Source organism: Coleofasciculus sp. FACHB-542 (genome assembly GCF_014695825.1).
Classification (GTDB): Bacteria; Cyanobacteriota; Cyanobacteriia; order Cyanobacteriales; family FACHB-T130; genus FACHB-T130.
In genome coordinates, this window is the sequence record NZ_JACJPB010000032.1 from 1 (window position 1) to 41,256 (window position 41,256).

Annotated in this window: 33 protein-coding genes and 3 pseudogenes; 16 read left to right on the forward strand and 20 right to left on the reverse strand. The window is 45.0% G+C overall.

The features are described from left to right. Positions 1-96 (forward strand): annotated as a pseudogene (locus H6F52_RS25460) (IS5/IS1182 family transposase); the annotation flags it as partial. Here the strand turns inward: H6F52_RS25460 and H6F52_RS10890 are convergent. The 4 genes from H6F52_RS10890 to tmpT form a co-directional block, all read right to left on the reverse strand. Continuing rightward, a complete protein-coding gene (locus tag H6F52_RS10890) occupies positions 52-1,422 on the reverse strand; it encodes a cache domain-containing protein (protein ID WP_190534527.1) in 1,371 nt (456 codons plus the stop codon). The pseudogene H6F52_RS25460 and the gene H6F52_RS10890 sit on opposite strands and share 45 nt — an antisense overlap. A 310-nt stretch (positions 1,423-1,732) precedes the next feature. Then, positions 1,733-2,707: an aldo/keto reductase gene (locus tag H6F52_RS10895; RefSeq protein WP_190534530.1), complete on the reverse strand. Its 975-nt coding sequence runs from the start codon at positions 2,705-2,707 to the stop codon at positions 1,733-1,735. 234 nt (positions 2,708-2,941) lie between these two features. After that, complete coding sequence (locus H6F52_RS10900) at positions 2,942-3,745, reverse strand: sulfite exporter TauE/SafE family protein (protein ID WP_190534533.1); 804 nt, start codon at positions 3,743-3,745, stop codon at positions 2,942-2,944. 14 nt (positions 3,746-3,759) lie between these two features. Continuing rightward, positions 3,760-4,398 carry a thiopurine S-methyltransferase gene (tmpT, locus tag H6F52_RS10905; RefSeq protein WP_190412410.1) on the reverse strand — a complete coding sequence of 213 codons (639 nt, stop codon included), beginning with the start codon at positions 4,396-4,398 and terminating at the stop codon, positions 3,760-3,762. Positions 4,399-4,534: 136 nt separating this feature from the next. On the opposite strand from tmpT, the gene H6F52_RS10910 reads away from it, so the two are divergent. Beyond that, positions 4,535-4,954, forward strand: a complete 420-nt coding sequence (locus H6F52_RS10910) for a helix-turn-helix domain-containing protein (protein ID WP_190534536.1) — start codon at positions 4,535-4,537, stop codon at positions 4,952-4,954. A gap of 222 nt (positions 4,955-5,176) precedes the next feature. Here H6F52_RS10910 and H6F52_RS10915 read toward each other — a convergent pair whose 3' ends face one another. Beyond that, complete coding sequence (locus H6F52_RS10915) at positions 5,177-5,929, reverse strand: DUF4336 domain-containing protein (protein ID WP_190534539.1); 753 nt, start codon at positions 5,927-5,929, stop codon at positions 5,177-5,179. 182 nt (positions 5,930-6,111) lie between these two features. Between H6F52_RS10915 and pyrC the strand changes: the two genes are divergently transcribed. Together pyrC and H6F52_RS10925 are read left to right on the forward strand one after the other, a co-directional pair. Then, the gene (gene pyrC / locus H6F52_RS10920; RefSeq protein ID WP_190534542.1) at positions 6,112-7,164 is read left to right on the forward strand and encodes a dihydroorotase; all 1,053 of its coding nucleotides are present in this window, start codon (positions 6,112-6,114) and stop codon (positions 7,162-7,164) included. Positions 7,165-7,345: 181 nt separating this feature from the next. Then, positions 7,346-7,966, forward strand: coding sequence for a heme-binding protein (locus tag H6F52_RS10925; RefSeq protein WP_190534545.1), 621 nt, complete (start codon positions 7,346-7,348; stop codon positions 7,964-7,966). Here the strand turns inward: H6F52_RS10925 and H6F52_RS10930 are convergent. The 3 genes from H6F52_RS10930 to H6F52_RS10940 all read right to left on the reverse strand — a co-directional run bounded on the left by H6F52_RS10930 (position 7,963) and on the right by H6F52_RS10940 (position 11,037). Further along, positions 7,963-8,259, reverse strand: coding sequence for an antibiotic biosynthesis monooxygenase (locus H6F52_RS10930; RefSeq protein ID WP_190534548.1), 297 nt, complete (start codon positions 8,257-8,259; stop codon positions 7,963-7,965). The two genes, H6F52_RS10925 and H6F52_RS10930, sit on opposite strands and share 4 nt — an antisense overlap. Positions 8,260-8,474: 215 nt before the next feature. Continuing rightward, positions 8,475-10,049, reverse strand: coding sequence for an amidase (locus H6F52_RS10935; RefSeq protein WP_190534551.1), 1,575 nt, complete (start codon positions 10,047-10,049; stop codon positions 8,475-8,477). Positions 10,050-10,140: 91 nt separating this feature from the next. After that, positions 10,141-11,037: an AraC family transcriptional regulator gene (locus tag H6F52_RS10940; protein WP_190534554.1), complete on the reverse strand. Its 897-nt coding sequence runs from the start codon at positions 11,035-11,037 to the stop codon at positions 10,141-10,143. 129 nt (positions 11,038-11,166) lie between these two features. Here H6F52_RS10940 and H6F52_RS26095 point away from each other — a divergent pair, with 129 nt between their 5' ends. Then, a complete protein-coding gene (locus tag H6F52_RS26095; protein WP_277877551.1) occupies positions 11,167-11,298 on the forward strand; it encodes a hypothetical protein in 132 nt (43 codons plus the stop codon). A gap of 39 nt (positions 11,299-11,337) precedes the next feature. Here the strand turns inward: H6F52_RS26095 and H6F52_RS10945 are convergent, their stop codons facing one another. Then, on the reverse strand, positions 11,338-13,041 hold the full coding sequence (locus H6F52_RS10945; RefSeq protein ID WP_190534557.1) for a bifunctional diguanylate cyclase/phosphodiesterase: 1,704 nt from the start codon (positions 13,039-13,041) through the stop codon (positions 11,338-11,340). A gap of 886 nt (positions 13,042-13,927) precedes the next feature. On the opposite strand from H6F52_RS10945, the gene H6F52_RS10950 reads away from it, so the two are divergent. Together H6F52_RS10950 and H6F52_RS10955 are read left to right on the forward strand one after the other, a co-directional pair. Then, on the forward strand, positions 13,928-15,670 hold the full coding sequence (locus H6F52_RS10950) for an ABC transporter ATP-binding protein (RefSeq protein ID WP_190534560.1): 1,743 nt from the start codon (positions 13,928-13,930) through the stop codon (positions 15,668-15,670). An 82-nt stretch (positions 15,671-15,752) separates the two neighbouring features. Beyond that, a complete protein-coding gene (locus tag H6F52_RS10955; protein WP_190432910.1) occupies positions 15,753-17,537 on the forward strand; it encodes an ABC transporter ATP-binding protein in 1,785 nt (594 codons plus the stop codon). Positions 17,538-17,627: 90 nt separating this feature from the next. Here H6F52_RS10955 and H6F52_RS10960 read toward each other — a convergent pair whose 3' ends face one another. Continuing rightward, complete coding sequence (locus H6F52_RS10960) at positions 17,628-19,031, reverse strand: sugar porter family MFS transporter (protein ID WP_190534562.1); 1,404 nt, start codon at positions 19,029-19,031, stop codon at positions 17,628-17,630. Positions 19,032-19,140: 109 nt separating this feature from the next. Here H6F52_RS10960 and H6F52_RS26100 point away from each other — a divergent pair, with 109 nt between their 5' ends. The 7 genes and pseudogenes from H6F52_RS26100 (at position 19,141) to H6F52_RS10990 (ending at position 30,286) form a co-directional block, all read left to right on the forward strand. Then, the gene (locus tag H6F52_RS26100) at positions 19,141-19,269 is read left to right on the forward strand and encodes a hypothetical protein (RefSeq protein WP_277881936.1); all 129 of its coding nucleotides are present in this window, start codon (positions 19,141-19,143) and stop codon (positions 19,267-19,269) included. Positions 19,270-19,904: 635 nt separating this feature from the next. Beyond that, positions 19,905-21,098: a PEP-CTERM sorting domain-containing protein gene (locus H6F52_RS10965; protein WP_190534565.1), complete on the forward strand. Its 1,194-nt coding sequence runs from the start codon at positions 19,905-19,907 to the stop codon at positions 21,096-21,098. Between the two features lie 154 nt (positions 21,099-21,252). After that, positions 21,253-21,432 (forward strand): annotated as a pseudogene (locus H6F52_RS25230) (transposase family protein); the annotation flags it as partial. Positions 21,433-21,668: 236 nt separating this feature from the next. Further along, a pseudogene (locus H6F52_RS10975) lies at positions 21,669-21,847 on the forward strand (IS1 family transposase); the annotation flags it as partial. 255 nt (positions 21,848-22,102) lie between these two features. Beyond that, the gene (locus H6F52_RS10980) at positions 22,103-23,599 is read left to right on the forward strand and encodes a hypothetical protein (RefSeq protein WP_190534568.1); all 1,497 of its coding nucleotides are present in this window, start codon (positions 22,103-22,105) and stop codon (positions 23,597-23,599) included. A 1-nt stretch (position 23,600) separates the two neighbouring features. Next, on the forward strand, positions 23,601-27,029 hold the full coding sequence (locus H6F52_RS10985; protein WP_190534571.1) for a hypothetical protein: 3,429 nt from the start codon (positions 23,601-23,603) through the stop codon (positions 27,027-27,029). Continuing rightward, the gene (locus tag H6F52_RS10990) at positions 27,029-30,286 is read left to right on the forward strand and encodes an RNaseH domain-containing protein (protein WP_190534574.1); all 3,258 of its coding nucleotides are present in this window, start codon (positions 27,029-27,031) and stop codon (positions 30,284-30,286) included. The genes H6F52_RS10985 and H6F52_RS10990 overlap by 1 nt, the downstream gene beginning before the upstream one ends. 584 nt (positions 30,287-30,870) lie before the next feature. Here H6F52_RS10990 and H6F52_RS10995 read toward each other — a convergent pair. From H6F52_RS10995 to H6F52_RS11005, 3 genes are all read right to left on the reverse strand, one after another. Further along, positions 30,871-31,587 (reverse strand): carbonic anhydrase, encoded by a 717-nt coding sequence (locus tag H6F52_RS10995; protein ID WP_190524790.1) that lies wholly within the window; start codon positions 31,585-31,587, stop codon positions 30,871-30,873. 115 nt (positions 31,588-31,702) lie between these two features. Next, positions 31,703-32,014, reverse strand: coding sequence for a P-II family nitrogen regulator (locus H6F52_RS11000; protein WP_190412390.1), 312 nt, complete (start codon positions 32,012-32,014; stop codon positions 31,703-31,705). Positions 32,015-32,018: 4 nt separating this feature from the next. Next, positions 32,019-32,990 (reverse strand): sodium-dependent bicarbonate transport family permease, encoded by a 972-nt coding sequence (locus tag H6F52_RS11005; RefSeq protein ID WP_190412389.1) that lies wholly within the window; start codon positions 32,988-32,990, stop codon positions 32,019-32,021. 256 nt (positions 32,991-33,246) lie between these two features. Here H6F52_RS11005 and H6F52_RS11010 point away from each other — a divergent pair, with 256 nt between their 5' ends. Further along, a complete protein-coding gene (locus H6F52_RS11010) occupies positions 33,247-33,393 on the forward strand; it encodes a hypothetical protein (protein ID WP_190534577.1) in 147 nt (48 codons plus the stop codon). 695 nt (positions 33,394-34,088) lie between these two features. Continuing rightward, a complete protein-coding gene (locus tag H6F52_RS25730) occupies positions 34,089-35,195 on the forward strand; it encodes a HAMP domain-containing sensor histidine kinase (protein WP_242033917.1) in 1,107 nt (368 codons plus the stop codon). A gap of 195 nt (positions 35,196-35,390) precedes the next feature. On the opposite strand, the gene H6F52_RS11020 is transcribed toward H6F52_RS25730, so the two are convergent. From H6F52_RS11020 to H6F52_RS11050, 7 genes are all read right to left on the reverse strand, one after another. Beyond that, positions 35,391-36,410: a glycoside hydrolase family 43 protein gene (locus H6F52_RS11020; protein ID WP_190534579.1), complete on the reverse strand. Its 1,020-nt coding sequence runs from the start codon at positions 36,408-36,410 to the stop codon at positions 35,391-35,393. 2 nt (positions 36,411-36,412) lie between these two features. Next, entirely contained in the window at positions 36,413-37,219 is an 807-nt protein-coding gene (locus H6F52_RS11025; RefSeq protein ID WP_190534582.1) for a phytanoyl-CoA dioxygenase family protein, read from the reverse strand. Positions 37,220-37,770: 551 nt separating this feature from the next. Next, positions 37,771-37,971: a type II toxin-antitoxin system VapC family toxin gene (locus H6F52_RS11030; protein ID WP_190534585.1), complete on the reverse strand. Its 201-nt coding sequence runs from the start codon at positions 37,969-37,971 to the stop codon at positions 37,771-37,773. Then, on the reverse strand, positions 37,968-38,207 hold the full coding sequence (locus H6F52_RS11035; RefSeq protein ID WP_190534588.1) for a type II toxin-antitoxin system Phd/YefM family antitoxin: 240 nt from the start codon (positions 38,205-38,207) through the stop codon (positions 37,968-37,970). Before H6F52_RS11035 ends, H6F52_RS11030 begins: the two co-directional genes overlap by 4 nt. A gap of 51 nt (positions 38,208-38,258) precedes the next feature. Next, positions 38,259-39,005, reverse strand: coding sequence for a nucleotidyl transferase AbiEii/AbiGii toxin family protein (locus H6F52_RS11040; protein WP_190534591.1), 747 nt, complete (start codon positions 39,003-39,005; stop codon positions 38,259-38,261). Next, positions 39,002-39,238, reverse strand: a complete 237-nt coding sequence (locus tag H6F52_RS11045; RefSeq protein WP_190524781.1) for a hypothetical protein — start codon at positions 39,236-39,238, stop codon at positions 39,002-39,004. The genes H6F52_RS11040 and H6F52_RS11045 overlap by 4 nt, the downstream gene beginning before the upstream one ends. Positions 39,239-39,781: 543 nt before the next feature. Then, positions 39,782-40,762 (reverse strand): restriction endonuclease, encoded by a 981-nt coding sequence (locus H6F52_RS11050; RefSeq protein ID WP_190534594.1) that lies wholly within the window; start codon positions 40,760-40,762, stop codon positions 39,782-39,784. Positions 40,763-41,256 lie beyond the last annotated feature (494 nt).

Consider the following 41,256-nt stretch of genomic DNA (forward strand, 5'->3'; position numbering starts at 1 on the left):
TTTTCAGGACGTTATCGCAATCGCAGGCAGAGATTTGGTTTGCGCTTAAACCTAATTGCTGGCTTGCTGAACTACGAACTGGCACATGCCTCCTGATTCATGCAGGAGGTCTATTGTGTTGAATGCCTGTGCTAACCGACCTAACTCATCTTGGCTGCTGTCATCAAGAACCACCTGAAACTCTCCATTGGCAATTCGATTCGTTGCAACAGTGATTTCTTCTAAAGGAGTTGCAATGCGCCGACGTAAAACCCAAAACACAATTGCTACAACAATCATGAGGGAGCCAAAGCCTAGAAACAACGTAAAGCGAGCTAGCGAGATCGCTTTTTCAGCCAAAATTGCTTTGGGTAAAACGGTAACAAAGTACCAATCAGGTCCCTGTAGCGTAGTGACAGCTAAGTAATTGCTCTCGTTCGGATTATCGATGACGACTTGATCGGTTGCTTTATTTGTGACCGCCTCAAAAATACGTTTTAGCTGAGTGTCTCCTGATTCAAGAATTTTAAACTCACCTTTTTGTTGCTGAATTTGCTCCATCAATTGCGGATGAGCAATCAGGCGACCATCTTTTCGAAAAATTAGGTTATAACCGCCTTCAATGTGCGCCTCGATCGTTCGCTTAAATAAATCATTCAGTAATACATCCTGTCCAAGAGTACCGATGATTCTGTCATTAGAGTAGATAGGCGTTACACAAGAAAGAATCCAGATTTTAGCAACCCCATCGATTTGAGCCCCCGACCAAACCGTTTCTCTGGCTGGATTGTGCTTCTGGTCACCAACCCACACATATTCTTCCTTGGATAAGTCAAAGCCAACGGGGGCATCCTGTGCCCATGTTGGATAATCAGGCCAGTAAATAACAGCAATATTCTCTGGCATATTCAGGTAGAGATCCGGAAAGCGATTATGCCAGGGTGGACCATAGGCATTGATTAAATCGTAGGACGTTACTACGCGACGGCGAATGTCATCATTGATTAGAACTGGCTTATCAATGAACACGCCTGCTTGCCGTTTGCCATCGAACAAGTTGGGGCGATTGCGGGTTGCCCCATCGGGAAAACGCACAAATAGCTGATCGAAGCGAGCTTTTACGCCTTCGCTATCAGTATTTTCCAAGCGTCGTAGCCACTCCTCCTTAAAGATGGCATGGTTATCTTCTGCCATTAAAAAGATACTTTGTTCTCGTTGACCTCGCTCTATTACATGACTCTTGAGTTGGTCTAACGTCTGCGACTTGAGAGTAGAAACAATCTGAAAGTAGCTAATCGCTGTTGAGCCAACAATAACAGCCGTAACACTAAACGCAATTTGAATAAGTGTTCGACGAGCAAGTGATTTTTTCGTTTTAGCTTGAGAAGATAAGGATTTTTGACTCTGAGAGCCTTGTTTTGTAGGAGAATGAAAGTCAAACATTTATAGTTTTAAGTTAACAGTTATGTTTCAGCTTAATTAAGCTGCCCACAAACTATCTAAACTTAGTAAGAATCCTTACAATTTGAAATAATACTGAGAGTTGTGCTAATACTGAGTAAGCGGCACCTGAGACTGTAAATTAATTTGTGAAGCGGTCAAAATTAACTCAAATATTAGAAGGTCGCCTATGCCTCGCCGTCGTCGCGAAGATAGGCATTGCATAACAGAGGGCGTACATGCAGCATAAGGAGTGCTCCGCTGCTCAGCGTGCGATCGCAACTTCCATCGAGAGCATCGGCCCCACCCCTGTTTAGGGAACCCGCCCACCCCTCGCTGCTGTAAACAACGAGTACCACTCTTCCCGCGTCAAAGCGACTTCATCGGCTAAAGCGCACGCTGCAATCCGTTCTGGTTTAGTTGACCCCACAATCGGTTGAATGCCCGCAGGATGGCGCAACAGCCAAGCGAGAACAATGGCCTCACGACTTGTCTGCTTTGCTTCAGCCAACTGACCCACCAGTGGAGCCATCTTGCTCAACGCCAGATCGGCTTCTGCGTTGGGTTTGAAAAGCTTGCCCCCTGCTAGCGGTCCCCAAGCCTGTATCAAGATGTTGTGGCTGCGGCAGTAGTCCAGCGTTCCGGTTGCCAAGGCCGAGCTGACGCCAGACATGTTTGCAACAATGCCCTCGTCAATCAAATACGAGTGCAACAGGCTTAGCTCCACCTGATTGATCAGCAGCGGTTGCCCCACGCTCTTTTGCAATAGCTCAATCTGCCCCGCTGTATGATTACTGACCCCGAAGTAGCGCACCTTGCCCGCCGTCTGCAACGCATCAAAGGCTCGTGCGACTTCCTCGGTTTCTACCAGCGGATCGGGGCGATGCAGCAGCAGAATATCGAGGTAGTCGGTTTGCAGTCTTTGCAAACTGCCTTCCACTGACGCGACGATGTGCTCATAGCTAAAGTCGTAGCGCTGGGGGTCGCTTGGCTGAGGATCTCCCGCGAAACGAATACCGCACTTCGACTGAAGCACAATTTGCTCACGCAAACCTGGCGAGGCTTTGAGCACATCACCAAACACCTGCTCTGACTTGCCCCGCGTGTAAATATCTGCATGGTCAAACAGGGTAATGTCTGTTTCCAGAGCTGCCTGAATAGCCCGATATGCACTTTCCCTCACATCTGTAGAAAGCGGTGTATCATCCCAAGTGCCGCCAATATTCATGCAGCCATAGGCAACTCGCGAAACGCTCAAATTCGTGCCCGGCAGCGTGTAGGTATGCATTAGCGTCTGAAGCTAGAGGGAGCGGTGAACAGGTCAACCTGTCTCCATCCTAATCCTACTGACCGTCACAGCATCTGCCCATCGATTTCTGTTCCTAAGTTTCCATTTACCCACCGCTAGCTGCCTTTCATTCTCAATAAATTGTCTAAATCCGGTCGGTGGGTCATGGGCTGGTTCTGTGCTTTGCTGTAAATACCTAACTACACACTTCTGAGGAACACTCTTAAGTCAAGACTAAACAACTGAGAAAAGCATCTTGATACTCAGAACCAGCGAGAGAACGGCGAATATCTTCTTCAAATGAGTCTCAGGTAAACGATGAGAGTAGCGAGCACCATAGGGAGCTGCAATCGAACTTGCGATCGCGATTACCAAAAATGCTGGCACATAGATAAAGCCAATCGTATAGGGAACGCTCAATGTTTGAGACCAGCCAGTCATTATGTACCCAACAGTACCTGCGATCGCAATGGGAAATCCAATTGCAGATGAAGTACCAATCGCCTTTTTCATCTCCATATTCTGATAGCTGAGGTAAGTGATTGTTAAAAAACCACCCCCCACCGCAGCAAGAGCGGATACCGATCCAATGCCTGTTCCCGCTAGCAATAAGCCACGTAACTTAGTCGGCTTTCCGCTGGCTTTCGGTTGCCAATTCAGAAACATCTGACCCGCCACCAGAGCCATAAACAGCGCAAAGAATATAGCGATGTAAGCTGAGTTGACCTTGGCGGCGATGCGGGTAATCAGAAAGGCACCCACCACAATGCCGGGTGCCATCCCGTAAACCACCTTCCACAATACAGTTCCTTGAGCAGCATGGGCGCGAATACTTGCGATTGAAGAAATGATCGTGCAAGCCAATGTTGTTCCTAACGCCAAATGAACGACGTTATCTGCACTGATACCCTGGTTACTAAAAATGGATACTAGCAGGGGAACGAGTATTCCACCGCCACCAACCCCCAGTAAGCCTGCCATAAAACCGACAAAGAAACCCAACAAGATGTACAACAACATCCATTCAATACTCAGCATATCAACCTAACTTTTTAGAATCTTTTGAGCAACCAAATCCTCTCAATTGCTGCAACTTTTCCCTTTAATCCACCAGTGATTTCCCTGCTTTCAACAGAGTTCAATTGATAAGCAGACGCATAATGGTGTTTTACTTCTGCTTCACCGACTGAGAATGGAGGGCCATCCATGAGTTGTTGATTGTATTCGTAAGAAATCAGCAACTGCGGTGCCGCGTGGGTGATTTCCATCAAGTGTGACGTATATTGATGACGCCTATTTTCAGGCATTGCAACCAACGCTGCGCGGTCATATACCGCGTCAACCGGCCCAAGAACTTCAGCAGACACATCAAAAATATCGCCAACAAATATGTCGATATCCTTGGCGGAGTAGTGGGTTAATTTACCAACTCTGGAGATTTTTGGCTTGACTCCCAGGTCGTTAAACAATTCGTTAATTGCAAGTTCGCTTAACTCTGCACCAACCACTCGATGACCACAATTAAGCAACCATGCAAGATCGCGCGTCTTGCCACACAACGGTAGAAATACACGACCGCCCTTCGCCACATTTAATTTTTCAAAATGTTCGACAAGGAATGGGTTTTCCTCACTTTGGTGAAAACCAATATCTCCCGCTTCCCATTTTTGCTGCCAAAAACTTGCTTCCATATCAACGCCTCCATTGCTCAAGGTATCCATCATCTGCCACAAACCGATCGCGTCAGCCTTGTGCTTATTTGTGTTTGAATATACGATACAACTTCAAGTTGACTTGAAGTCAAGCAGTCGTTGCACCAAGAAAATCATGGATATCACTGAGGTCTCAAAGGCTTCTGGATTACCGACCTCAACGCTACGATTTTATGAGGAAAAAGGACTGATCCAGTCGAACGGCAGAAATGGCTTACGGAGGCTCTTTGATGCCAGTGTCATAGGACGGCTCGCTTTGATTTCCTTGGGGCGCAACGCCGGTTTCTCCCTCGATGAGATTCGTGAAATGTTTACGCCTGAAGTCCCTGAAATCAATAGAATGCTGCTCTTAGCAAAGGCAGATGAGTTGGATAAAAAGATTAAAGAACTGACTGCGATGCGCGATGGTCTCCGCCACGCGGCAGCTTGCACTGCGCCCAACCATTTTGAATGTCCAAAATTCTTGCGGCTCCTGCATATTGCTGGTAAAAATCGTTTTAGGCAACCCAATAAATTGAAGGACAATAAGCTTTAAGCAAGAGGCTCAGAAAAAGTAATGCAAACGATATTAAATGCTTTTAGAAATGCTTAACCTAGCCCTTCACAATACGTTCAGTTAGACAATTTAGTTTAATAACGGCCTAAATGCTTGCTGGCTAACGGCAAAAGTGAGCGACGGTAGATCCAAGTGAAACTAAGCATGAGATCCTTTACACTATCCGCTTCATTAAAGTGTTAGCTTGCTGTCGTCTAAACCTTATTCAAGCCAGCGAAAAGCGCGACGCAATTCAGCAGTACCGTTATTCTCATACCAACGACCGTGGGATAGGATAACTTTTTCAGGGTTCCACTGAAGTATTCGCTGTAAGCAGCTACGTGCCTGTTCCTTTTTCCCGAGAAATGTCATTCGCAAATCCAATGGGAGTTTTCCATCCGGATCGGCAACACCCCCTAATTTAAGTAGCCAATGCAACTGCTGACTTACTTTATTTAGTTCAAAGTTTTCGATGAGATCGGCAAGGATGAGAGTGGCACTCTTGCGGTGGAAAAAGACGACTTCTTCCATAAATCGACCGCCACGAAAGATTAATTGGTCTAGGTCTGCTACCCACTCACGTGGTGGTTCATCTTCCAAGTCAGCATCAAAATCCACGGCAATTTTCTGCTGCGTGGCGCGATCGCGAACACCTGGAGATGCCCATGCTACAGCTTCTGGATAAGCGCTAGCCCAAGCACCGATATGGGCGTAATGGATTTTGTTGGGCGAAATGAGGTGGCGCAGTGAACCGAGGGAGTCAATTTGAGCTTTCAGTTCTGGAGTCAATTCTGTTGGTGAATGGCACCATAGGTCACCAGTGTTCAGTCGCACAATCGTCATTCGGGTTGGGAAGGGCACCTTTGCTCCATACATTGCCATCTGCACGATGGAACCATCTACGATCCAAATATCTTCGTCAACCTGTTTCAGAAGGTTGATTGGTTCATAAAGTGCGATCGCGTCGTTGCTCATAGCTATGAAAGGAAGGTAAAGGCTTGCTGCTCTAGCGTGGGGTATAAAAGTAGGCTAGCAGTGCCCATCACCTACCGCAAGTAACCTCTGCATCAAACCGATTATCTGTTGGTAGGCAGTGTGCCTGGGCGTTGTTAGCTTGGTCTTCCTTGCTAAAGCACTCGCGGTTTTATAATTGAGTGATGCAAAAGCTTACGATTACCCAACCTGACGACTGGCATCTACATCTACGTGACGGTGCAGCGCTGAAAGCGGTTCTGCCCCACACGGTGCGTCAGTTTGCCCGCGCTATCATCATGCCAAACTTGAAGCCCCCAGTACGCTCGGTAGCTGATGCTGCGGCTTATCGCGATCGCATCCTCGCAGCGATTCCGGCTGGCAAACAGTTTGAGCCACTGATGACGCTCTACCTCACCGACAACACCAGCCCCGAAGAAATTATCCGGGCTAAAGAATCCCAGTTTGTCAAAGCGGTAAAGTACTACCCAGCCGGTGCCACGACCAACTCAGACTTCGGGGTGACGGACATTCGTCAGTGCGATCGCGTTTTTGAAGCGATGCAGCAGGTAGACCTGCCTTTATTACTGCACGGGGAAGTGACGGATCAAGATGTTGATATGTTCGATCGCGAGAAAGCGTTTATCGAGCAACATTTGATCCCTCTCAAGCAGCGATTTCCCAACCTGCGCGTGGTGCTTGAACACGTTACCACCTCAGATGCTGTGCAGTATGTCCTGTCTGCCAACAATATCGCTGCAACGATTACGCCACAACATCTATTGTTTAACCGCAATATCCTATTTCAAGGTGGCATTCGCCCCCATTTCTATTGCCTGCCAATTTTGAAGCGCGAGGAGCATCGCTTGGCGCTTTTGCAAGCAGCAACCTCTGGTAATCCTAAGTTTTTTCTGGGCACCGATAGCGCTCCCCATCCCCGCAATGGCAAAGAAAGTTCCTGTGGCTGTGCGGGTTGCTATTCGGCTCTGCATGCTATGGAGTTATATGCAGAAGCTTTTGAGAGCGTTGATGCACTCGATAAACTTGAAGCTTTCGCTAGCTTCTATGGGCCAGATTTTTATCAACTCCCGCGCAATACCGAACAGATTACCTTGACCAGAACGACCTGGCGCGTTCCCGATGAATTGCCATTTACTGAATCTGGACTTGTGCCTTTACGGGCAGGTCAGGAGATGACGTGGCAAATGCTTGACGCTAGCATAGCTGAGGCTAATTGATTTAGGCAATCGTGTTATAGACACGCTATTCCTTAGGTTCGGAGCTGATGGGTAAAGGTAAGATAGGTACTGTGTCGAGAGGGAAATTGCGATCGCATGATTGCGCTGTGCAAGGAAGGTGAAACCCTGCTCGCATGAAAAACTGCCAGACTGAGAATAGGATGAATTTCTGAGGTTCCCTGTGAAGCTAGAGAACATATTATTCCCCGTAGGAATCCTGGTAGTAGTTGCGATCGCATTTTTCGCCTACAGTGCTACCGCCGCTCCCTTGCCAGAAGGATTTCCACCTCCAACACCAGAAGGGCAAATTGAAGTCAAACAATATCCCGCATACCGTTCTGCCACAGTTCGCTATTCAGGAGAACTCTCAATGGCAGCTAATAGAGCTTTTGACCCTCTCTATCGCCACATCAGCTCTAACAATATCTCCATGACGGCTCCGGTAGAAACCCGTTATCCAGTTAACACCCTAGAAGCCAGTGAGATGGGCGCATCCAATGAACGGGGTGAAGCGCTTGTTTCATTCCTCTACCGCAGCACTGACATCTACCCTTCTGAGATTGCACAAAACATTCAGGTAGAAGACATCGCACCCATGACAGTCGTCAGCCTTGGGCTAAAAGGCAGTTACGATTACTCTAGCTACCAAAAGAACATAGAGCGGTTACGAGAGTGGTTAGCGCAGCACCCGGAGTGGACTGTCGTCGGCTCACCTCGCCGCTTCTTCTACGATGCTCCCTATGTCCCCGAACCTGTTAAGCGCAGTGAAATCCAAATTCCGATTCGTCGGGTAGATGGCTAGCGAAAAGCAACGACTTCATAGTGTTCCACTGTTGGGAACGGGTCATAGAAGTGATGCAACAAGGAACGCCACTGTTGGTACTCTGGCGATTGTCGAAACCCAATGGTGTGATCTTCTAACGTCTGCCAGCGCACAAGTAGAATATAGCGGTTCGTGGTTTCTAAGCAACGTTGGAGTTCATGAGAAATATACCCTGGCATGGACGAAATGATGCTTGAGGCTGTTTTAAAAGCAGTTTCAAACTCATTAACCATACTGGGTTTAACATCAAGGATGGCAACCTCTAGTATCATGGGCTGGATGTTTTTATCACGGATACTATCGTACAAGGTGCTATCAAGTAGCGGCGGCTTTCACAGCATCGCTTTCTCTTCAGTAAGATTGGTGCAGTCGAGAGTGTATGAACGATACTCAATACATCATCAGTCCACTGAAGTGGACTTAAGCTATTAGCTAGGGGTTTGAACCTCTGGCGGGTGATGCAACGGGTGCAAGATGTCAGCCTAACCTAAACAGGTGGATGAACCGGATAGTCGGGTTGCGACTGGAAATGTTCTTCTATTGCTGCCATCACGGCTAAAACAATATCTTCACGCCAGTGACGCGCTGCAACTTGTACGCCCACAGGTAACCCAACACTCCCTTGTTCTACTTTGGAAGCTGTTTGCTCACTTAACTGTGTACTAGGTAAGCGATCGCTTTCTTCACCCGGACGCACCCGCGTGACGGATACCACGCCTGCGGGCATACCCAGTAAATTGTACGGGATAGTATAAGTCGCATCTTGGAGTAAATAATTACTACTGCCATGAGTCAGTGCTGGCAGAGCGCAAACTGGAGAGAGTATCGCATCCAATTGTTTAGCTTCCATTGCTGCCATAAAAGCTGCACGGTAGCGGTTACGTTCATCAATCGTTTGCCAATATTCGCTGACGGATACTTCGCCCATATAAGGGGAAAGCTTAGCGATGAGCGACTGACCCATCAATCCAGAAATTGCGGCAATAACTCTGAGTAAAGGTTTTGGCAGAGAAGCTGTTTGAATGGTCTGATTAATTTGTGGATGCCGTTTGCTGTTACCTAACTGCCTTTTCGAGGTTACTAAGCCATCTGCACCATAGAGTTGGAGGTATAACTGTAAAGCTTTAAGCAAGTCTGGAGGTGTCCACTCTTCGACGATCGCACCACGTTTTTCAAGCGAAACAGCAGCTTCTCTCACCGCACGTCGCACGGCAGGGGAAGGAGTAATGATGCCATTGTCAGTGAAAAAAGCGATTCGCAAATTCTCCACTTTGACATCAGACGGTTCGCGCCAAGGTACGGGTGGAATACTGGGGTCAAACGCTTCCTGTCCCGGTACCGCCAGAACTTTCATCGCCAGGTTCAAGTCAGCGACAGTCCGTGCCATTGGGCCGGGTTGTGCCAGTATCGCTTCTTGACCGGGTAACAGGGGTATGTGACCGACCATCGATAACCTATTCGATGTGGGTTTCAGGCTGGAAATCCCACAGGCATGAGCAGGCATCCGAACGCTGCCGCCAATATCACTCCCCAAGCCAAAACACGAACCCAAAGCCGCGATAATCGCCGCCTCACCACCACTGCTTCCCCCTGGAGAGCGTTCCGGATTCCAGGGATTCACGGTGCGACCGTAGATGGGGTTATCCGATTCGTTAGATGCTAGCAACTGGGGGACATTGGTTTTGCCTAAAATAATCGCTCCTGCCTGTTGCAGTCTTTTGACCAGTGGCGCATCCTGCTTTGCCGTTTGGCTGAGAGCAGAAATTCCCATGTTGGAGACAGTTCCCGCTACATCAAAGGACTCCTTGATAGTGATGGGAACTCCGTGTAATAGTCCCAGTGTTTCTCCCCTAGAACGAGCTTCATCAGCAGCTTTTGCTTGCGATCGCGCTTGCTCAAATAGAGGGATAATAACAGCATTTAAGCGAGGATTAACCTCTTCAATGCGTTGAATGTGCGCCTCAACGACTTCACTAGCAGAAAGTTCTCCAGCCGCAATTTTTTGAGTAATTTCTGTGGCGCTACTGCCAACAATAGCGGAAGGAATTTTAACGGTATCCATTTGCCGCTCACCTTGTAACTCTACATTACTCAGAATTACCTTTCTAATCCAGAGCGTCTTGTAGATTCGTCCAATTTGTTGTACGTTCTTGCTATCCTTGTCGGATATGTCTGGGAGTCACGCCTAGCAGACGTTTCAAGTGACGGTTGAGATGGCTTTGGTTGGCAAAACCAACGCTGTAGGCTACCTCTGCAATACTGAGTTCTCCGTTTAGGAGTAATTCTTTAGCCCGTTCGACTCGACGGCGAATCACATATTGATGCGGAGTCAAGCCCGTTGATTGTTTAAACAAGCGAGTGAAATAATGGGGACTCATCTGCACGATTTTCGCCAGTTCCGCTAAACCTAAATCTCGGTCGAGATGCCCATTAATGTAGTCAATGACTTGCCGCAATTGGTGTTTGGAAAGACCGCCATTATAGTCACGTAGAATAGGTTGGCGTGCTGAGTAGTTTTGTAACAGGTGAACCGCTAGAGCATTAGCCATCGTCTCAGCGTAGAGACGACTCCCTTGAGGATTGTTTTCTAACACTTGCTTAAGTGCCAGCCCAATTTGCAGAACTAGCCCGTCAGATATGGCGAACTGAGGCAATAGCTCAACGTTAGAAGATTCAGCCGATTCGTCAATAGCACGAGCGAAAACATCAGAAGCAATAGCCATAACGATAAAGTCATGTTCTGCATTCCAACAAGAACGATGACTAACTTGGGCAGGAGTAATGACTATATCCCCTTCAACGACTTGCTCATGCCGAATTTTTCCGTCTAGGGTTCGCCGTGCCTGAATTGGAGCATCGGTTTTTGGGAAAATGAGAAGACCATGCCAAAAGGGACTGCAAACTTCAGGAGATTCAAAGGCGGGTGTGCGGAAATGTCCCAGGAAAATGCCATTCCAACCCGCATGAAGACTGGTGAGAATTGGCGAGCGATCGCAGATTTGGATGAGATCGTCTTCGTTAGCGATCGCTCTAGGTTTGGCTTCTGGCATGGGGTGAACTCATCCCTACATGCCTAGTGTATCAATATCGATCGCCTAGTTCATCGACACAAAAAGCCGCAGGCGCACAAAGATTCCATCAGAAAGATGGAGCAGCTTCTGCAATACAACTAGGAATTCATGAGAGCCAAACCGAAGGCTCCCAATCGCTCTGCGCCTTCTGAAGGCGTGGAGGATCGAGAGTTGTTGTGGATGTGGTTGCACGCCAAAAGCGATCGCACTCACCCAATACGAAACAAGTGCGATCGCTAGAGATTAAAGGAGGCAGTCTAACAGCTAGCCAGATTTTCTCTAGGCTACGGCTTGCTGAGAACTTTCTTGGAGCATTTGGGCGATCGCATCAGCGGGGACAGGACGGCTAAAGTAGAACCCCTGACCTTCTTCACACCCCCGTCTTTGCAAGTAGTCAAGCTGTTCTTGGGTTTCTATGCCTTCTGCTGTAATGTTCAACCGCAGGCTCTTTGCGAGGGCAATGATGGCATCGGTTACGGCGGCGCTATCAGGATTAGATGTCACATCCTGCACAAATGACCGATCGATCTTGAGCATGGTAACGGGAAAGCGCTTCAAGTAGTTCAGAGAGGAATAGCCGGTGCCAAAATCATCCAAAGCCAGCAAGATACCCAGGTTTCGTAATTGATCTAAAGTGTTAACAGATCGCTGAACGTCCCCCATGAGGAGGCTTTCAGTCACTTCCAGTTCTAGGTAAGATGCTTTTAACCCGGTTTCCTCAAGGGTTTGGTTGACGACTTCGACTAGATTTGGTTGTTCAAACTGTCGAGCTGACAGATTTACCGATATCCGAATTGGAGGGAATCCGGCAAGCTGCCAAGCACGAGTTTGGGCGCAAGCAGTTCGCAAAACCCATTCCCCAATTTGCACGATCGAACCATTTGCTTCTGCAATGGGAATAAACTTAGCTGGAGAAACCAACCCTAGCGTCGGGTGCTGCCAGCGAACCAGGGCTTCCATTGCCGTGATTTTTCTGGTATGCAAATCAATCAAGGGTTGGTAATAAACCACCATTTCGTTGCGCTCAACCGCTCCATGTAATTCATTTTCTAATACCAGTCGTTCCTGCAACTGAGCATTCACTTCTGGCGAATAGAACTGATATTGGCTACGTCCTTGTTGTTTCGCCTGATATAGCGCCAGACGAGCCTTTTGCAACAGTTTATCCACACCATTACGATCTTCTAGGTCATTAATCGCGATACCAATACTGGCGGTAATCCGAATCGAGTTTCCCTCTAAAAAGAAGGGTTTTGCCAGCGTACTTACTAGCAACTGGGATAGCTTGATCGCGCTCTCAAAGCAGGGAATTTCCGTTAGCGCGATCGCAAATTCATCTCCACTCACATGAGCCAGAATCTCTGTTTGACCCATACAGGTTGTCAAACGTTGCGCAACTGCTCTTAACAGCAAATTTAAGGTTTCCCGATCCAATGTATGACTCATATCAGTGAAATCGTCGATACCCAACAAAACCACTGCTACCAGCCGCTGGTCGTTTTCAGATTGGGATACTATCTGATGCAAGCGATCGCAGAATAAATCCCGATTAGGTAATCCAGTCAGTCCATCGTAGTTGCTGATGTAGTGAATTAATTCATCTAACTTATGAAGAGTTTGTGAGGTATCTGCCATTAATGTGCCTGCTTCATCGGCAAATTCTGTAGGCAGTTCGGGTAACTTTTTGGTATTCAAATAGTCTTGTAATGCAGCAGATGTCAAAATGACTGGGGCAAGGAGGTGGCGTAGTGCATACAGAGTAGCTGCTGTACCCACTAAAGTAGCCAACAGAGCAATCACCAGCACTCGCACTGTCATTTCCCAGGAATAAGAGTTTGAAATAACGAAAGTTATCAATAAGGTTAAAAGTGGTACGTGAGTGCCTAAAAATGCCACCAACATAATTTTGGCAGTATAGCTTTTCTTAAGCAGTCCGAACCGAGCTAGAAAGGAGTACAGGGCAAGCTTGCAATTGAGTTTCATAGATGCTGCTCAAGGGTTAAAAGTTTGCAAATTACTTACCAAGTAATATGGCAGAACCATATCTGGTATTTTGGAGATATAGAGGACTACTTCCCTTTCAAATCAACCGATGCAAGGTTAAATTTATAACCTTAAATATGGTATTCACTGAAACAAAATTTTAGATTTTTGATACATCTCACTACACAGTACATTTTTGAAATCATAAATGTTCACCGTATAATCACTGATTTATAAAAAAATTAAGAATAAATAAAGCTTTTATCTCCGAGAAATTAGGGAAAGTGAAAGCGATCGCCAGAGTTTAAGTTACTCAGTGTAATGCTTTGAGCGTGGGACGACCGGGAAAGATTGCGATCGCATATACAGCATTTTTCAGTTAGGTGGAGTAGATGGCGGTTCTAACGTTCGATAGAGGCTTTTTAATTGCTATGCCGCTATAGATGTATGGCACCCAAACGAGAATTGCTATAGATTTCCAGTGACTTCGATGAGGTGGGTAGATGAGGTATTGGCATGGGTGGGTTTCCTCACATCTTGCAACCTGGTGGTTGAAACCGCACAGCGATCGCAAGCACACAAACAAAACCTGGCTACGCAGGTTATAAAATCCTTGATTCTCGGTTAGTCTGCGCTTTTAGGGCTGGAAATGCGATCGCCCCAGAATTCTATTGTGACGGCTTACGGCTTAGTGTTACGGCTTAGTGCATGATGCGATCGCGACTTGAGTGAGGCGTGAGGCGACGGTTATGCAAAGCAGCTTGTCCTTGAGGATTGCAGCTTTTTTCTATCGAATCTTAGTTAATCTTAGTCAGGAGAGACTTTTCTAAATACAGAAGGGTAAATTCTATTGGTTCAGCAATCAGAACTCCAAAACAAGTCATCAATGCAGCCGCTTCAGCGCGTGCTAGGAAGTTTAATCGCCTACCGTTGGATCTCGATAGGGGCGTTGCTCAGTTCCTTGCTTTTAACGGCTGCTTATGCCGTCACTCCCCAACTGTTTCGTTGGGGAATCGATGAAGGGATTGCCCAGCGAAACCTCCAAATTGTGTTTTACAGCGCTGGATGGATGGTCGTTGCTGCGATCGCGCGCGGTTTGTTTAACTTCGGACAAAGTTTTTGGGCAGAAACCGCATCTCAGGGGGTTGCCTACGATCTGCGAAACAAGATTTTCAGCAAGATTCAAAACCTCAGTTTCAGCTATCACGACCAATCCCAGACTTCTCAACTGCTAACTCGCGTCACTAGCGATATTGAGCAAATCCGCACGTTCCTGAGTACGAGCCTGATGCAAGTGATCGGTGCAGTCATAACACTTGTCAGCATTGCCACCATCCTGCTGTTAATGAACTGGCAACTAGCGCTGATTACGCTAACAGTCGTACCCATCTCAGGGTGGTTGTTGGCGCAATTTCTCACCAAAAATAGCCGGTTGTTCGGGCAAGTTCAGGAGCAACTCGGTAATCTGAATACTGTATTGCAAGAGAACCTGCTGGGCGTGCGAGTGGTAAAAGCGTTTGTCCGAGAATCAGCAGAAGCAAAGCGTTACACGACGCTGAATGATGCTTTGATCGTGACCAATATGGAGACCATTCGCGCCATCCGCAACACTTTTCCGTTCATCTTTTTGCTCAGTAACTTGGTGACGGTAGTTGTCATCGGCTATGGGGGTGCAGAGGTCATTGAAAATCGGTTTTCAATTGGAGAATTGGTAGCGTTTAACTCTTACTTGCTGTTGATTCTTCAACCCGTTTTATTAATAGGATTTGCGGCTCCCGCGATCGCGCAAGCGGCAGCATCTGCCGAACGAGTCTATGAAGTGGTGGATGCAGAGATTGAAATTCGCGATCGCCCTGGTGCTGTCCCTTTTGAAACTTGCGGCGGTAGAATTACATTTGAAAATGTCTCGTTCCGCTATCCAGGAGCCACCACAGAAGCCCTGAAAGGCGTTTCCTTTGAAACTAAACCGAAAGAACTCATCGCCATTCTGGGGATGACTGGTTCCGGGAAAAGCACCATTATCAACCTGATTCCGCGCTTCTATGATGTTACGGCGGGGTCAGTTCGCATCGATGGACGAGATGTGCGGGACTTCACCCTAACAAGCTTGCGATCGCATATTGGCATCGTATTTCAGGAAACCACACTGTTCTCTGGCACCATCCGCGAGAATATTGCTTATGCTAAGCCTGATGCAGACTTGGAGCAAGTCATTGAAGTCGCAAAAGCTACGCAAATGCATGACTTTATTACCAGCTTGCCCGATGGTTACGAAACGATTGTTGGAGAACGGGGTGTAGGCTTATCGGGCGGACAAAAGCAACGGATCGCGATCGCTCGCACATTGCTGACAGATTACAGCATTCTCATCCTCGATGACAGCACTTCTGCCGTAGATGCCAGAACCGCTGCCCAGATTCAGGAGGAACTCGATCGCCTGATGCGCCAAAAAGCTTGCACGACCTTTGCGATCGCTCAACGCATTAGTACCGTGCGGAATGCCGATCGGATTTTGTTGATGGATAAAGGACGATTGGTAGCGCAAGGAACCCATGAAGAGTTAATGCAAAATAGTCCCCTTTATGGGGCAATTTTGGAGTCCCAGGTGAAGCGAAAGATTGAAAGTTGAGTAATTTAATCAGAGAAATTTGTTAAAAGAACAGAAAAGTTGACGAAGTGTATCGTTAAGAAGTTAGTTGTAAGGAGTAGTAATGAGAGTCCCAGGTCCCGTTGTCGCATCCGAGCAAAAAGCAACTCACCAACTCTCAACCCTGCGGCGCTTTTTACGATATCTCCGACCCTATCGGAAAGAAATTCCCATTGCCTTAACCTTAGTGGCGATTGGGGCGGCAACGCAATCCATTGGCCCCTTCTTGATTGGTTGGTCTATTGACAATCTGATTACGCGGGGAAATCTGCGGGGATTGTTATTGATGTTGGGGGTACTGGGACTGATCTACATCCTCGGTGTTTGGGCAATTCGAGGACAGATTATGCGCGTGGGTTCGATCGTGCAGCGCGTACTGGCTCAACTGCGGCAAGATATTTTTATCAAAATCCAAAGCCTTCCGATCAGCTTTTTCGATCGCAGCGAAGCGGGTGATTTGATGAGCCGCTTGCTGAATGATGTGAATACAGTGAATCAAGCATTTGGACAGACGATTGCCCAAATGTTGGGCAACACGTTCAGCTTAATTGGCATTATTATTGCCATGCTCTCAATCGATCTGAAACTTGGCTTGCTGAGCAATTTAGCGGTGCCATTGATGATTTTCACGACTGGCTTGTTTTCCCGCTGGGCAAGAGCGAGATTTCGCGTCACGCGGCAGACAATCGGCGATCTTTCCGCCAAGCTAGAAGAAGGTATCAGCAGTGTCCGGGAAGCACAAGCATTCAATCGCATCCAACTCAATATTGAAGAGTTTGATGTTGTCAACGCAGCCAATCGCGATGCGAACGTTGAAGCAGTGGCAATTACGGCTGCATTTTTGCCGTCGATTGATTTTCTCAATACATTAGCTACCGCCGCAGTGCTGGCGTATGGAGGATATCTGGCGGTGACAGGAGCCGCAACCGTGGGGGTGGTGACTTCCTTTTTACTCTACGTTCAGCAGTTCTTTCGCCCTATCCAAATTCTCAGCCAGTTTTACACCCAAGCTCAATCTGCGATGGCAGGTTTGGAGCGGATTTTTCTGCTATTAGATGAACCTTCGCAATTGAATGATGCCCCTAATGCGACTGAGATGCCGCCTATTCAGGGTGAGGTGCGATTTGAAGCGGTGACATTTGGCTATACCCCTACTCAACTCGTACTCAAAGGGGTGAATCTGCACGCTCAACCGGGACAGATGATTGCATTAGTTGGACCAACTGGAGCGGGTAAAAGTACGATTATTAACTTAATTCTGCGCTTCTACGATGTGTCTGGCGGCGCAGTTAAAATTGATGGGATTGATGTGCGGAGCGTGACGCAGGCGAGTTTGCGCCGTCAAATTGGCATTGTTTTACAAGACAATATTTTGTTCAGCGGTACAGTTGCAGAAAATATTGCTTTCGGGTGTCCTCACGCAACGCAAGCCGATATTGAAGCAGCGGCGCAATTAGCCAATGTGCATGAATTTATCATTTCCTTGCCGCAAGGATACGCGACTCAATTGGGAGAACGGGGTGCGCCTCTGAGCCAAGGACAGCGACAGCTGGTAAGTATTGCGCGTGCTGTATTAATCAACCCCCGAATTTTGATTCTGGATGAAGCTACCAGTAGTATTGATACTCGCACAGAAGCGCTGGTGCAGGATGCGATCGCGCGTCTTCTCCAAAGTCGCACCAGCTTTGTGATTGCCCACCGCCTCAGTACAGTGACGCAAGCCGATCAAGTGTTAGTGATTCAGCAAGGACAAATTGTGGAACGAGGTACTCACGCAGAACTTATCGCTCAACAAGGTGTCTATGCCAATCTCTATGCGCTGCAACTGGGGGCAAATTCTACTCAATAGGGCGGTGCAAGGATACTGGTTAAAACTTAGCGCGATCGCACTCTGCTCAATTACCGCCGATAACCAAAGAACCTGCTGTGAAAGTCGATACTACACCATTTCCTCTAGTTCTTTACCCTTGGTTTCTTTGATCAGCAGCAGCACGAAGAACAAGGAAATCGCCGCAGCAGTTGCATACAAGCCATAGGCAAAGCCTAAACCCACATCCTTGAGAGGGGGAAAGGTCGTGGACACCGCAAAGTTGGCAATCCACTGAGCCGCAGCAGCGACGGATAGTGCCGCCCCGCGAATCCGATTGTTAAACATCTCCCCTAGCATCACCCAAACGACGGGTCCCCAAGAGAAGCCGAAGCAGAAGACGTAGAGGTTAGCAGCTAGCAAGGCAATGATGCCAGAGTTTCCGGTTAGGGAGGGGTTCCCGGCGGCATCTAGGGGCGCACTGCCAAAGGTTGCCGCCAGCGTTCCCAGAGTCAGCGTCATGCCCAGAGAACCCAGGATCAGCAGAGGTTTGCGTCCAAACTTGTCCACGAAAGCGATCGCGACTAGCGTTGTCACAATATTGGTGATACTGGTAATCACCGTAATCCACAGCGAATCCTTCTCGGAAAAGCCTACCGCCTGCCACAGCACGCTGCTGTAGTAGAAAATCACGTTAATCCCTACCAACTGTTGCAGAACAGATAACCCAATACCAACCCAGACTATCGTGAGTAAGCCATGCCTACCCATGAGATCGGACAGTTGAGGTTTGCGTTCCCGCAATACCGTCTGCCGAATCTCCTGTACTTTAGCCTCAACATCTCCACCCAAAACCTTTGCCAAAACCGAAGCCGCTTCTGCGTCCCGTCCTTGAGCGACCAAGTAGCGGGGTGATTCTGGAATCCGCAGTGCGCCTACTGCATAGGCAATGGCAGCTGGGATCTCAGTCCAGAACATCCAACGCCAAGCCGGGACTCCAAACCAGAAGGGCGCTTCGGCGGAACCAGCAGCAACAGCGATGAAGTAGTCGCACAGCAAGGCAATGAATATCCCGGTAACGATCGCAAGTTGCTGGAGAGAACCGAGTCGTCCGCGCAGGTGTGCAGGGGAAACTTCGGCAATGTAGGCGGGGGCGATAACGCTCGCAGCACCAACTGCTACCCCGCCCACCAATCGCCAAACCATGAAATCCCAAATAGTAAAGGCAATACCGGAACCTACGGCGCTGATCAAAAACAGAATAGATGCGACGATCATCGTTTTTACCCGCCCGTAACGATCGGCGATCTGTCCGGCAAAGAAGGCTCCCACCGCCGAACCCAAAAGTGCGGAGGAAACAGCGAATCCCGTTGCCACACTACCGGCTTGAAAATCTTTTCCTAAAGCGGCTACCGCACCATTAATTACGGCAGTATCAAAACCAAATAAAAAGCCGCCAATCGCAGCTACCAGCGCCAGCATCAGCACATAGGATGTGCTGGCTTTAGGCATAACAGGTTTGTTGTGAATAGTCATTTGTTAATCCCTAAGTCAAACGCAAATGCAAAGCTAAATTGATTTCGATTTGCTCATCCATACAAACTTTGAAACGCAAAGCCTGCCAAGCGATAGCCAGCAACCTATCGTGGTAGCTTTCTATCGCTTGGCGATTACCTCCAGTACGTTGCGCGATCGCTTATGTACTACGGCAATTTCTACTTTTGTGAACTCCGGAGACAACGATCGGATTGTTCTCCTGGTTCAGCTTCGATAGCTAGTCTGTGTTCAATGTGAGAAATGGGATAAACCGGGTTATCAGAAAGATGTAAATTTATTTCTCACCATGAGAACATTGTTTGATCCTACCTTCTGACTAGCATCAATCTTTAGGATTAAACCTACGAAAACGTAAGAAACTGTAAGATTTAGCGAATAAACTTAACATAACTACCTGATTAAGAGTAAATATCCCAAAATATAGGAGCGTCAGGTTGTAAATAGTATTTAAGAGCGATCGCAAGGAGAGTTATCTAGAAGCAAATTGACAGACTACACGACCTGTGAAAACACATTCATGTACCGGATGCGATCGCAAGTGTCACCGAATCAAATTTCTCTTCACCATCAGTCCGTTCACCAGTGCGTTTTGCGGTAACATTAAGCACTCCCTAGCTTTCTGATAGATCGTTAATTTCAGTTTCATTTCATCCCTACTCGCTCCAAAATCCGTTTGCTGGGCTGAAGGGTGTTCCTCCACCTTACGCCAGTATCCCAAGTTTAATTAATAACTTTTTTCAGTGAAGCTTACACAAAAATACGGTAAATCTTGCGTAAAGCTACGCTTTCACTGACAAATTTGAGGTATTTTTTGTCTAACAGATACAAGTCTACATCTATGGGAGGAGCCTTATGAAAATTAAAACTTTTACATTTAAACCATTCATGAAGCTACTGAACCTGTCAGCTTTAATCACTTTAAGTACCGCTGCCATTTTAGACCTTGGAGCTTCTGGAGCAGATGCTGCCTTATTAATTGGTAATACTAAAACCAACAATGTAGTGCGTTATGACGATAAGACAGGAAAGTTTTTGGGTGATTTTATTGCCCCTGGTAGTGGTGGCTTATCTAACCCAGATGATTTAGTATTTGGTCCTGATGGAAATCTCTATATCAGCAGTGGTAGTAGTTCTACAGGACAGATATTGCGCTACAACGGCAAGACAGGTGCATTTATCGATGTATTTGCTTCAGGGGGAAATCTAACTCGTCCCTATGGGATAGTATTTGGACCTGATGGCTATCTTTACGTGAGTAGCTTTCTTACAGACACAATTCTGCGTTATAACGCTACAACAGGTGCATTCGTAGATGTATTTGCTTCAGGAAATGGCTTACCTGGTGGTTTAAACGGCCCAAATGATTTGTTGTTTACACCTGATGGTAAATTGCTCGTTTCTACTCAGGGTAGCGTTGCCATTCCTGGTGATGCTAACGCAGATGGCATCATTTCACCTGGAGAGTTTGTTCCTGACTTTAGCCAGGGACTTCCCAGCCAGATATTGAGTTATGACATTAAAACGAAACAATCTACTGTTTTAGTAGATTCAGCTACTCCACTTGCCAACAGTTTCAACTTCGTCAGCTTTTTGGGTTTAGCACTCAGCCCTAAGGGAGATTTGTTCGCGACTGACTTTGCTAATGGACTTCGGGCTTATGACATTAATTCAGGAGCATTAAAAGCGACCATTCCAACTGACTATACTTCAATCCCTGGAGGTTTTAGCAATAACTTTATTGGCAATCTGACTTTCATTGGAAATACCCTCTTTACTGTTGGTTTTGACTTTACCAAAAACGATTATGGAGCGATTCTACGATATGACAGCGTAACAGACAATGCTCAACCTTCGGCAGGTAATCAAGGTGCAGTCTTTGTCTCAACTAAGAGTAATCTTCAGCGTCCAATTGGAATTACATCGATTACGTCTGTACCAGAACCAACAGCTACGATAAGTTTCTTTGCATTTGGTACATTCTGCGCGATCTTTCTCCGGAAGTCCAATCGAAAGGAACGCTGGTTGCACGCAGAAGATACAGTGTGACAGAAGAGCGTTAAGCTGTTTCGAGCATCGGGGATTCTACTTTCATCCCCAAATTGAAAGCTTGCAGGATAAAGACTACCGGGGAATGCAAAAGATCCATCCCAGCAGTCGCCTACCCTACAAGAAACCGAAGGGGGGATGACTGACAGTACAACAGAAAGCCTACAATCGCCAACTAGCTCGTGAACGGCTGGTAATTGAGCACGTCAATCGCTGCTGGAAGATTTTCAGAATTTTGGCTGAACGTTACCGCAATCGGCGCAGACGCTTTGGATTACGGTGCAATCTCATTGCTGCTTTGTACAATTATGAGCGTTCTCAACGGGCTGCTTAGGTTAATTTGCAAGAGGTCTAATGTTTATGTGTTGATTTTTCTCATTTTCCTCGCCTTGGCAACCTTTACTACAAACCTAATTTGCAAGAGGTTTCTTGTCGGTGTCCATATTGGCGATCGTTCCGAAACAGGAGCCAAAGCCTTATGGCAATCGTTGCTCCTGGTTGATCGGCAATGTGCAATCTGCTTGCCCAAAAGTCGGGGCAGCTTATGCGGCTGTGCTGCCGAGCAAGCCGCATCGGGCAGTCAGTCAGGAAAGTGGTCTGACCAATCGGATTGAACGATTCAATTGCACCTTACGTTAAAGAGTCTCTCGACTGGTACGAAAAACGTTGTCGTTTTCGAAGAAGTTGGACAATCACATTGGAACCATCTGTACTTTACTCATCACTACAATGCATCCTTACCTGTTTAGGACTACCCAAGAGTTCAAAGTGTATTACTTCTATAGCTCAAACTTATATTCCGCTCCCTTAAGTAGCACACTGCTTACGGGCAACACAATGATTGAGATTGCAGGCGATCTCATCACCATTAGTTATCAATAGAAGCTACTTTACGACAATACACGCTGAGAATAGCTGCTTTGGTCATGCAGCTATTCTCAGCGTGTATTGACACTTTGTTTTACATCGTTTACTGTAAACATTATTCGGTGTAAACTAAAATCATGTACTTAGAGGACATTCGTCAGTGGCAGGGAACTGCTGATGACCTAACAAAAGAGCTAAAACGACAAATTGAGCAGCTTGGGTTGTCTGTAGAACCGCCTGCCGTGCGGACTGTCCGGTTATGGAGATCGAAACAGCTCTTATCCCAACCCAAAGGGCAAGAATTTAGATTTCGCCAGATTTTAGAAGCATTAGCAACAGCCCTACTGTTGAAGCGAGGTTGGACACTAGCAGCAATTGGTGAAGTTTTACCTTCTTTCTCAGACACCGATCTAGAAAGGCAAATTATTGCGGAAACTGATGGTCAAAATTCTACGTGGGCGGCGGTAATGCAAACAACTTCTTTAGTATTGCCTGTAGGACACCGCCAAGCGATTGATCTGGCAGAGATTGCTGTTGAATTACTGGCACAGGGGATTATTCGGCAATACGAGCGTGTGCTACCAGGTCAAGAGATTGTTCGCCAAGATGATACTATGCCACCCGAACTCTATCGGGCAATGTGTAAATTGGGTCGCCTATACATTGAAGAAGGGTTAACGGATGCGGCTGCTTGCATTCATAATGTTTTAGATCGCGCACGGTATCCTTTGAATTCTGATAAATGGAATTTAAAGATTTTTCGCCAAAAAGAATTTTCATTTTCCGAAGTAATTCTAATCGATCCAGACTTGCGTGTACCGACTTCAGATTGTTCAGTAATTGCGAATCAGAACGGTGCTTTTGGTGAAGATAATGTGATTGAACATCGCTATCACAATCAGCTACGAGAAGCTACTGAGCGTTTAGGCGATCGCCGTAAGCATAAAGCCTACACTGCACTTAGAAAATTACTTGGCAAACATTCCCTGATCGGAGAACGTCAGTTATTTGATTATATAGATGAAAATGACCTCACGCCTTTACAAAGGACAATTGTAGATTTTTTTGATCGAGTGCCAGATATTTGGTTAATTGAAGGATTTGCTGATCGTTGTATGCACTGTGGCACATTGATGCGACCCCATCCTGACAAAAAACGTTTTCCCGAAGGGCGATGTCCGATCCGTCTGTGTTACAGCCACAACTTAGGACAAAAATCTGAAAAAATAGACCCAGCAAAAGATTCTTTACTGATTGCCAAGCCGCAAATTCTCACCTATTGGACAGGCCCAGCTATTGATGAGTTAGCAATTTTTGATGCTGCACAACAAAGAGGGCTAAATGCGGAATTATATCCAGAATCAGATTTGTGCGACATATCAATTAACGATCGCACTATTGGGATTGATGCTAAATCTTACAGCAGTCCCGTTTCTTTAGCTTTGAAACTGAATCGTAGCATTGGCGGACTTGCATCTTATCGCCGTCGCATTATTGCTGTTAGCGATCAACTTATCGAAGAAAACCGTGATTATCTGTCTACTCTCAAATCAACACTTGATAAAAAAGGCGAGCGTGCCAAGCTGGAAGTTTTATCAGTTTCCTCAGTAATTGAATCAATTAAGGGTATGTAATATGCGGAACAAACCTGATTTTTGGAAAGGCGCAAACCGCATCTGCTGGCTGTGCGTCTTAATGGAAGAATTTATCGGCACTAATTCACTCAAATATGCGCCTGTTGTGATGTCGGGTATGGCTAGCATTTTGAATGCGCCTGCTCTAAGTTCAGCACGCCAAGCTATCTTTAATATGCGGCAGATGTCACTGGAATTGGTGACAGAGCCGTTAGTTAAGCATGCAGTGGCAATTTACAACGACTATCACTATCGCGAAAACACTACTGGCGCTTATAAAATTGACGCAGAAACACTTGAATTTACACGAACAGATACTCTTGAAGATTCATCAATTGCTCAGGCGCGTGAAATTTTAAGTTCTCCTCTACCCTACGAACCACACGCTACTACCATTGCCAATCCCCTTCAGCCAATGGTAGTTTCTCTAGGTGAAGAAACAAACGCTGAAAGAGTACAGATTGATTTGCGAGATGTCCCCCTAGCAGAACGCCGCAGACATTCACTTTTACGTTTACCAAAAGGAACTATCCGTATTCCCTTAAAGGAATTAAGGAATTTGGCAAAAGAAATGGATGCTCGCGAAAAGCAATATCCAGAAAAACGACTTAGTAGCTGGTTAGAACGCTTTGAGCGTTTTGCCTTAATGGTGCCAGAAATTGGTAAGGGATTGAAGGAAGAAACAGAAATACTTGAATTAGCAGGAATTAAACACCTAATTGGACTGCCAGGATCGGGCAAAACAACAATTCTAATTTTGATAGCTGTCTGGCTAGGAAGAAATGGTTACAAAGCAATGTTCGTGTTTCCTTCCATTGAAGTTGCTAGACAATACATGGTTGAACTGGAATTTCATCAAGTTAAGGTGGGGATGTTAGTCGGTCAAAGTGACGAAACTCGCCGCCGACACGCTGATAACGTTGCTGAAGCGATCGCTGCTGGTGGTAATGGTGGTTTTGCTCATACTTTACCAGGAGCAGATGTTTTTGCACTCAATTGTGTTCTGCCAGCTTTTTCATCTGCTGATACCTCAATGTGGGGTTTTGGTGATGCACCTTGCAATGAGATTTGGCAAAGCGGGGGTAAGAAAGGAAAGATGAAAAAACATCTTTGCCCCTTGTGGACAATGTGTGGACGTAACAAGGCTCCACGAGATTTAGTAGAGGCTAATATCTGGGTGGGACACGTATATTCAATGGATACCCCAGTATCACCTCACGCCATTCAAGAAAAAATTCAGTATTTTGAATTAATTGCTCGCACATTCGATCTCGTCGTTTTCGACGAAGCGGACATGGTGCAATCTAACCTCGATAAATATGGTGCAGCTACTCTCAGTCTTTCTGGTTCTAAAAAATCTCTTCATCGAGTGATTCAGGAACAAATTCATAACCGTTTTGCTGGTGGGGAAAATTATCGGCTATTCGACCGAGATGTAGAACTTTACAGCCGCGATTTATCAGAATTTGGCAATCACAATACTTCTTTTATCACTACTGTACAGAATATGTCGTCAGGGAATACATCTTCCCGAATAGGTGAGCGTTATAAAGATCAGTTGCTTACTCCTGTTAGAATTATTAGCGATCTCTTAGATGGTTTAGGAAAAAAACCTAAAAGGGATGAATTAGACGAGCAAGAAGTGAGATTAGGCTTCAGTCGTAACCGCGCCTTAAAAGAATTTTGGGAAAGAGCAGGCTATCAGGCTTTTTACGATCGCACAGGTATAGAACCCTCTCATTGGTCTGAAGTCGCTCGGTGTGCCAAAGTTTTAGAAGTAGACAGTGAAAAATTTGGAAAAGATTGGCAGACTCTCATAATATATTTCCGCCGCTATTTAGCTGAAAATCTTATCCAAAAACGAGACAGAATTGTTAAAGAAATTGGTGAATTATTCCTAAAAATTTGCTTCCGCGATCGCTCCCAACCAACAGATGCAGAAGATGTCATCAAATTGCTTGTATGTGTAACTTTTGTGATGTTAGGCTATCAGCGAATTGTCCCAGGAACACGGACAATGGTAGCAGAAGGATTAATTCGAGAGCCAATAGTTGAAGCCACAGGTTCGTCAGAACTCCGCAAGCTTACCTCAGAAAATATTTTGGGTTCTTTTTCAGGAGTGAAATACAGTTTTTCCAAAGCTAAAACAACTCGCACTACTGCCAAGAATGTAGAGCTATCTTACATTACTTTTATCGGTGCGCCTCGCATACTCATGCATCGTTTTCATCAGTTGTTTGAAGCTGAACAAGAACATTCTGGCCCAGCCGTTTTGATGACTTCAGCAACGTCGTTTCTAGAAGCTAGCCCAGCTTATCACATTAACGCTGGCTCCTACCCTCACTACTTACTCAAACCCCGTCCGACGAAACAAGAACATTCCAATAAGAGTGAGTATTTTTTTAGATGGTTCCCCGATCGCCAGCGTGGAGGTGAACCTTTGCGATATAGCGGTGCTGGGGATCTGCGCGATCGCAATCTGAAGCTAATGGTCGATGCTTTGGTACAAGGGGGTACAAATTCTGATATTTATAAAACAATTCGGAAGTTTGATTTTAGGGATAATATTCAGCGCAAAGCAGCTTTAATTGTTAATAGTTACGAACAAGCTCGTACTATTAAAAAATATATTAATGATTACTATCCACAAATCGGTCGTTGTACTAAGGCAGTTGTTCACTCCCTGAGAGATGGCGAACAACCATCAGATTTTGTGACTACCGCCCAATGCGAAGCTCTTGGAGATGATAAAAACTGCGATATCATCATATTTCCCATGCTGGCAATCGGTCGAGGAGTAAATATTGTTTTTACTAAAGGGCTGAGAAAACTTGATGCTGCTATCGGTTCAATTTACTTCCTTACTCGTCCGCATCCTTTGACTGATGATATGCAGCTTTTTTACAGTTTAGCAGGGAGAGCAACTGAAGAATTTAACCGCCGACTTTTTAAAGAAGCAGAAGATTTGAATGCGATCGCTGAAGCTTTAAAAAAATCCAGAAATGACCTCCAACGAATTACTAATCGCTTGTTAAGAGAACCTTTAATGGCTAGTCGCTTAGGAGACAAATTATTTGAACCATTTACAGCCAATCAAATGGTTGGCATTTTGCAAACTATTGGTCGAGGAATGCGGAATGGTTGCCCAGTAAAAGTTTACTTTGTCGATGCCGCTTGGGCAAGTAAATCTACTCAAGAAAAGCCTGATTCTGGTCGAGATAGTATGCTGGTGCAAATGCGAATGATTTTGGAGGAATGTATCAACCATTCCGATCCTGTAATTCGAGAAATTTATGAGGAACTTTACGGAGCGTTTCTTGAACCTCTGCGGCGTATTCAAGGAGTTATTCTTCCTGAAGAGTTGCGTTTCACAGAAGAGTTAACTGACGAAGAAGAATTTGATAATTTTTCACCATTCTTGGAGATGTAATGATGAGTAACTATTTTGGTAATGACATGGAATTTAATGAGGATTTATCCGAATTAAATGAAGATGAAGCAATTGAAACAAATTTACTTTTAGAATCGCTGTATATCCCGATAGGGCAGCAAAGTATTAAACTTATACCTTTAGCGTTTACTGCACCGGATGAACTACCACCAGTGAAAGTTTCAGGCTATGCACTTGCTTGGACAAATGCAGCTATAGAAAGTTTATCAGCCATTCACAAAGCAACTAGCAATAATCACAAATCAGCATGGAAAAATTTACCTTATGCCTCACTGCGAGGATATCTAGAGGTAGCACTTAAAGACGCAATGCGGATTCACTCAAATTTAGGTTTGAGTCATTATATTTTGACTGCTAAAAGCCCTCAAATAGAACCTTTTGCTTACATTGCTGATAGTAGTGTGGAGGAAATTAAAAAATCTTTGCGTCAAGTTCTAAACGATTGGCTAACAAACTTTTTAAAACCTTTTGCAGAGAAATATAAAGTATCACCAAAAATTATTGGACGATTAGAAGATTTACAAGAGCAGGGAAACTTCCTGACAATTACTTCTATAGAATCTCAAGTGCTTCCTTGGACTTGGTCTCCTCAAACCGGAACAACTCAGCACAGTAAGAACCATGATTATCGAATGTTAGCAGATTATGCGGCTCGCCTAATTAATGGAAAAGAAATTTTTCATGGTTTGGGAGGAATGAAACGCATACTTTCCAGTGGAGTTAGTATAACTTCTGGTATTGCAGAACTAATCACTGCTCCCATTTCCTTAGACAAGACAAAAGGAAAATTCAGTTTAATAGTGCGACTGGAAGTTGTTACTTATCCCTCTTTGCATCAACCTTTGCTCAAAATAGATGTTTCTAAGCGACGCTGGTTAAACCAACTAAAAGCTCCTAAATATTATGAAAATAATATTTCCGGTTTTGTCTTTTCTGAAGATTATCCCGATCGCGCTTTTAGTTACAAAGTTATCTGCAAGCGAGATGAAAACAATAATTATAACTGGGAAACAGACAAAGATTTTGAAGCTTTACGCCGCCAACTGCAACTACCAATGAAAACGCCTAATGGTCAAGATATAGATGGGCAAAAAATCGCTTTGGGGAAAGCTTCAACTGAGCGATGTCAAGTGCTGTTGACTCACCGTAATGGACTACAAGATAATTCAGACGAAGATGAGGATAGTTGGGAAACGCCTGGGGTTGAAACAGGTGTACCAGAAATTGATAAATTAGAAGCGTTTGAGGCAATCGCAGAAATTCTTGAACCAGTTGGACTTAAACCCTTCGAGAACTACAAAAAGGTAAAATTAGAGAAAAATGCTGGTCACAAGGTTGATAAGCCAGAACTGCGGGAAATCAATATTTTTACCATACTTGGGGCAAGTTTGGACAGGCGTAAAACTGATGGTAGTTCAGATTTTACTCCAAAGTATTTGGACACGCTGAAAGACGATGAACTGGAAAGCTTACTGAGTCAAAGCTTCAATATCGGTTTACAAGATATTCATGATGGCAGAAAAAGTCTTGGTTATACCAAAGGTAAGAAGTTGGCAGATCAAGCTACCGAGTTAAAAGTTTTAATTCATGCCAACCAAGCGGCTATGCGACGGCTCTATCCTAATGAGAAACCCTCATTGTGGATTTTATACGAAGATGTATTGCAAAGAGAAGTAAAATTTTTAAAGGCAATTGTTCGCGTTTTGTGGGGCGATACGCTCAAAGTTGAAATCAACAAATTACCAAAACATACTCATGGCCCGCGACAGTTATTGCCTGGTAAAGAATTGAAATCGGCTAAAGAGCGATCGCGTAAACGAATTGAAGCGTGGGAACACACTGCTAAACAACTTGCAGACCGCAACCAGCCAACCTTCTGTCTAATCGTAGCGCGGAAATTTTACCCGGATTCTAGCGGTAAAAAAACTGCTTTACCTGACGATAAAGTGAACAAACCTTCAACTCGCCAAGCATTAGCTACAAAAGCTCGTGCTTGTGTGCAATTTCTTGAACCGATTAAAAAAAATCCCAAAACAAATGGCTTCAGGCTAGATAATTTTTTCCATCGTATGCAATCTGCGCTCAATGATTTGCTTTCTGCTCATGCTGGTCGCATTGATAATGTGCAAGAGAAGGTTAACAAGTGCCTGCAAGATACTCTACCCGAATATCAACCAAAAGAAATCATAGCAATTACTGTAGTTCGCAAACAAAAAGGTCGCGTTCGCGGTCGAATTGAAAATACATTTCTACCAGTAGCAATGCGCCTTAAGGTAGATACAGGAAAATGTGAGCTTTGTTGTGCTTATCAAGACAAGAATATTAATCGTTTAGAAATTAGTCCTTGGAAAAGCTTTCCTGATGCACTTGCTTTCATTGCTGAACTATCTCCAATCAAACTAGCAGATGACTCAGCTAAGAGACCCGATCGTTTCATGGAATTTGTGAAGCAAATCATCACCAACTCTGTGGATGCAGCCGCTAACCCTCTAGTAATTATTGATTCTTCTAACTGCGTTCAGTTATGGTCTTGGCTTGCAGATTCCAGACTGAATTATAATAAAATAACTTTTGAGCGATCGCGCTCAGAATCGTCCTTATGTGAGCCAATAGACAAAGAGTGGGATGGCGCACGTCTAATCCGCATTCGTCAAGACCTTGCGCCTGGAATAGTTGACAAAAAAGAAAGATACCTAGTTGAAACCTCTCTAGAAGATACACGGTCAAAAAAGGAGATAAAGAAATTACGTCCTACACTCAAAATTCCTTCAGCATCTGATGCTAGAGGCTTATTCCGACTCACTGCAACTAATCAAACTGGATGCGTTGCCTATCTTTCTGTTGGGGACAAGACGCTGCATCAGAATTATCGTGGACAAAGTTGTTATCGTCGAATCCGAGCAAGTAGACCTGCTAAAGAAAAAAATGAGGATGGTTCACAAAAAACACTCTTTAACAAAGCTAGGTTGGGAGTTCATCAACTCTCAACTAGACCGCCGTTTGTGAAACGATGGCCTACTCCAAATGCCCTTGAGATTGTAGTTACTTTAAAACAAGAAAAAGACAAGTCCGATCAGTTAGCTGAATTAGTGCAATCGCTACGCTACGGCTTTGGTCACTATAGCGATTGGACATCATTACCTGCTCCCCTATTTTTTGAACGAGTTGTACGTGATTACATCAGTGATTTTGCTATTGAGAATGAAGACACTGAAGCTGAACAAGACTTAGAATGAATTTGAATTTTAATTTGATTGCTTGTGATATTGCCAGGATTCTAATTTGAGAGATTTCAGCATGAGGTAATTTAATGACAAAATAATCTGAATAGGTAAGTAAAATATACCGATTTAGCCAGTCTGGTATTTGATACAAGCTGTAAAAGTTACTTTTGTGATTAGAGTGGATGTTGCAACTTTTATCAGCTTGCTGAGGGTAATAAGCTGCCCTGTGTGTGATCTATGGCATCGGCACAGAATGCACGAGAGTAACTACCTTGATTAACCAATCATCAGTTCCCCACAAATAGCTTACCGGATGGACTAGCACGACAATTAACTGATGCTGACTGTACAGGCTAAACTTCTATGCCATGTATTAATTACTTAAAGCCGAACGTTAGCTATACTTGTCCAAGGTAGGCTTATTTACCTGCGGGGTTTATCTACCAGGCTATGCAAATGCCCCTACCCATCTATTGCAACCATCATTTAGCAGAGAGAGTAGGGGCGAATTTATCTAGTCTCAGCGTTAGCAGAGCGAATGTTCGCAGCAGTGGAATCAGCATTGATGGAAATTCAGATGTCTGCTATACGCAATCCTAAATCAATGTGACTTTTCCGGTATCCAGATCGTAACGACCTCCGACAATTTTGAGCTTGTCATCTAGCAATCGTTCCGAAACGATCGTTGAATTTTGTTTTAATTTCTCAATTTGATACCGAACGTTTGCAACTACAGCGTTATCAACCGGATCGCCTGATTCATCTTTTGTCTTAGCGATCGCAGGTTTGATGGCTTTAACAAAAGAATTCATGCTTCCAGGGAGACGTTCCCCCTGGACTGCGGCAGTGACAGCACCACAGCGTTCGTGACCTAAAACCATAATCACAGGAGTACCGAGGATAGCGACAGCGTATTCCAAACTGCCAAGCACTTCTGGAGTCACAATATTTCCGGCAACCCGGATATCAAATAAGTCACCGAGTCCTTCGTCAAACAAAATTTCCGCAGATACCCGCGAATCCGCGCAGGTTAGCAGCGTTGCAAAAGGGTGTTGTGCTTGGGCAATTTCTTTAACCCGTGCCTCTGATTGATCGGGATGTTTAGCCTTGTGTTGCACAAACCGTTGATTGCCCTCCATCAACCGTTTTAGGGCGGCATCAGGGCTGGGAGGCTCAACGGTCGCTGCGATCGCTCGATTTGCTTGCACACCCCAGAATGCACTTCCTGTCACAGCAGCCATCAGTGCTATTCCGCCAGTTCCCGTTAAATTCAAGAAATTGCGCCGCCCCATCAACCCATTGTTTTGATTCATCGCTATTGAAGAAGTAAAAGTTGCAGAATAAACGATTCAAAGTTCAAAGCCGAAGCTAGACTTTATTTTTGTTTTTTAGTTTCTTCAGATTTCACAGAAGATAGAAACAGCCGCCTTACAATGAAGCAACGCATCTCGTCGAGCGAATTTCCATCGCATCAGAAATGTAACAACTGCCTCCAAACTTGTTGAGGATTGGTCGAATAATTTCCACAGCACCTTTAAGTTTTTCTGGCGCACAAAATGCGATGACATAGACATTATCCAGCATCGTCATATCTAAATCTTCAGAACCCCCTCTAAGCCCCTGTCCGGCAACATTTCGGATGACTAGGTGCCCGGTTACACCTGATTTTTTTAAACTGTCTAAAATTTTGCCAAGTTCAACTGAATTTGCAATGACTTCTATTCGTTTAACTGAATGCATGATGTTATCTCCAAAGCATCTCAATGCCGTACAGATATACGGGAATTCCGACAATGATGTTGAAAGGAAACGTTACAGCTAGTGCGGTAGAAACGTACAAGCTAGGATTCGCTTCAGGAACCGTTAAACGCATAGCGGCGGGAACAGCAATATAAGAAGCACTTGCACAAAGTACCGCAAATAAGAGCGCGTCCCCCTTGGGCATTCCGATGAATTTTGCAATCAAAATTCCAATGCCTGCATTGAGGATTGGGATTAGTATTGCAAAAGAAATGAGAAAAACGCCCGTTTTTTGCAAGTCCTTAATCCTTCTAGCTGCAACCAACCCCATGTCGAGCAAAAAGAAGGTCAGGATACCGTAGAACAATCCCTGAGTAAAGGGTTCCAAAGTGTGCCAACCGCGTTCTCCAGTTAGGACTCCGATGATCAGGCTACCAACCAGCAGAAATACGGAGCTATTCAGGAAGGCTTCTTGCAACACTTCGGGCCAGGAAAAGTCCCGATCTCCCTGGCTGGGTGTGAATAGATTGACCAGAATCAGCCCGACGATGATAGCCGGAGATTCCATAAGCGCTAGGGCTGCAACCATATAACCATCATAATCAATCCCCAACTCGGTCAAAAAAGCTCCTGCCGTGATAAAAGTTACGGCACTGATGGAGCCATAAGTCGCGGCGATCGCTGCTGCATCGTAGATATCCAGCTTCAGCTTCAGGATAAAAAAGGTATAGATCGGGACGGCACACGCCATCAATACGGCTGCCAGCATGGTGAATATCACTTCCTGGGTTAAGCCGCTTTTAATCAGTTCTACTCCTCCCTTAAAGCCAATGGAAAATAGTAGATAAAGTGACAGTAACTTTGGGAAAGGAGCCGGAATTTCCAGATCCGATTTAACAAAAACTGCCACCATACCTAGAAAGAAGAATAGGATTGGTGGATTTAGGATATTAGAAACGATCAGGCTTGTATCCATATCTACTCCCCATCCTGGATAACCAAGAATTTGAAAAAGGTTTTAATCATGACTGAAGTGACACAGTGGTTCTACGCATCAGATGTTGCGTAGAACCACTGTATGGCAATTGAGCCGCTAAAAAGATATAGGAAATTTTTATACTAAGTATAAATAAAACCTTTCTAACTACCGAAATCAGCCGGGAGATGGGTTTGACAAGAACTGAAGTCGCTACTGCAACAACAGCGCCGATTACGGGCGAATTGTAGTGAGAATGGCAGTACCTCTCCAGGAGATGGAGGCGTTGATGCCATTTCTCGATACGTTTAGGCTTAGCTATGGGGATGACAGCCAGAACTCAGGAATCTGTTTTTGGGCTAGGGCGATCGCTCGTATACCGATGACGACCCAGACGCATTAAAAATTGTCAACCCAATTGGTAAAGCGCTTTCATCCAGCCGTTTAGTGCAGTGAGGTGTTAAATCTCATCGTCAGGAAGCGAAACTGGCATAATTTTCCCCTGAGAGAGATACACACTAAAGCGATCAGAAAATTGCATTACTGGTTTCTTTTGTGTATCAAGTTCCTCTTCATCAAGTAGCAGTTTGATTGACCAACGCTAGTTTTTAGAATACATTACCAAAAGTATCCGAATTAAAAGGACTTATTGACCAGACATATATGCCCGAATGAAGTGGTAGAAATCGGACTGTAGTAGTTAAAAATAATCCTTGAGCAGTTTTTTTCGCTTACCCTAAAGCTATTGGCAGATAATGTGGCTTCAAAATTATGTTTGCAGTCGGTTTACAGATAATGTGATTTGATTTGCAGCTATTGGGGTTTAGACTAACCTTTTATTTGCAATTTCATGTAGTTTCAGTTTTGTATTGGAAAGCGGTTTGAAGCGTTTGGGTTTGCAGTTCGCTACAATTATATCTTTCTGCTGCTTGTCCAAACTACTTACCATCTTTGGTAATTTAACCTTGTCTGCTACTTGACGGGGTATACAGAGGCATTGCAACTTCTGTTGCTTGCTGCCCGAACCTGCTCAAAGTCAATCAAACCCACATCTTGGAAACTTTCCCTTACCTGCACGCATGCAGAGAATCAAGAACGATGTCTAATCAAGCGTCTGACCGTCTTAAGCAAAATGCTGAAAGAATTATGCATCTGTGGGAGGAGCGGGCGCGTGATGAAGTCAAAGCATCAATGCATCATGAGTCTCTTGTCTTACAAAATTCGCTACCTTTGTACTTAAACCAACTGGTAAATGAACTCTCAAACAGGATTGACAGGACACCTGCCCGAATCGCAGCCGACAAGGTAGAAAGCACTCGGATTGGTAAGAAGCATGGGCATGAGCGAGCCGGTTATGCCGACTACTCCATGAGTCAACTCATTTTCGAGTACCACATCCTTCGTCAAGTCATCTTTCAAGTTTTAGAGGAAGAAGCGCCTTTAGACGTGACGGAACGAGACATCATTATCGGCTCCATTGAGCAAGCCGTTAATGACGCTGCCACTCAATTCTCCGAGACGCTGCGAGATATTCAAGAGCTATTTATGGTGACGCTAACTCACGACCTCAGAGGCCCCCTTAATGTTGTAAAAATGGGAACTCAACTGACTCTGCGTCGGATGGAACGAGGAGATAGCCACGTGGATGTAGCCGTGAGGATGCTCAATGCGATCAATCGGCTGGATTCGATGATTCAAAATCTGCTTGATGCAAGTCGGCTGCGGACAGGGCAGAGTTTAAAGATTGAATTTGAAGAATGCGATTTAGAGGTGCTAGTTCAAGAGGTAGTAGAGGATTTGAGCTTCGCTTATGGAGATCGGTTTGTTGTGGTTTGTGATTCTGATATCAGGAGTTATTGCAGCCGTAAAGAAATACGGCGGGTGATTGAAAACTTAGCAGTTAACGCTGTGAAATATGGGGCGTCTGGCACGCCAATTACACTCACGCTTCAGCAAACTGAAACGCAGATCAGCCTTACTATCCATAATGAAGGCGATCCGATTAGTCTAGACGCTCAATCAATCCTATTTCAACAATTTCGTCGAACTATCTCTGCTGAGGAGCAAACGGGATGGGGACTAGGATTATTTTTGGTAAAGAGTATTACTGAAGCACATGAAGGGACGATTGAAGTTGAAAGCGCTGAAGGCAAGGGAACAAGCTTTATCATCAAGTTACCCAAAGTTCCCGATCGGGTGGCATAGTGGCTAAGGTTCTTCGCTGATTTTGGTGAAAAGAAGGACGGTCGCCAATTTCTGTAACCTGGATTCTAGGCTAAAAATCTTTCTAGGGAATTGTCCGTATACATGACACTCCTCAAGAGCGATCGCACTCGACATCTTGCCGCCAGCAATCGCTGGAATTGCTTCGGTTTCGGTAAGCGCGATCGCTGGCGCTGATTAGATAGTCTGCGATGTCCAGGTGGGACCATCGCAGCGCGGACCGTCCGCCATCCAAATCAATTTATCTAAGCACATTCGCCGCGCTGACCTGCCCGTATCCCAAGCATGGTAAGCGATGTAATCAGTTTTACCATCGGGACCGACAACGATCGAGTTATGACCGGGACCGAGAACCCGATCGACAACAGTTTTCAATACGCGGGGTCCTGCTTCATTCCCCGCATCGGAGTAGGGACCCATGACGCTATCTGCAACGCCATAATCGACACCGTAGTTTTCCGTTTCCCAGCGCCCACCGCTGTAAAAGCAGTAGTAGCGATCGCCATGTTTGCGGACGCTTGGGCCTTCTAAAGTATGCCAATCATAGAGATCGCCGTACATCAAACGGTTTGCTAGAAACCGCTGCCAGTCAGAGCGGGCGCGTAAAACAACTTTTCCCTCTCCAGCCAGTTTTGTCATCCCGATCAATCGGTCTACCATCAGCGCTGTTCCAGCTCTTACGCCTCCTTCTGTATCCAAGAAATCGCGGGCATAGAACAGATACCATTGCCCATCGTCATCCTGAAAGGCATGAGGATCGATGGCGAAAGGACACGATTCAGGGTCTATGAGGGGTTCACCGATGTCTTGATAAGGTCCCAACGGGCGATCGCTCGTTGCAACCCGTAACTGATGGTTCTTATCTTCATGCCCGACTGAGTAATAAAGATAGAACTTGCGATCGCAGTAAGCAACTTCCGGTGCCCAATAGTTATCTCCGAGGGCGGGGTCTGGACGCAACAGTGCATTACCCGCGAATTCCCAGGTTACAAAGTCCTCAGAGCGCAGGAGGGGAAAGACGCGCTGTTTGCCAATTTCGTCCACCTCTCCCTCTGCTTCTGCTGCACCCGTGCCGATTGCGTAATATACTCCCTGGTGTTTCCAAACAAACGGATCGGCAAAATAGCCGTTGTACACCGGATTCGTGTAGGTGCGCTTGTTAGGGAATTCTTCAGGCGTCGGCTCAATTTGAGACATTACTAATACTTGAAATTCACGTAGGTTTCAACTTTGTTCTCTGGCAACTGCTCTACCACATGGCACCGCAGTAATTCCCTTACTTGCTCTGGCAGACTTTCATAATAGTCTCGTTGCACAGTCAAGTCCACTTTCGCGGTATGCAGCCAATGCATCACATAGCCCATCACAACCATCGGTCTGGGTGTGTTTGTCCGGTTCGGCGAGCCTCGATGTAGCGCCAACGGAGAGCGAATCATCACATCACCCGGCTGCATATAAAAAGACTCCATTGGAATTTCGCCAGCAGCGACCTTCACTAACCCTTCCTCACGAGGCAAGACATGAGTTCCCCGCGCCATTTGAAACGGCCCATTGTCCGCCGTTACTTCTACCAGTGGAAAGTTAACCGCCAGCGCGTAGAGTGGCGTTACTATCTGATCTGAGAAAAGTGGGCGAAAGTCCCGGTGAATTTCTTGGTAATCCGAACCCTGTACTGGAATATCTGCCCCCAATTGCACCATCTTATATTCTTGGTAGAATACGCGATTGAGAATCCCCAAAATTACTGGATTCGCAAACACATCTACATTGGCAAAGGGAGCAACCCAGGGGAAGGTTAGATAGAAGCGGGCTTGTTCGCGAGGTGCCAGACCACCCGGTTGATTTTGGCGCTTTTGGAATAATTCATTAAAAGCGTCTGCCCACTCTTCGATTAATCTTCTGTCAAACAGACCCCGAATTACACAAATTCCATCTCGATTGAGTTCTTCAGCAAAGCGATTTAGGTCAGTCGTCGTAAACTTAGCTGTATCTGTAGTTTGAATCATGTTGCTGTTCCTGCTCCAATTCAGGGCGTTAGAGTTGAAGTAAAATCTATCTTTACCAGAGCAAAGTGTTTCAGGAAGCTGGTTTGCTGCTCCCAAAACCTTCCGTGTAATTACTGCTTAACCAGGTGTTCAATCGTTCACTAAGTTCCACGTTTCGCGCTTATGGAATCTCCTGAACTTTGTAGATGAAACTGTGACCGAGTTGCTTAATCAGCGGGTAAAGAATGAAGCTGTACAACCTTCACTCATCCTGAAACAGTTGAATCGTTAACGACTATTGTTCAATCGTCATTTCCCTATCTACAAGCCTTAGTGACCTAGCTTCTCGAAGTTTCATCGCTGCTGCTAAAACTGATTCCTCATTGCCTAAAGAAAAACATAGCGTCATCTACTTATTACTATTATTCCCCGCGATAGATGCAGAATAGCAATCACTACCTAAAATCTTAAAAAAACTTTGGGTTAGTTTTGCAAGTTGAGTAACACTATTTTTATCTCGATGAAGATTGGCGATGAGATGCCGAATGCTTACGGCACGGTACGCGATCGCGCTATTTGGGTAGATAAGTTCCGGGAGACTCTGCCAGTGGTCGCTTGCCTAATTGATACTTGATAATTGCTTCCCACACTGAGACAACACTCAGATATACCTCATTGTCTGGATCGCGGATACTGCCCTTGCGGTCATTTGATAATCGACGCTCGCCACTGATGAACCAAAGAAACACATGGGTATCAAACAGTAGTTTCATGTACCCCCAAATGCAGTCAGAATTTCTTTTGGTAAAGGAGTGTCAAAATCATCTGGTACGGTGAACTCTCCAGCACACAAAGCAAAAGGTCGAAGTTGCTTAACGGTTGGCGAAATCGGTCTAATTTCAGCAACTGGCTTTCCTGCTTCCATGACAATAAGAGTCTCACCTGCTTCGACTTGGTGAACGTAAGTTGCAATATCTCGCTGAATTTCCTCAATCGTTACCGTTAGCATAGTGTCACTTTTGCATGGTTATGGCTCTTCCCTTATTCCCTCTTGTGTTTCTCAATCAGTAAAAATATCATGCTGCTCCTTAAAATGTCTCTCGGTGGTAGCCAAGCCTAAATCCGTAGCTAGGAAATCAACACCGTCAATAATTCTGGGTATCTTAACTTTATCAACTTGCAGACTGAGAAAGCATTCCTGCCTGTAATCCGGTCTTTCCTGAAAGCGTGCGATCGCAAGTTTTAAAGGACGTATAACTTCATACGCTTTCTCAGCTTTCTCAATTGATTCCTGTGGAATCGAAGATTGCAGCCTAAGAATTGCTAAATCGATTAAATCTCTTGCCTCAACGCTGTCGTCCATGTAGCGATCGCAATTTGAAAGCAGCTTGGATGTGAAACAGTCATTGAGGCTTAAGCAGGCGACAGATGACCACTTTGGATATCTTGGCGGATCTAGTTGAAAACGAGCTTCAGCGATAATTTCAGCCTTGATGGGGATATTATCAACAATAACCATCATCCGAATTCCATACTGGTCAGTGGTGCCACGTCCAACTTGGATTCTACTCAGATCGCGAAACAATGCTTCATATCCACCATCAAATATGACTGTGCGGAGGTATTTGTAGCCTGATTCACCAACAGGAGAGATAAAATCAACGTCCTTACTCCAGCGGTATTCTTCAAAATCAAGTGCAAGAAGGGTTCCACCACCGAAGTAAGCAGAACCCTTCCTAAGTACCTCAGCATCTAAACTTTCAAGAATCGTGAGGATTTTATGATGGTGATCAAACCTGAAGGTCATAAACAGGCTTGTAGCCAGGAATTATAGCGTTTTGCAAGTTCTTTGAGGAAACTTAGTTCTTCGTCTTCAAGATTGCTAAATAGCTGGCGATATTTCCAACCCCGCTCATAGCGACTCAGCATTTGCTCCGGAGTAAACCGATAGACATCTCCTGTTTGCCAGCAGATTGACTCCAAAAAAAGCAGCCTTTTTGGGACAAGAGGTGAATTAGTTGTTGGTGTAGCGGTTGTCATAGCTCCTCTAATCGACAACTTTTGCTAACTCTACTTCTAGAATAGCCCAATCATCGGCGCTCGCGCTGCTACCTACGTGCAAACAAAACCAATTTACAGGCACGAACGCTCTATTTATTCACGAAAAGCGGTCGCATTTTGCTTCCTGACACAAATACTTAGACGGCAGTTAATCAAATTTTTGCCTAGTTTTTGGGGGTGCGATCGCGTAGTGTGCAGGAGACGATTGCACGATAGATCGTCTCACCACTCGCATCAGATACTTATAGGATAACGACTGTTAGTCCTATTTCCTATTTAGATCATTGTACTTGAGCAAAAGTAGGACGCACTTGGAGCAGGCGGGCGGTTCAGTACAATGTTTGACGATGCAGGTGAATACAGAAAAATTGTTTATTAACAACTTCAGTCAGTGCTTCTTGTTCGACTTCAGTACTGCCCACTTTTACAAGTAAATTACTTTCTGGATCACAAACTTTAGTTGCAAATTTATAACTATATCAGAATACTGCCAATTCAGGATAGAAAGCGGACTATAAAAATTTATCTATTTCCGGCAGCTATTGTCGAGGCAATATCATCTAATATACTAATATAAGTTGAAAAGCTTTTTATTTTCTCAATTCCAAGCCTTTCATCAATCATTCGCTCTACTATGAGCGAACCATCAATAAGCGTAATTGGGATTGCCCCAGGCTTGCGAGCAGTTTCCTTAGCCTTATCCGTAAATTCGGACAAGGTAAAAAACATACCCTGCCTGAATTCACCGTCTATTGAGCCTCTAAACTCATTAACATCTGAGGGTTCGATTTTTATTCGTTTAAATCGAAAAGCAAATTTTAAGAAATCAACACCAAATTTAAGATCCCCATGACCTTTTACTCCTCCATCTTCATATTTTTCAGTTATTTCAATGTTTTGAAACTTAAAAGCTTCTAAAAGCTTTTTACTGAAAAGCTCAAATTCATAATTATCTAGTCTTAATATTTGCTGAATAACTCGATCTCGAAAGTTTATTAAATATTTGCTATAGATTTCTTCAAGCTTCTTAAGCAGTTCTTCCTCAGATGCCTTAAGCTTCTCAAGCTCAGAACTTTTCTTGTCAGCTTTTCTCGGTTCTTGTAATAGGCTATCTTTAAGCCAATACTTTCCGTCTTTGACTATCACAAAATACTTATTGGGCAAAGCAGATGGAAAATCTAAGCCTTCGCAATGCCTTCTTAACTGGCTACGAACAACTTGAACTGGATCATCGGCTTTGAACTCATATAAGTTGTTTTCGATAATTTGCTCATAAATCTCTGCTACTGTCAGTGGTTTTTCAGCTATCCTCATAATTTGAGCAATTGCCTGAACAATGGTCAATTTTGCTTTGTGATCCGAAGCTAACTGTTGTAGAACCTCACCAGTAGGAGTATCCGCTTTGAGTTGCTCTAATATTTCATCCGCTAGACTAGCTGGCAACCTGACAACTTTGGTAGGCTCTCCATACTTACGGGTCCAGTTTGGATTTCCTCTGCTCACGATCTCAAGACTGCTTTAATAGTGTAACAATAATAATGTAACATAATGTTGAAGCGTATCATTATTAAATTAGAACTGATTTAGGTTACTGTAAGAGACTGCTTGCAAAGTAACTAACATCCAGAGTGGCTAAAGTCTTTATGCTGTAATGGTTGTAGCTAATTGGATTGAGTTTAAATTGCTATGGAGTTTTCGACTTATTAAACAGCAATGGCTAATAAGCGTATACGGCTAAAATCATGTTTATAGTATATTTTAATACTTTAAGTGGGACCTATAAATTTTATTAATAGTGTAACCGTTGATCGTTGAGAGACAAATGATCTATTTTAGAAGTATTCCACAAGTGCAAAGCCCCAAGGATGTTTTGCCCAATATACAGCAGATTGCAGGTATATAGAGTACATTGAGGTCAGTGCATGAACAGGTAGAATGAAACCTTACTCCATCGACTTTCGAGAAAAAGTAGTCAAAGCATACGAACAAGAAAACAC

Bases quoted from the DNA above. Each gene is read 5' to 3' on its own strand.
- H6F52_RS10900 (WP_190534533.1), bottom strand. From the start codon at position 3,745: ATGCTGAGTATTGAATGGATGTTGTTGTACATCTTGTTGGGTTTCTTT.
- H6F52_RS11020 (WP_190534579.1), bottom strand. From the start codon at position 36,410: ATGTCTCAAATTGAGCCGACGCCTGAAGAATTCCCTAACAAGCGCACC.
- H6F52_RS11030 (WP_190534585.1), bottom strand. From the start codon at position 37,971: ATGAAACTACTGTTTGATACCCATGTGTTTCTTTGGTTCATCAGTGGC.
- H6F52_RS11000 (WP_190412390.1), bottom strand. From the start codon at position 32,014: ATGCATTCAGTTAAACGAATAGAAGTCATTGCAAATTCAGTTGAACTT.
- H6F52_RS10990 (WP_190534574.1), top strand. From the start codon at position 27,029: ATGATGAGTAACTATTTTGGTAATGACATGGAATTTAATGAGGATTTA.
- H6F52_RS10965 (WP_190534565.1), top strand. From the start codon at position 19,905: ATGAAAATTAAAACTTTTACATTTAAACCATTCATGAAGCTACTGAAC.
- H6F52_RS11025 (WP_190534582.1), bottom strand. From the start codon at position 37,219: ATGATTCAAACTACAGATACAGCTAAGTTTACGACGACTGACCTAAAT.
- H6F52_RS10955 (WP_190432910.1), top strand. From the start codon at position 15,753: ATGAGAGTCCCAGGTCCCGTTGTCGCATCCGAGCAAAAAGCAACTCAC.
- H6F52_RS10895 (WP_190534530.1), bottom strand. From the start codon at position 2,707: ATGCATACCTACACGCTGCCGGGCACGAATTTGAGCGTTTCGCGAGTT.
- H6F52_RS11005 (WP_190412389.1), bottom strand. From the start codon at position 32,990: ATGGATACAAGCCTGATCGTTTCTAATATCCTAAATCCACCAATCCTA.
- H6F52_RS11040 (WP_190534591.1), bottom strand. From the start codon at position 39,005: ATGACCTTCAGGTTTGATCACCATCATAAAATCCTCACGATTCTTGAA.
- H6F52_RS10940 (WP_190534554.1), bottom strand. From the start codon at position 11,037: ATGCCAGAAGCCAAACCTAGAGCGATCGCTAACGAAGACGATCTCATC.
- H6F52_RS10945 (WP_190534557.1), bottom strand. From the start codon at position 13,041: ATGAAACTCAATTGCAAGCTTGCCCTGTACTCCTTTCTAGCTCGGTTC.
- H6F52_RS11010 (WP_190534577.1), top strand. From the start codon at position 33,247: ATGGCAGTACCTCTCCAGGAGATGGAGGCGTTGATGCCATTTCTCGAT.
- H6F52_RS11045 (WP_190524781.1), bottom strand. From the start codon at position 39,238: ATGACAACCGCTACACCAACAACTAATTCACCTCTTGTCCCAAAAAGG.
- H6F52_RS25730 (WP_242033917.1), top strand. From the start codon at position 34,089: ATGTCTAATCAAGCGTCTGACCGTCTTAAGCAAAATGCTGAAAGAATT.
- H6F52_RS10890 (WP_190534527.1), bottom strand. From the start codon at position 1,422: ATGTTTGACTTTCATTCTCCTACAAAACAAGGCTCTCAGAGTCAAAAA.
- H6F52_RS10915 (WP_190534539.1), bottom strand. From the start codon at position 5,929: ATGAGCAACGACGCGATCGCACTTTATGAACCAATCAACCTTCTGAAA.
- H6F52_RS10950 (WP_190534560.1), top strand. From the start codon at position 13,928: ATGCAGCCGCTTCAGCGCGTGCTAGGAAGTTTAATCGCCTACCGTTGG.
- H6F52_RS10930 (WP_190534548.1), bottom strand. From the start codon at position 8,259: ATGATACTAGAGGTTGCCATCCTTGATGTTAAACCCAGTATGGTTAAT.
- H6F52_RS10935 (WP_190534551.1), bottom strand. From the start codon at position 10,049: ATGGATACCGTTAAAATTCCTTCCGCTATTGTTGGCAGTAGCGCCACA.
- H6F52_RS10960 (WP_190534562.1), bottom strand. From the start codon at position 19,031: ATGACTATTCACAACAAACCTGTTATGCCTAAAGCCAGCACATCCTAT.
- H6F52_RS11035 (WP_190534588.1), bottom strand. From the start codon at position 38,207: ATGCTAACGGTAACGATTGAGGAAATTCAGCGAGATATTGCAACTTAC.
- H6F52_RS10995 (WP_190524790.1), bottom strand. From the start codon at position 31,587: ATGAATCAAAACAATGGGTTGATGGGGCGGCGCAATTTCTTGAATTTA.
- H6F52_RS10985 (WP_190534571.1), top strand. From the start codon at position 23,601: ATGCGGAACAAACCTGATTTTTGGAAAGGCGCAAACCGCATCTGCTGG.
- tmpT (WP_190412410.1), bottom strand. From the start codon at position 4,398: ATGGAAGCAAGTTTTTGGCAGCAAAAATGGGAAGCGGGAGATATTGGT.
- H6F52_RS10910 (WP_190534536.1), top strand. From the start codon at position 4,535: ATGGATATCACTGAGGTCTCAAAGGCTTCTGGATTACCGACCTCAACG.
- H6F52_RS10980 (WP_190534568.1), top strand. From the start codon at position 22,103: ATGTACTTAGAGGACATTCGTCAGTGGCAGGGAACTGCTGATGACCTA.
- H6F52_RS26095 (WP_277877551.1), top strand. From the start codon at position 11,167: ATGAGAGCCAAACCGAAGGCTCCCAATCGCTCTGCGCCTTCTGAAGGC.
- pyrC (WP_190534542.1), top strand. From the start codon at position 6,112: ATGCAAAAGCTTACGATTACCCAACCTGACGACTGGCATCTACATCTA.